Source organism: Streptomyces sp. NPDC005151 (assembly GCF_053599875.1).
Genome location: NZ_JBSFYR010000043.1, coordinates 1 through 49,990 on the forward strand (window position 1 = coordinate 1; position 49,990 = coordinate 49,990).

Sequence of the window (49,990 nt, forward strand, 5' to 3'; positions counted from 1 at the left end):
GTTGATAGGCCAGATGTGGAAGCCCGGCAACGGGTGGAGCTGACTGGTACTAATAGGCCGAGGGCTTGTCCTCAGTTGCTCGCGTCCACTGTGTTAGTTCTGAAATAACGAACGGCCGTGTTGTTGCCCGGTGTTGGTTAATTTCATAGTGTTTCGGTGGTCATTGCGTTAGGGAAACGCCCGGTTACATTCCGAACCCGGAAGCTAAGCCTTTCAGCGCCGATGGTACTGCAGGGGGGACCCTGTGGGAGAGTAGGACGCCGCCGAACAATTATTCCGGGAAAGCCCCGCACCTCTGGTGCGGGGCTTTTTTGCGTTCATGGACAGGTGACAACCACGGCTCCTCATGGTGAGTGCGTGGTGTGGTTGGCACGGAGTGTTGGATCAGAGCCGGCCGGCTCCCTTGAGGGCCAGGTAGGCATCGGCGAGAGCCGGGGCGAGATGGTCCGGGGTGGCGTCGACGACCACCACGCCATGGCGCTGGAGCTGCTCTGCAGTGCGCTGCCGCTGAGCTTGAGCCTGGGCCGCCGCTGCCGCCTCGTAGACCGCGTCCACCGTGCCCCGGGCCCCGGCCATCTGCTCGATGTGCGGATCGGCCACGGCAGCCACCAGCACCGTGTGGCGCTGAGCCAGCTGGGGGAGGACGGGGAGCAGACCCTCCTCGATGGGAGCCGCGTCCAGGCTGGTGAGGAGCACGAGCAGAGAGCGACGAGGGGCGCTTACCAGGGCAGCGGCGCTGAGTCCTCGGGCGTCCGTTTCCACCAGCTCAGGTTCGAGCGGTGCCATTGCAGTGACCATGGCCGACAGGACTTCACCCGCGGCGCGTCCCTGGACCTGGGCGCGGATGCGGCGGTCATACGCGAGCAGGTCCACACGGTCGCCGGCGCGTGTAGCGAGAGCGGTGAGGAGCAGCGTCGCGTCCATTGCAGCATCGAGGCGGGGCACATCACCGACTCGGCCTGCCGAGGTGCGGCCGGTATCAAGGACGATGAGGATGTGGCGGTCCCGCTCGGGGCGCCACGTACGGACTGCGACGGCCGATTGCCGTGCCGTTGCCCGCCAGTCGATGGAACGGGTGTCGTCGCCGGGGACATAGGCGCGGAGACTGTCGAACTCCGTGCCTTCGCCGCGGGTGAGGACGCTGGTGCGTCCGTCCAGTTCACGGAGCCTGGCGAGGCGGGACGGCAAGTGCTTGCGGCTGGTGAACGGCGGCAGTACGCGTACCGTCCACGGAACTTGATGACTTCCCTGCCGGGCTGCCAGGCCCAGTGGCCCGTACGAGCGTACGGTGATGCGTTCAGCTCGGCGGTCGCCGCGGCGAGTGGGCCGCAGGCGCGTGGTGAGGCGGCGGCGTTCACCTGCCGGGATGTCCAGCCTGTGGCGGGACGCCGCCTGTTCCGTACCTGTGAGCCAGCTGCTGGGCGGCCAGGCATCGCGGAGACGCGCGCGCAGGCGCCGACGCGATGCGTTGGTTACGGTCAGTTGCACTTCCGCACCATCGCCGAGTCGAACGGTTGTGTCACCGGATCGGGTGAACTGGAGCGTTCGCACTGGCGCGGCCAGGGCGTAGTCGCACAGAATTGCTAGAGAGAGCGGGGCATTGACCGCGAGCATGCCCGTCCAGCTCGGGGCAAGGATACCTACAGGGAGTGACCCCAAGGCGGCGAGCAGCGCTGTTCGTCCGGTGAGGGCCACGGTCACTGCCTCATCGGGGTACGGGGACGTGGGCGAGGATTGCGGTGATGACGGAGTCAGGGGTGACTCCTTCCATCTCCGCCTCGGGGCGCAGGTGGATGCGATGGCGGAGCGTGGGGAGTGCCAGGGCTTTCACGTCGTCCGGAATGACGTAGTCACGGCCGGTCAACCAGGCCCAGGCGCGGGCCGTGGAGAGCAAGGCGGTAGCACCTCGGGGGGAGACCCCGAGGGAGAGCGAGGGGGATTCACGCGTGGCACGACAGATATCGACGACATAGCCGGCGATCTCAGGGGAAACCATGGTCTTGGCGACCGCGGCGCGGGCGGATTCCAGGTCGGCAGGGCCTGCGACGGGGCGGACTCCTGCTGAGACCAGGTCGCGGGGGTTGAAGCCGTCGGCATGGCGGGTCAGGACATTGATCTCCTCGTCGCGGGACGGCAGTGGCACCGTCAGCTTGAGGAGGAAGCGATCCAGCTGGGCCTCGGGGAGGGGGTACGTGCCCTCGTATTCGACCGGATTCTGAGTGGCCGCAACCAGGAAGGGGTCCGGCAGGAGTCGGGGGGTTCCGTCGACGGTGACCTGGCGCTCCTCCATCGCTTCCAGGAGCGATGACTGCGTCTTCGGGGGAGTGCGGTTGATCTCGTCGGCCAGGAGGAGGTTGGTGAAGACCGGGCCTGGCTGGAAGGAGAACTCAGCTGTACGGGCGTCGTAGACCAGAGAGCCGGTGACGTCGCTCGGCATCAGGTCGGGGGTGAACTGGACGCGCTTGGTATCGAGCTCGAGTGAGGCGGCGAGGGCGCGGACCAGGAGGGTCTTGGCCACACCGGGAACGCCTTCCAGGAGGACGTGGCCTCGGCAGAGCAGCGCGACGACGAGGCCGGTGACGGCGGGGTCCTGGCCGACCACGGCCTTGGCGATCTCGGAGCGCAGGGCTTCCAGGGATGCGCGGGCTGCGTCGTCGTTCCCGACGGTCTCGGTTGTCCCGGCGGGCACTGGGGGCGGGGCGCTCATGAAGTGCGTACCTCTCTTTCGAGGGTGTCGAGTTGGTCTGCCAGTCGGACAAGGGCGGCGTCATCGGCCGGAGCCGTGCCGAACAGCACGGTGTCGAGGCCGCCTTCGATGGTGCTGAGGCGTGCGGAGACGGCGGGAAGGAGCACCGCGGGGGAGTGAGCATTGCGGGGTGAAACCCCGAGGAGCGGGGCGATGCGGGTGCGAGTGGCGGAGCGCAATGAGGAGGCAGCCCGGTCGCGGGCGTTCGTCTTGCGGTAGAGGCGGGCGCGGCCCTCGGTGGATTCGGAGGCGCGAATGGCCACGGGCAGCCGTTCGGTGACCAGGGGGCCCAGACGACGGGCGCGCCAGATGGCGGCGAGCACGGCGGCGACTGCGAGTTGCAGGGTTCCCCACAGCCAGCCCGACGGGATCAGGTCGGCGAAGCTGCGGTTGTTGTCGGCGTCGTCACGGCCTGTGCTGTCGTCACTGTCTCCGCCGTTCCCGGTGGCGGAGGGATCAGCGAGCGAGGGGAGATACCAGACCAGATGTGGGCGGGAGCCGAGAAGTTGCAGGGCCAGGGAGGCGTTGCCCTGGCTGTCGAGACGGCTGTTGTAGAGGAAGTCCGCGGAGCCGAGAACGGTGGTGTCGCCGGAGGCCTGCTCCTGGACCACGAGCAGGGTGGGGATACCCCCGCTGGGGTAGCAGGCGAGGGTTTCGAGGCCGTCCGCGGTGTAGCGGAAGCCGCCCGTGTCGGCGGTTCCCGCGCTGCGGGCTGCGGGCAGCAAGCACTGCGGTGCACGAGGGGCAACCGGTCCGGTGGACGTCGTGCGGACCCCGGGGGCCAGTGTGTCCACGGACGGGGGACCTGGCGCGAGGAGGACGGTGCGGCCGGCCGAGTCGGCGGTCGCGGCACGGAGCTCGCGCTGCTGGCCCGGTGCCAGCAGATCGGGGGTGGTGACGAGCAGGGTCGTGTCCGGGCCGACCGCGGTGGTGGCCTCCTCGAGTGTGGTGGCCACCCGTACGGAGACGCCGCGGTCCTTGAGGAGTTCGGCGACGGCCCGGCTTCCGTGCTGATCGGCGGAGCGGGGGTCGAGTCGCCCGTGCTGGGCACCGGAATGTGCAGTGGCCAGGACGATTCCGGCTGCTATGAGAAGGAGAAGAGCGAGCACCAGGCCTCGGGTGCGGGTCCAGACCTGGCGCGGGGTGGGGGAGACCGAGGTAGGGGGCGCGGTGGAGGTGGCAGTGGGCGCGGTCATTCGGCCGCTCCCTGGGCCGGGGCGGTCAGCAGGGGCTTGGCGTTTTCGAGGTCGAGGTCAAGGCCCCGCACCGTCAGATACGCCTGCCGGTCGGTGTTCCGGCCGCCGTACGTGATGGCGTCGAACTCCCGGGCGGCGGCGCGGAGGGGCAGCGCGTGCGTCGGCAGCGAGTGGCCTGCCTCGGTGGCGGCCTCGTCGGCGGTGCGGCCGGGGCGGGGGTCGAGCAGGGCGCGTTCCTCCAGCGAGCGGACGATGGCGCGCATGCGTTCCTGGACGGCCTCGTCCCAGCGGTGGGCGGCAGCGTGTGCCTCGGCGGCGGTCCGGTGTTCGGCGGCGCTGCGGGGGCTGTCGTCGAACAGGGCGTCGGTGGGGCGGGCGGTGCGTTGCGGGGTGCCCAGCCGCCACCAGAGGGCGGCGGCCAGACCGATGACGACCAGCACGAGGACGATCAGCCCGAGCGGTCCGCCGGGTGCGGTGTTCGAGGCTGCGGAGAAGAGATCGCCGAGCCACGCCCAGAGGCGGTCGAGACCCCGCTGGAGAAGGTTTGGGTCGTTCTCGTGGTACATCGGTTTGGACAGTTCGTGCCTCGCCGCCTCGCGGGCGGGCACGCGTGGAGTGTCCACCGGTATGTCGCTGCTCGCGTGGATCAGCAGTCGTGCTGTTGTCGCGCCCCCCGCCCCCGACACGGCATCAGCTCCTGGTGTCGTAGCCGGGCAGACCTGCGGCCCGGGCGAGTTCGAGGTCGAGTGCCTCGCGACGGATGCGCTGGTCCACGTAGAGCAGGGCCATCACACCGGCGGAGAGCGGGTAGGTGATCGTCGAGACGATCACCTCGCCGATGCCGGAGATGATCAGGAACGGCCAGCCGAAGTCGGTGGGCTTCCCGGTGAGGAACGCTCCCATCCCGTCGCCGTCCATGATCATCGCGATGATGCCGAACGGGATCGCGATGATCAGGGTCACGATGAGTGTCAGCAGCCAGGTGAGGATCAGAATGCCGAACGTCCGCCACCAGGCGCCCCGCACCAGTTTCGCGGAGCGGCGCATCGAGACGGTGATCGACTGCCGCTCCAGCATCAGTGCCGGCGAGGCGAGGCAGAAGCGGACCATCAGCCAGATGATGACGGCGGCGGCTGCCAGGAATCCGAGGAGGGCGAGAGCGACGCCGGCGGTGGAGCCGATCAGCACGCCCGGGAGCACGCCCATCGCCATGATGGCGGCGGTCATCAGGGTCAGGAGCAGGGTCAGGCCGAGCAGCTGAAGGAGGCGGGGTCGGGCCTCGGCCCACGCTTCGGAGAGTGTGACGGAACGGCCCACCACCGAGCGGCTGATCACGATGGTGAGCATGGAGGTGGTGAAGAGCGTCGCGATCAGGGTGACGAGCGTTGACGGCGCGCTGTAGATCAGGCTCGACTGCATGGAGTCGGCGGCCTGGCGGAGTGCCTCCGCGCCGGTTGCGTTCGGGTCGACCGAGGCCGGTTCCGGCAGCAGATAGCGCTGCACGAGGATGATCGTGACCTGGGCGATGACGGAGACGGTGAGGGTGATGCCGAGAACTGTGCGCCAGTGGGCGCGCATCGTGGACACCGCACCGTCGAGGATCTCTCCGACGCCGAGCGGGCGGAGCGGGATGACCCCGGGCTTCGCGGCAGCGGGCGGCTGAGCCCAGCCGACTGCCTGCGGCCTGCCGCCCCAGCCGGGGGCGGGGGCGGGTGGCGGTGCGCCGGGGCCGTTGCCGGAGGTGCCCGGTGGGGACCACTGCCCTGCCGGCGGTTGCATGGAAGACCAGTTTCCCGCAGGGCCGCTGCCGTCGATGGGCTCGGAAGGCCGGGGGACGCCCGCCTCCTGGCCGTCGGAGGGGGCGGATCCGGGCGAGGCCCAGCCCGGAGTGTCGTTCATTCTCGCTCCTTCACGGTCCTGTCCGCTCATCGGGGCGGCAGGTTGGCAGCCATCGTGCCACGCGTTGCTCCGGTACGGGCCGGGTGCCCCATCACCGTCTTACCTTCATTTGTGGGCGGCTCACCGTGCAGACTGGGCGGATGGCTGATCAGGACGCGCAATCGCCGGTGGGCATCGAGCCTCCCGCGCTTCCCTCCATCCGCTGGGCCGAGCCCCCGGAAGGCCCTGCAGTGGCGCTTCTCGACCAGACGCGGTTGCCCGCCGAGGAGGTCGAGCTGCTGTGTGCGGATGTTTCGGCGCTGGTGCGGGCCATTCAGACGCTGGCCGTGCGCGGGGCGCCGCTGCTGGGCATTTCGGGGGCCTACGGGGTCGCTCTGGCCGCGGCCCGGGGCGACGACATGGCAGAGGCTTCTGGGCTGTTGGAGCGGGCGCGGCCCACCGCGGTGAACCTCGGGTACGGGGTGCGGCGCGCGGCGCGGGCGTACTGGGCGGCGCTGGACAAGGGCGAGGATGCGCAGCGGGCTGCCGCGGTGGCCTTGGCGGAGGCCGAGGCGCTGCACCGGGAGGATGCCGAGGCCAGTCGGCGCATGGCGCAGTACGGGCTCGCGCTCCTCGAAGAGCTGCTGCCCGGCGGCGGGCATCAGCTTCTGACCCACTGCAATTCGGGGGCGCTCGTCTCGGGCGGTGAGGGCACGGCCTTTGCTGTGGCGCTCGGGGCGCACCGGGCGGGACAGCTGCGACGGCTCTGGGTGGACGAGACGCGACCGCTGCTTCAGGGGGCCCGGCTGACCGCGTACGAGGCGGCGCGCCACGGGATGGCGTACAGCTTGCTCACGGACAATGCGGCGGGTTCGCTGTTTGCCGCGGGGGAGGTGGATGCCGTACTCATCGGGGCCGATCGCATTGCTGCGGACGGGTCCGTGGCGAACAAGGTCGGGAGTTATCCGCTGGCGGTGCTTGCCAAATACCACCACGTGCCGTTCATTGTGGTGGCGCCGACCACGACCGTGGATCTGCAGACCCCGGACGGGGCATCGGTCATCGTGGAGCAGCGCCCCGGACGGGAAGTGACGGAGCTCACATCGCCCCGGATCGGGGCGGGTGGGGAAGCGGGCGGACTGCCTGTCGCACCGCTGGGAACCCAGGTGTACAACCCCGCATTTGACATCACGCCGCCGGAACTGATCACGGCGATCGTCACGGAGGAGGGTGCAGTTTCCCCGGTCACGGGGGTCGGACTGGCAGAGCTGTGTGCCAGATCATCGCAGGTAACGATTAGCTAATGGGATGATGTCGATTATGAAGGGACGCGTCCTTGTCGTCGACGACGACACTGCACTGGCCGAGATGCTCGGGATTGTGCTGCGTGGTGAAGGGTTCGAGCCGTCGTTCGTAGCGGACGGCGACAAGGCACTTGCCGCATTCCGAGAGGCCAAGCCGGACCTGGTCCTGCTCGATCTCATGCTGCCCGGACGGGACGGCATCGAGGTCTGCAGGTTGATCAGGGCCGAGTCGGGTGTGCCGATCGTCATGCTCACTGCCAAGAGCGACACCGTCGATGTGGTGGTGGGCCTGGAGTCAGGGGCCGACGACTACATCGTCAAGCCGTTCAAACCTAAGGAGTTGGTTGCCCGGATCAGGGCACGTCTGCGCAGGTCCGAGGAGCCGGCACCGGAACAGCTGACCATCGGGGACCTGGTCATCGATGTGGCCGGTCACTCGGTGAAGCGGGACGGGCAGTCGATCGCCCTGACCCCGCTGGAGTTCGACCTGCTGGTCGCGCTCGCCCGCAAGCCGTGGCAGGTCTTCACCCGTGAGGTGCTGCTCGAGCAGGTGTGGGGATACCGCCACGCCGCCGACACCCGGTTGGTGAATGTGCATGTCCAGCGGCTGCGTTCCAAGGTAGAGAAGGACCCGGAACGGCCGGAGATCGTGGTGACCGTCCGAGGCGTCGGTTACAAGGCCGGACCGAGCTGACATGTCCCTGGGTAGCACCGCCCCGAAGCCCGGGGAGCCGGGAGTCCGTACGGGGCGGGCTACCGGTTCCGGACACAGGACGTCCGCGTTCGGACGTCTTCTGCAGGGCGGCCGGTTGTTCCACGACCGGGCGCCCGGCGGTCCTGTGCCGCGACTGGTGATGCGCTGGGTGCGGCGTCCGCTGCTGCCCGCCGTCCGGCTGTGGCGGCGCAACCTGCAGCTGCGGGTCGTCGCGGGCACGCTGCTCATGTCTCTCGGTGTCGTGCTGCTGCTCGGCCTGGTCGTGATCGGGCAGGTCCGCAACGGCCTGCTCGACGCGAAGGGCAAGGCTGCCCAGACGCAGGCCGCCGGCGGTTTCGCGGCGGCTCAGGACAAGGCGAATGCTCCGCTCACCCCCGGTGAGCAGGGCGGTGACGCCGGGGACGGTGCGACCGCCAACAACTCGTGGCGGACGGAGCTCGTCGACCAGCTCGCCAGCGGCGGCAAGAACGCCTTCAACGTGGTGGCACTCAGCGCCGACGAGGGCAGCCGTGCGCCGCGCGGCTCGGGCAGTGTCGAAGCGGCCAGCATTCCGCAGAGCCTGCGGGAGGCGGTGGACAAGGGGCCCGGCGCGTTCCAGACGTACTCCCTGATCCGGTATGCGAACGGACAGGAGTCGCAGCCCGGGCTTGTCGTCGGCAAGCGTCTCTACGACATCGACCACAACCCGTACCAGCTCTACTACCTCTTCCCGCTGACGCAGGAGGAGAAGTCCCTGACCCTGGTCAAGGGCACGCTGGCGACCGCAGGACTGTTCGTGGTCGTGCTGCTCGGCGCCATCGCCTGGTTCGTGGTGCGGCAGGTCGTCACCCCCGTACGGATGGCTGCGGGGATCGCCGAGCGGCTCTCCGCGGGCAGGCTCCAGGAGCGCATGAAGGTCACCGGCGAGGACGACATCGCCCGGCTCGGTGAGGCCTTCAACAAGATGGCCCAGAACCTTCAGCTGAAGATCCAGCAGCTGGAGGAGCTCTCCCGGATGCAGCGACGCTTCGTCTCGGACGTCTCGCACGAGCTGCGGACGCCGCTCACGACCGTACGGATGGCCGCCGATGTCATCCATGAGGCACGCGTCGACTTCGATCCGGTGACCGCGCGCTCCGCGGAACTGCTCGGCGATCAGCTCGACCGGTTCGAGTCGCTGCTCTCCGATCTGCTGGAGATCAGCCGGTTCGATGCGGGGGCCGCGGCGCTGGAGGCCGAACCGATCGACTTGCGGCAGGTCGTCCGGCGCGTGATCGGCGGCGCCGCGCCGCTCGCCGACCGCAAGGGCACCCGGATCCGGGTGGTCGGCGACGAGCAGCCGGTGATCGCGGAGGCCGACGCGCGGCGGGTCGAGCGCGTGCTGCGCAATCTTGTCGTCAACGCCGTCGAGCACGGTGAGGGCCGGGACGTCGTGGTGCGGATGGGGGTGGCCGGAGGCGCGGTCGCCGTCGCCGTCCGGGACTACGGCGTGGGACTCAAGCCCGGCGAGGCGACCCGGGTCTTCAACCGGTTCTGGCGCGCCGACCCGGCGCGGGCACGGACGACCGGCGGCACCGGTCTCGGACTGTCGATCGCCGTCGAGGACGCCCGGCTGCACGGCGGCTGGCTGCAGGCATGGGGCGAGCCGGGCGGCGGTTCGCAGTTCCGGCTGACGCTGCCGCGTACGGCGGACGAGCCGCTGCGCGGCTCCCCGATACCGCTGGAGCCCGAGGACTCGCGACGCAACCGGGAGAACCGGGAGCGGCCCACGGACGTCGGTACGACCGGGAGCGAGCACCGGCTCACGGCGGTGCCGACCCAGCCGGGCAGCCCGGACCGTTCGCCGCTGCCCGTACCCGCGCGCGCCCCCGCGGCTCCCCGGACGGCGCCGGCGTCGGTGAATCCGGCAGCCCTGCCGGGCAACGGCGCCCGTGTGGTCGCCCGCCCCGCCGAGGACCGGCCGGGCGACACCATCGACTCTGCTGCGCAGGACCCGGAGCGGGAGGACACGACTCGTGGGCGCTGACCGTCGTGAGGGCGGCCGTGGACGTGCGGTGGGGATGGTCGCTCTGCTGGGATGCGGCGTCGTGCTGCTGTCCGCATGCGGCTCGATGCCCGTCACCGGGGACATCAAGGCGGTCGACGCCTCGCAGCCCGGCGACTCCCAGGTACAGGTGTACGCGGTGGCGCCCCGCGAAAACGCCACTCCGGATGAGGTGGTCGACGGCTTCCTGGAGTCCATGACCAGTGACGACCCCGGCTTCCGGACGACCCGGAAGTACCTGACGAAGGAGGCGTCGCGCACCTGGAAGCCGAGCGCGTTCACCACGGTGCTCTCCAAGGCGCCGAACCGGAGCGAGCGCCCGGTCCGCGACAGCGACCGCAGCAGTACGGAGCTCACCTTCACGCTGACCGGCGAGAAGGTGGCGGCGGTCGACGCGCAGAGCGCCTACCAGCCCGTCGCGCCCACGGGCTTCGACCGGAGCCTGCACCTGGTGCGGCAGAACGGCAGCAAGGAGTGGCGCATCGACCTCGTGCCGGACGGTCTGCTGCTCGGTCAGTCCGACTTCAAGCGGCTCTACCGCTCCGTCAACAAGTACTACTTCGCCACGGGGCCGGCGGCAGGTCAGTCGACGCTGGTCGCCGACTCTGTCTATGTGCGCAACCGGACGGATCCGATCACGGGGATGGACACCGTGACACAGACGGTCCGCAGTCTCGTCGAGGGACCGACCAACTGGCTGCAGCCGGTGGTCGACTCCCACTTCCCCACCGGTACGGTCCTGCGCAAGGGCGTCACCGCGCTGGCGCCCGACGACCGCAACGTACTGAAGGTTCCGCTCAACAAGAAGGCGGACGGCGTCGGGCAGCGCTCCTGCCGCATGATGGCCTCTCAGGTGCTGTACACCGTGCGCGATCTGACGTCCGCCCGGGTCGAGCAGGTCGAGCTGCAGCGGTCTGACGGTTCGTCGCTCTGTGTCCTGGGTTCGGACCAGGCGGAGGAGTTCGCTCCGGACGGTTCCTCGGGCGGCCCCGACAGCCAGTACTTCGTCGATGACAAGGGGCATGTCCAGCGCATCCCCGGGAGTAGCAGGGGCAGTGGTGATCCGGAGCCGGTGGCCGGCCCGCTCGGTGACGGACCGGTGCGGATGAGCACGGTCGGCGTGGCCCGCGACGAGCAGCTGGCGGCGGCGGTCTCGCAGAACAGCGCGTCTCTGTACGTCGCCTCCGTCGTTTCGGCGGGCGAGCTCCCCGCGTCCGCCGTGACCAGCAGGGCGAAGAAGCCGGAGGACCGGTTGTCGGCGCCCAGTTGGGACGGGCGGGGTGATCTCTGGGTGGCGGACCGGAATCCGGATGATCCCCAGCTGCTGCGGCTGGTCGGCGGTACGGGCCAGCCGTCGAACGTCACGGTGCCGGACCTGGGCGGCGCGCGGATCGAGGCGCTGCGGCTGTCGGCGGACGGTGTCCGGATCGCGCTGCTGCTGACCGAGGACGGCCACACCACGCTGAAGATCGGCCGAATCGAGCGCCAGGGGGATCCGGACACCCGGCAGGACGTCTCCGTCGTGGACCTGCGGAAGGCCGCGCCGCAGCTGGCGGACGTGACCGCGATGTCCTGGTCGGGCCGGAGCCGCCTCGTGGTGGTCGGCAAGGAGCAGGGCGGAGTGCAGCAGGTGCGCTATGTCCAGGCGGACGGTTCGGCACCGGCGTCGGGTGTGCTGCCCGGGGCGAATCAGGTGTCGTCGGTCGCGGCGGCGGACGACGAGCAGCTGCCGCTGATGGCGGACACCGAGGACGACGGGATAGTGAAGCTGTCGCCGGGGGACAACTGGCAGACGGTGCTCAAGGCGGGCTCGTCGCTGGTCTATCCGGGCTGAGCCCCGGTCCGGGGAGTCCCCGGACCAACGGTGCCGGGTGCCCGGGACCAACCCTGATCGCGTGGTGACGGGCGCTCCCTCCCGTTCGAGGCGGCTGCGTTTTCCACAGGGGTGGCCGGGTTCGTGCTGCGGGCGCACAGTGGAGTCATGCGGGGGTGGTGGCGGGAGATCGCCGGGCTGGTCCTGCCTGTGGCCTGCAGTGGCTGCGGCGGACCGCGGGCCGAGCTGTGCGAGGACTGCCGCGCGGCGCTTCACGGAGCGGTGCCGCGACGGGTGAGGCCCGCGCCGGAGCCGGCCGGACTGCCGGTGGTGCATGCCGCCGCGGCGTACGAGAACGCGGTACGGGCGACGCTCCTGGCCCACAAGGAGCGTGGCGTACTAGGACTGTCGCGGGAGCTCGGCAGGGCGCTGGCGGGTGCGGTAAGGGCCGGGACGGGGCAGGTGGGTGGTCGGCCGGGACCGCTGCTGCTCGTGCCGGTGCCGTCGGCGCGGCGGGCGGTGGCGGCGCGCGGGCACGATCCGACGCGCAGGATCGCGCTGTCGGCGGCGGGCGAGCTGCGGCGCGGTGGCGTGCGGGTGCAGGTGGCATCCGTACTGCGGCAACGGCGGCCGGTGGCCGATCAGTCGGGGCTCGGTGCCCGGCAGCGGCAGGAGAATCTGGCTGGTGCGCTGGAGGTGGTGGCCGGTGGTGAGCGGCTGCTTGCGACCGAACGGGTGGTGCTTGTGGACGACCTTTTGACGACCGGGGCCTCGCTGGCCGAGGCGGCACGCGCGCTCGACGCGGCGGGCCTGCGCGAAGACAAGGGTCCTGGAATGCGGCAGGCGGCCGTTGTTGCAGCATCTCCGTCCGCCTTCGAAATAAACCGGAACTGCCAATGAACTTTCATCGTTGCAGGTAGTGAGTGGGTGAAGAGCCCTGAACGGAGGTACGTGCGGGTAGCGGGTGCCGACATCCGGCCGGGCAGGCTATGTTCGGTGGTGAGGAATGGTGAATGCCGGACCTCGACGAATGCACCCCCAGGTTTCGGGCAGGTAACTCACCGGTAGCCCAGAAGCTGAAAAGTCGGTGGGGTGGAGACCTCCCGGACGGGGGAGGAGGAGGTCGAAGCCACCGAGTCCGCGGCTCCGGCGATCACCGGAGCCTGGTGCAAAAGGGAGATGCTCCGCCGCCGAGCGGAGCGATCCGGGAACGGAGTTCTGCGTGGACATCGTCGTCAAGGGCCGCAAGACCGAGGTGCCCGAGCGGTTCCGCAAGCACGTGGCCGAGAAGCTGAAGCTGGACAAGATCCAGAAGTTCGACGGCAAGGTGATCAGCCTCGACGTCGAGGTGTCCAAGGAGCCAAACCCCCGTCAGGCCGACCGTTCCGACCGGGTGGAGATCACGCTTCGCTCGCGGGGACCGGTCATTCGTGCGGAAGCGGCCGCAGCCGACCCCTACGCAGCGCTGGACCTGGCCACCGGGAAGCTGGAGGCGCGGCTGCGCAAGCAGCACGACAAGCGCTACAGCCGCCGGGGCAACGGCCGGATTCCCGCTGCCGAAGTCGCCGAGACCGTGCCGGGTGCGGCGTCGTTCAACAGCGAGGGTGACCTTGCCGGCGAGGGCGCGGCACAGTCCGTACCCACCACCAGGATCGGCTCGCTCGAGGTGCAGGGCGAAGGGCCGCTGGTGATGCGCGAGAAGACGCACGTCGCGGCACCGATGCTGCTCGATCAGGCGCTCTACGAGATGGAGCTGGTCGGGCACGACTTCTATCTGTTCGTCGATGCCGAGACGAAGGAACCCAGTGTCGTCTACCGGCGGCACGCCTACGACTACGGTGTCATTCATCTGAGGACCGACCCGCTGGCCGCCGACGAGGCGGGCGGCGCAGGCGGTGCGCTCGGCGGCTGACGCCCCGTATCGGTGGTGCCCCTGGGGGCGCAATCACGCCACCAGGGGCACCCGAGTGGGACCACAGGACCACCGCTCTGACGTCCAGGCATGGAATCATGACGTCCCAAGCCAATCGGTGCTCTGTGAACTGCCGTTGGCGGACAGATTGTGAACTTCAGGCCGTGGCCTTCAGGGGGAGGAACGATGGCGGACACCTTCGGGCCCGTGCGCGATGCGAATGATGCCGACGATGCTGCCTGTGCCGATACCGGCGCGGACGCGGAGAGTTCCCGTAAGGAGCCGATCCGCGTCCTGGTGGTGGATGACCATGCGCTCTTCCGCAGAGGTCTGGAGATCGTCCTCGCCCAGGAGGAGGACATCCAGGTCGTCGGCGAGGCGGGTGACGGGGCGGAGGCCGTCGACAAGGCGGCCGACCTACTGCCCGACATCGTGCTGATGGACGTACGGATGCCCAAGCGCGGCGGCATCGAGGCCTGCACCTCCATCAAGGAGGTGGCCCCCAGCGCGAAGATCATCATGCTGACGATCAGTGACGAGGAGGCCGACCTCTACGACGCGATCAAGGCGGGTGCCACCGGCTATCTCCTCAAGGAGATCTCCACCGACGAGGTGGCCACGGCGATCCGCGCGGTCGCCGACGGGCAGTCCCAGATCAGCCCGTCCATGGCGTCCAAACTGCTCACCGAATTCAAGTCGATGATCCAGCGGACCGACGAGCGCAGGCTGGTGCCGGCGCCGCGGCTCACCGACCGGGAGCTCGAAGTCCTCAAACTGGTTGCCACGGGCATGAACAATCGCGATATCGCGAAGGAACTGTTCATTTCCGAGAACACCGTGAAGAACCACGTCCGCAACATTCTGGAGAAACTGCAGCTGCACTCCAGAATGGAAGCAGTGGTCTATGCCATGCGGGAGAAGATCCTGGAGATCAGGTGAATCGGGTACGCCGGTACAGCCGGGTCAGCCGAGGGCGCGGGCGACTTCCTGGCTGAGCGCCTCGCGCAGCTCCGGTGCGTCCACCCGTTCCACCCGGACCGCCGTGCAGCCGACCCAGGACGCCGCCTCCACGAGCGCCTCGGCCATCGGTGCCACGGCCTTCCTGCCTGCCAGGGACACCTGCCGGGCGACCAGAGTCGTTCCCTCGCGCGCCGGATCGACCCGGCCCTGAAGCTTTCCGCCCGCCAGCAGCGGCATTGCGAAATAGCCATGGATCCGCTTGGGCCTGGGGACGTACGCCTCCAGGCGGTGGGTGAAGCCGAAGATCCGCTCCGTCCGCGCCCGCTCCCAGATCAGTGAGTCGAACGGCGACAGCAGCGTCGTACGGTGCCGTCCGCGCGGCTCCGCCGCCAGTGCCGCAGGGTCGGCCCAGGCGGGCTTCGCCCAGCCCTCCACCGTCACCGGCACCAGCCCGGAGTCCGCCACCACCGCGTCGAACTGCTCGGCCTTCAGCCGGTGGTAGTCGGCGATGTCCGCACGGGTGCCGACCCCCAGGGACTGCCCGGCGAGTGCGACCAGCCGGCGCAGACATTCCGTGTCGTCCAGATCGTCGTGCAGCACGGCATCGGGCAGCGCACGCTCCGCGAGGTCGTACACCCGCTTCCAGCCGCGCCGCTCGGTGCACACCACTTCGCCGTACATCAGGGCCCGCTCGACGGCGACCTTCGACGCCGACCAGTCCCACCACTCCCCGCCGTTCTTCGCCCCGCCCAGCTCCGTCGCCGTCAGCGGTCCCTCGGCGCGCAGCTGCTTGATCACCGTGTCGTACGCCCCGTCGGGCAGATCGTGGTTCCACTGCGGGCGCGCGCGGTAGGAGCGGCGGCGGAACGCGAAGTGCGGCCACTCCTCGACCGGCAGGATGCACGCCGCATGCGACCAGTACTCGAAGGTGCGGCCACCCGACCAGTAGGCGTCCTCGATCGTGCGGCGGCCGACGGCGCCGAGGCGCGCGTACGGAATCAGCTCGTGCGAACGGGCCAGCACCGAGATCGTGTCGAGCTGTACGGCGCCGAGGTGCCGCAGCACGCCCGGCACCCCCGCCCGGCGGTCCGGTGCCCCGAGGAAGCCCTGGGCGCGCAGGGCGATCCTGCGTGCCTGGTCGGCGGAGAGTTCGGCAGCGAGAGGCGGCACAGGCGTCATGGACCGAACCCTAGAGAGCCGCACTGACATCCGTTCACGGAGCGGTGGACCGGCCCGTGCGGCCGGAGGCGGGGGCGCCGGTGGGGGACTTGGACCGACCGGCAATTGGGGGGCGGCGTCACGGGCCTGGGGCACGCACCTCGCGGCGTTGTCGTCCATCACCATGGCTCCGCCATGGCTCAATCCTCCGCCTTGCGATGCACGCACCCCAGCCCCGCTCCTTCACCCACCCCCCAATTGCCGGTCGGTCTTAGTCGGCAGATACGGGTGGACGCCCGGCAGGCCCAGGTCGGACGGGAGCAGTGCACCGACCCAGGTGTCCCGCCGCACGCCCTTGTTCAGCAGTCCCGAGCGCTGATCGCCCTCCAGGCGGAAGCCCGCCCGCTGCGCCACGGCCCGCGAGGGCACATTGCCGACCTCGGCCCGCCACTCCAGCCGGTCCCCGCCGAGCGCGGTGAACGTCCAGTGGGCGGCAGCCCGTACCGCCTCCGTCATATAGCCGAGACCGCGGTGCTCCTTCGCCGTCCAGAACCCCACCTCGTACGTGCTCGGCAGCGTGCGCCGGTTGATGCCGAGTGCACCGGTCATCACCCCGCCGTCGCGCCGCACCACCGCGAAGTTGTACATGGAGTCGTCCTGCCAGCCGCCGGGGGACAGCTTCTCCGTGAAGAGTTCGGCATCGGCCCGGCTGTACGGGGAGGGGACGACCGTCCAGCGCTGGATGTCCGGGTCCTGACAGGCGGCGTACACCTCGTCCGCGTCGTTCCGGCGAAAGGGGCGCAGCAGCAGACGTTCGGTGGTGAGAGTGATCGGCTCCATGTACGGATTCTGGTGAGGTGCCGACGGTGATGCGACCAGTTTTCGCGCTTCCCGGCACCTTCCGAGTCCTCCATCCGTTGACTCGAAAGGGCACAGCGGGCTCAACGCGGCGGCAGCCCTCCCGGTGCGGCGGAGTCCTCGCTTACGATGGCCGTTGCGGTGGGGCCCACCTGCCGTGCCCGCGCCAGCGTCCATAACACGACCCAGTGCCAGGCCCGACCGGCAAGGAGACCAGCCTCAGTGTCCGTCTTCAACAAGCTCATGCGTGCAGGCGAAGGCAAGATCCTGCGCAAACTGCACCGCATCGCGGACCAGGTCAGCTCCATCGAAGAGGACTTCGTCAACCTCTCCGACGCCGAGCTGCGGGCGCTCACCGACGAGTACAAGGAACGGTACGCGGACGGCGAGAGCCTGGACGACCTGCTCCCCGAGGCATTCGCGACGGTCCGTGAGGCCGCCAAGCGAGTCCTCGGACAGCGCCACTACGACGTCCAGATGATGGGTGGCGCGGCGCTGCACCTCGGCTATGTGGCCGAGATGAAGACCGGTGAGGGCAAGACCCTCGTCGGCACCCTGCCCACGTATCTCAACGCGCTCTCCGGCAAGGGCGTGCACCTGATCACGGTCAATGACTATCTGGCCGAGCGCGACTCCGAGATGATGGGCCGGGTCCACAAGTTCCTGGGCCTGTCCGTCGGCTGCATCCTCGCGAACATGACGCCGGCCCAGCGACGTGAGCAGTACGCCTGCGACATCACGTACGGCACGAACAATGAGTTCGGCTTCGACTACCTTCGCGACAACATGGCGTGGTCCGCGGATGAGCTCGTCCAGCGCGGCCACAACTTCGCGGTGGTCGACGAGGTCGACTCGATCCTCGTCGACGAGGCCCGTACGCCGCTGATCATCTCCGGCCCGGCCGATCAGGCGACCAAGTGGTACGGCGACTTCGCCAAGCTGGTCACGCGCCTCAAGAAGGGCGAGGCGGGCAATCCGCTCAAGGGCATCGAGGAGACCGGCGACTACGAGGTCGACGAGAAGAAGCGGACCGTCGCGATCCATGAGTCCGGTGTCGCGAAGGTCGAGGACTGGCTCGGCATCGACAACCTCTACGAGTCGGTGAACACCCCGCTCGTCGGATACCTCAACAACGCCATCAAGGCCAAGGAACTCTTCAAGAAGGACAAGGACTACGTCGTCATCGACGGCGAAGTCATGATCGTCGACGAGCACACCGGCCGTATCCTCGCCGGCCGCCGCTACAACGAGGGCATGCACCAGGCGATCGAGGCGAAGGAAGGGGTGGACATCAAGGACGAGAACCAGACCCTCGCCACGATCACCCTGCAGAACTTCTTCCGCCTCTACGGCAAGCTGTCCGGCATGACCGGTACGGCGATGACCGAGGCCGCCGAGTTCCACCAGATCTACAAGCTCGGCGTCGTGCCGATCCCGACGAACCGGCCGATGGTCCGTGCCGACCAGTCGGACCTGATCTACCGGACCGAGGTTGCGAAGTTCGCCGCGGTCGTCGACGACATCGCCGAGAAGCACGAGAAGGGCCAGCCGATCCTGGTCGGCACCACCTCGGTCGAGAAGTCCGAGTACCTCTCGCAGCAGCTCTCCAAGCGCGGTGTGCAGCACGAGGTCCTCAACGCCAAGCAGCACGACCGTGAGGCGACGATCGTTGCCCAGGCCGGCCGCAAGGGCGCGGTCACGGTCGCGACGAACATGGCCGGCCGCGGTACGGACATCAAGCTCGGCGGCAACCCCGACGACCTCGCCGAGGCGGAGCTGCGCCAGCGCGGTCTCGACCCCGTCGAGCACGTCGAGGAGTGGGCGGCCGCGCTGCCCGCCGCGCTGGAGAAGGCCGAGCAGGCCGTCAGGGCGGAGTTCGAAGAGGTCAAGGAGCTCGGCGGGCTGTACGTCCTCGGTACGGAGCGGCACGAGTCGCGGCGTATCGACAACCAGCTGCGCGGTCGTTCCGGCCGTCAGGGCGACCCGGGCGAGTCCCGCTTCTACCTGTCGCTCGGCGACGACCTGATGCGGCTGTTCAAGGCGCAGATGGTCGAGCGCGTGATGTCGATGGCGAACGTGCCGGACGACGTGCCGATCGAGAACAAGATGGTGACGCGGGCGATCGCGTCGGCGCAGTCGCAGGTCGAGCAGCAGAACTTCGAGACGCGTAAGAACGTCCTGAAGTACGACGAGGTGCTCAACCGGCAGCGCGAGGTCATCTACGGCGAGCGCCGTCGCGTCCTGGAGGGCGAGGACCTGCAGGAGCAGATCCGGCACTTCACGGACGACACCATCGACGACTACATCCGGCAGGAGACCGCCGAAGGCTTCGCCGAGGAGTGGGACCTCGACCGGCTGTGGGGCGCGTTCAGGCAGCTCTACCCGGTGAAGGTCACCGTCGAAGAGCTGGAGGACGCGGCCGGGGACCGGGCCGGGATCACCGCCGAGTTCATCGGGGAGTCCATCAAGGACGACATCCACGAGCAGTACGACGAGCGCGAGAAGCAGCTCGGCTCGGACATCATGCGTGAGCTGGAGCGGCGCGTCGTGCTGTCCGTCCTGGACCGCAAGTGGCGTGAGCACCTCTACGAGATGGATTACCTCCAGGAGGGCATCGGCCTGCGGGCCATGGCGCAGAAGGACCCGCTGGTCGAGTACCAGCGCGAGGGCTTCGACATGTTCAACGCCATGATGGAGGGCATCAAGGAGGAGTCCGTCGGCTACCTGTTCAACCTGGAGGTCCAGGTCGAGCAGCAGGTCGAGGAGGTTCCGGTGCGGGATGCGGCCGAGCGGACCTCGCTGGCCAAGGAGGACGCCACGGTTCCGGCTGCGGCGCGTCCGGAGATCCGCGCCAAGGGGCTCGACGCTCCGCAGCGGCCGGACCGGCTGCACTTCTCCGCTCCCACGGTGGACGGGGAGGGCGGTGTCGTCGAGGGCGAATTCTCCAACGGTGACGGTGGGGCCGGGTCGGAGTCGGACGGGCTCACCCGGGCGGAGCGGCGCAAGGCGCAGAAGAGCGGTGGCGGGGGGCGGCGCCGCAAGAAGTAGGTGCGGCTGCGCCTGCGTCTTGCGGGCGTGAGTCTGCTTTGTACGGCGGCTGGGGCCGGGCACCGAGGGGTGTCCGGCCCCAGCCGTGTGCGGGGGCGGGAGCGGCCGCCGGGGTCGCCCGGCGGCCGCTCTGTCCTCACGCGCCGGACGGGCCCGAAGGGCCTGCTGGTGCAAGCCTGCCGCGGGGGCCGGGGGCTTGTCCTCGAACGCCGGAAGGGCGTGAAGCGCCGGACAGGCGCGGGGATTGCTGCTGGGGTCGCGCTGTGCCGCGAGCGCCGGGTGCCGGGGTCTCGCCTCAGAGCCTGTCGGGTGACCTTCGATCGGAAAGCGGACGCGGTCTGGTGCGTGCGATTCCAAGGCGCCGGAAGGCCCTCGGATGGAGTCTCCCCTGCTCGAACGAAGCTGAGAGCTTGGGGAAGGAGCTACTAGGGCATTTCGGCAACGCGGGAAGCGTGCGTGCCAGGGCGTGGCCGCCCGATCAGAGGTCACCCGACAGGCTCTCAGCTGCCGGACTTGGTGCCGCCCAGCTCTACCGCTGCGCAGCGCCAGCGGAGGTCCTGGCCCTGTTCCAGGCGGAAGGCCATGGCGCGTACCTCTTCGCCCGCCGCGATGCTCGCGCACGCTTCCACCACTCCCGGTGCGGGCTGGGCGCCATGGCAGCGGCGTACCACCGGGCGGGCCCCGCGGGCCCTGAGCGGGGTTGCCGGGGCCAGTTCGGCAAGTTGGTCGTAGGCCTCGCCGATCGTGTGGCCGAGCATCCAGTGGACCGGTCGCTGGCCGCTGAGAACCGCGAGGAGGCGTTCCGCGAACCAGTGGTGCGGGCGCATTCGCTGCGCTGTCCGGCGACGCTGCGCCGGTACGGCTTCGGGCCTGCGCTGGTCGTGACGTCCGGCGGGCCGGGTCCTGTTCACGCTCATCGTTCATCGCCCCCGTTGATCCGAGGCCCGGTCGTCTACCGGGCGGTAACTTCTGCTGGGGATCTTCTACGGCGGTGGCGTACGCGGCCGCAAGCGCCGTCGGGGCGCCTGGCGCGGTCCCAGAGGTTCACCTATCCGGGTGACGGGCGCGGTGCCGCAAGGTGCGTGGGGGAGGCGTGAGGGGTGAATCGTGCGCGTGGGGTGGACGGGCCGGAGGCCGTACCCGTAACCCCGATGGGGGACGTCGCACGTATCCTGAGGGCGACTCCGACTCCGACTCCGACTCCGACTACGAAAGCGGCCAGCCATGCGCGTGTACGTCCCCCTGACCCTCTCCGGTCTCGCAGCGGCGCACCGGGCGGGCGAGGTCGGCCCCGGTCCGCTGACCGCGTACGCGGTCACTCCCGCGCTCCGCGAGTGGTACGTCTCCGACGACATCGAGGAGCTGGAGTACGCGGCGCTCAACCGGGCCGCGTCCGCCTCGCTGCGGATGATCGCCGGGGACCCGGGTGCCGTGCGCAGGCGCGTGGTCGTCGCCGTCGACGTACCGGACGGGGAAGCCGTCGCCGACCCCGACCACAGCCTCGATCCGTCGTCGCTCGGTGAGGTGCGGATCGCGTCCGCGGTGGCGCTGAAGAAGGCGGCCGCAGTGCATGTCGACGCGGACGACGCGGAGAAGGACGTAGCGGCGGCCGCCGCGGTGCTCGGCGCGGCGGACCTCGGGGACGACGACGCGCAGTTCACCGTGGACGGTGCCGAGGACCACGAACTCCTCTGGTTCGGGGTGCAGGAGATTCCCAACCTGATCGGCTGACCCGTACCTGACCGGCTGCCCCGTTGTCGTACCCGGCAGGTACTTTCTATCCATGGGGACGCACGGGAAGCACCGCACGCATCTGGTCTGGGACTGGAACGGCACACTGCTCGACGACAACGACGCGGTCGTCGGCGCGACGAATGCCGCGTTCGCCGAGGTGGGCCTGGAGCCGCTCACGCTGGAGCAGTACCGGGAGATGTACTGCATCCCGATCCCCCGCTTCTACGAGCGGCTGATGGGCCGGCTGCCCACCGAGGCCGAGTGGGAGCGGATGGACGGGATCTTCCACCGGTACTACACCGAACAGCGGGTCGCCTGCGGGCTGACCGCGGGGGCCGCGGAGCTGCTGGCGCAGTGGCAGCTCGCCGGGCGCAGCCAGTCGCTCCTGAGCATGTATGTCCACGAGCAGCTGGTGCCGGTGGTCCGGGGGTACGGGATCGAGCGGCACTTCACGCGGGTCGACGGCCGCACCGGGCCGTCCGGTGGCAGCAAGGCACGGCACATGGAGCGGCACCTTGCCGCCCTGGACGGGATATCGCCCGAGCACACGGTGGTCATCGGCGACGCGGTGGACGACGCGCTGGCCGCGGCGCATGTCGGTGCGGGGGCGGTGCTCTATACCGGGGGGTCGCACAGCCGGGCCGGCCTGGAGGCGGCCGGCGTGCCGGTGGTGGACAGTCTGGCCGAGGCTGTGGAGCTTGCCGAGCAGATGACCGTCTGAGGGGTGCCCGGAGGGGTTGACAGCTGCTTGGCTGGGAGCATGCACGAGGTCGTTTTAGCTCGATCGTGTGACGGTCGGTTGATGGGCCTGCGGTGGGCCGGGAAGACCGCGCTAGCCTGACTGGGCGAGCTGGGACACCGGGTGCGGTGCCGGCGTGCGGGGCCCTTGCTCCACCAGCGAGATGGTTCAGGGCCTCCCCGTCGCCACTGACCGCACCCATCTGGCCAGGTCGTGAGGGACTCCGACCTTCCGGGACCGGACCACGGACAGGATCCGTGTCGCCGCCCGGAGGTGAAAGCGGACGACCAGTGCGCCCAAGACCGTTCGGGGCGCGCCAGTGCGCGGACTCACTTCCGCTCACTGCCAAGGAACGGTTCTTCGACGACGTTTCGGCTCGGCGAGGCCTCAGCCCGCCCAGGCCTCAGTTCGCCGGGGCCTTCGTGCGCAGGACCTTCAGGAACTCGCGCATCCACGCCGAGTGGTCCGGCCAGGCGCGGGACGAGATCAGGGTGCCGTCCACGACCGCTTCGTGGTCCTCGAAGGTGGCACCCGCCGCCTGCATGTCGAGTTCCAGTGCGGGGTAGGCCGTGACGCGGCGGCCGCTCAGTTCGCCGATCGCGGCCGTCAGCAGAGGGCCGTGGCAGATCTGGGCGACCGGCCTGTCCGAGTCGAAGAAGGCCTTGAGGATCTTGCGGAGTTCGGCGTCGTTGCGCAGGTACTCGGGGGCGCGTCCGCCCGGGATGACCAGGGCGACGTAGTCTCCGGGGTCGACCTCGGAGAACGCCAGGTCGGCCGGCCAGGTGTAGCCGGGCTTCTCGGTGTACGTGTCGAAGCCGGGCTCGAAGTCGTGGACGACGAAGCGGAGCGTCTTGCGGGCGGGGGCTGCGATATGGACGTCGTACCCCTCCTCGCGCAGCCGCTGGTACGGGTACAGGACTTCCAGGGACTCGGCGGCGTCGCCGGTGACGATCAGGACCTTCGGTGCCATGGTGCGGGCTCCCCTCGCGCGGACGTCTGCGTCAAGCGTGCATCTGCCCGTTGCGCGCTGTCCAGAGTGTCAAAGTTCGGGGCCTTCTTTGTACACATACGGCTCATGACGGTTCCGGGTACGGGCGAGATAGCCTGGACCCGTGATCAGCGCGATATGCCTCGGGGGCAGCGAAGCCCCCGGCCTGCGCCCGGAGTGCCACCGTGCCCGGGCGATCACTGATCCCCTCGTCCCGGACCCGCTGCCGAAAATGGCCAATATGGTCCCGGGCATCTCTCGTAGCGGCATAGCGTCGTCTCAGACCGGAAACCCCGCGTCGTGGCGGTACGTCGCTTTTTTCACCTACGTCACGCAACGGCGCGCGACAGGAGCCAGAGGACATGCAGACCAAGCTGGACGAAGCCAAGGCCGAGCTGCTCGCACGGGCGGCCCGGGTAGCTGACAACAGTCCGGGCGGTGGTGTCGGCGGCCCGGGCGGTACCCCCCGGGTGCACGTTGCGGGCACCGGGGCCGGCGCCACCGGCGCCGGGCAGGACGAGCGTCCGGGCCCGGACGTGCTGCTCTCGTACCTCCAGCGCTACTACCTGCACACCGCTCCGGAGGACCTCGCCGGCCGCGACCCGGTCGATGTCTTCGGTGCTGCTTCCTCCCACTACCGGCTCGCGGAGAACCGCCCGCAGGGCACCGCGAACGTCCGGGTGCACACCCCGACCGTCGAGGAGAACGGCTGGACGTGCAGCCACTCCGTCGTCGAGGTCGTCACCGACGACATGCCGTTCCTGGTCGACTCCGTCACCAATGAGCTGTCCCGGCAGGGTCGCGGTATCCATGTCGTGATCCACCCGCAGGTCGTCGTCCGTCGCGATGTCACCGGCAAGCTCATCGAGGTCCTCGCCGAGGGCAACGGCCTCTCCGCCGGCCAGCAGGGCCGCAAGGGCGGCAGCGGGGCCAAGGGGACCACGCACGCGCTGCCGCACGACGCGCTCATCGAGTCCTGGATCCACGTCGAGATCGACCGCGAGACCGACCGCTCCGACCTGAAGCAGATCTCCGTGGATCTGCTCCGCGTGCTGTCCGATGTACGGGAGACCGTCGAGGACTGGGACAAGATGCGCGACGCCGCGCTGCGCATCGCCGACGACCTGCCCGGCGAGCCGCTCGACGAGCTCGCCGACGAAGAGGTGAACGAGGCCCGGGAGCTGCTGCGCTGGCTCTCCGCCGACCACTTCACCTTCCTCGGCTACCGCGAGTACGAGCTGAAGGAGAGCGACGCGCTGGCCGCCGTCCCCGGCACCGGCCTCGGCATCCTGCGCTCCGACCCGCACCACAGCGAGGACGAGGCGCACCCGGTCAGCCCGTCCTTCGAGCGGCTGCCCGCCGACGCCCGCGCCAAGGCCCGCGAGCACAAGCTGCTGGTCCTCACCAAGGCGAACAGCCGGTCGACCGTTCACCGCCCCAGCTACCTCGACTACGTCGGCGTGAAGAAGTTCGACACCGACGGCAATGTCATCGGTGAGCGCCGCTTCCTCGGACTGTTCTCGTCCGCCGCCTACACCGAGTCCGTGCGCCGGGTGCCCGTCATCCGCCGCAAGGTCGCCGAGGTGCTGGAGGGCGCGGGCTTCTCGCCCAACAGCCACGACGGGCGCGATCTGGTGCAGATCCTGGAGACGTACCCGCGCGACGAGCTCTTCCAGACGCCCGTCGACCAGCTGCGCTCCATCGTCACGTCCGTGCTGTACCTCCAGGAGCGGCGCCGGCTGCGCCTCTACCTCCGCCAGGACGAGTACGGGCGCTACTACTCCGCGATCGTCTACCTGCCGCGCGACCGCTACACCACCGGTGTGCGGCTCCGGCTGATCGACATCCTGAAGGAGGAGCTCGCCGGCACCAGCGTCGACTTCACCGCCTGGAACACCGAGTCGATCCTTTCCCGGCTGCACTTCGTCGTGCGTGTCGCGCCCGGCACCGAGCTGCCCGACCTGACCGACGCCGAGGCCGACCGCATCGAGGCGCGTCTCGTCGAGGCCGCCCGCTCCTGGGCCGACGGCTTCCAGGAGGCGCTGACCGCCGAGTGCGGTGAGGAGCGCGCCGCCGAGCTGCTGCGCCACTACGGTCACTCGTTCCCCGAGGGCTACAAGGCCGACCACACGTCGCGCGCCGCCGTCGCCGACCTGGTCCACCTCGAAGCGCTGAAGAAGGACGGGAAGGACTTCGCGCTCAGCCTGTACGAGCCGGTCGGCGCCGGCCCCGGTGAGCGCCGCTTCAAGATCTACCGGACGGGTGAGCAGGTTTCCCTCTCCGCCGTTCTCCCCGCGCTCCAGCGGCTCGGGGTCGAGGTCGTCGACGAGCGTCCGTACGAGCTGCGCTGCGCGGACCGTACGCACGCCTGGATCTACGACTTCGGGCTGCGGATGCCGCAGGTCAACGGCACCGGCACCTACCTCGCCGACGACGCCCGCGACCGATTCCAGGACGCGTTCGCCGCGGTGTGGACCGGGCAGGCCGAGAACGACGGCTTCAACTCCCTGGTGCTCGGCGCGGGTCTGAACTGGCGGCAGGCGATGGTGCTGCGCGCCTACGCGAAGTACCTGCGGCAGGCCGGTTCGACCTTCAGCCAGGACTACATGGAGGACACCCTCCGTAACAACGTCCACACCACCCGGCTGCTGATCTCCCTCTTCGAGGCCCGGATGTCGCCCGGTCGGCAGAGCGCCGGCACGGAGCTGACCGACGGTCTCCTCGAAGAGCTCGACGGGGCGCTCGACCAGGTCGCCTCGCTCGACGAGGACCGGATCCTGCGGTCCTTCCTCACGGTCATCAAGGCGACCCTGCGCACGAACTTCTTCCAGACGGCGGACAGCGGCAAGCCGCACGCGTACGTCTCGATGAAGTTCGACCCGCAGGCCATTCCGGACCTTCCGGCGCCCCGCCCGGCGTTCGAGATCTGGGTGTACTCGCCGCGCGTCGAGGGTGTCCACCTGCGCTTCGGCAAGGTCGCCCGCGGTGGTCTGCGCTGGTCGGACCGGCGGGAGGACTTCCGTACGGAGATCCTCGGCCTGGTCAAGGCGCAGATGGTGAAGAACACCGTCATTGTGCCGGTCGGCGCCAAGGGCGGCTTCGTCGCCAAGCAGCTGCCGGACCCGGCCGTCGACCGTGACGCCTGGATGGCCGAGGGCATCGCCTCGTACCGGACGTTCATCTCGGCGCTGCTCGACATTACCGACAACCTGGTGGCCGGCGAGGTCGTGCCGCCCGTCGACGTCGTGCGCCATGACGAGGACGACACGTACCTCGTCGTCGCCGCCGACAAGGGCACCGCGAGCTTCTCCGACATCGCCAACGAGGTCGCCGTCGGGTACGGCTTCTGGCTCGGCGACGCGTTCGCCTCCGGCGGTTCCGCCGGTTACGACCACAAGGGCATGGGCATCACCGCCCGCGGCGCCTGGGAGTCCGTGAAGCGGCACTTCCGCGAGCTCGGCCACGACACCCAGACCGAGGACTTCACCGTCGTCGGCGTCGGCGACATGTCCGGTGACGTGTTCGGCAACGGCATGCTGCTCTCCGAGCACATCCGGCTCGTCGCCGCGTTCGACCACCGGCACATCTTCCTCGACCCGACCCCGGACGCCGCCACCTCGTACGCTGAGCGGCGCCGCCTCTTCGACCTGCCGCGCAGCTCCTGGGCCGACTACAGCAAGGATCTGCTCTCCGCGGGCGGCGGCATCCACCCCCGTACCGCGAAGTCGATCCCGGTCAACGCGCACGTCCGCGAGGCGCTCGGCATCGAGTCGGGGGTCACCAAGATGACGCCCGCCGACCTGATGCAGACCATCCTCAAGGCGCCCGTCGACCTGGTGTGGAACGGCGGCATCGGTACGTACATCAAGTCGTCGGCCGAGTCGAACGCGGACGTCGGCGACAAGGCCAACGACGCGATTCGCGTCGACGGCGAGGACCTGCGGGCCAAGGTTGTCGGCGAGGGCGGCAACCTCGGTGCGACCCAGCTCGGCCGGATCGAGTTCGCCCGGGGCGGCGGCCGGATCAACACCGACGCGATCGACAACAGCGCCGGTGTGGACACCTCCGACCACGAGGTGAACATCAAGATCCTGCTCAACGGACTGGTCCGGGACGGCGACATGACCGTCAAGCAGCGCAACAAGCTGCTTGCGGACATGACCGACGAGATCGGCCGTCTGGTGCTGCGCAACAACTACGCGCAGAACACCGCGCTCGCCAACTCCGCCACCCAGTCCGCCTCCCTGCTCCACGCCCAGCAGCGCTTCATGCGCCGCCTGGGCCGCGACGGGCACCTGAACCGTGCGCTGGAGTTCCTGCCCACCGACCGGCAGATCCGGGAGCTGCTGAACAGCGGCAAGGGGCTCACCCAGCCCGAGCTCGCCGTACTGCTGGCCTACACGAAGATCACCGCATCCGACGAGCTGATCCGGACCAGCCTGCCGGACGACCCGTACCTGCAGAAGCTGCTGTACGCCTACTTCCCGGATCAGCTGCGCGCGCAGTTCCCCGAGGCGGTCGACGGACACGCTCTGCGTCGCGAGATCATCACCACGGTGCTGGTCAACGACACGGTGAACACCGGTGGTTCGACCTTCCTGCACCGGCTGCGGGAAGAGACCGGAGCATCGATCGAGGAGATCGTGCGGGCGCAGGCCGCAGCCCGCGAGATCTTCGGCCTGGGCCAGGTGTGGGACGCCGTCGAGGCGCTCGACAACAAGGTCGCCGCCGATGTGCAGACCCGGATCCGGCTGCACTCGCGCCGGCTCGTCGAGCGCGGCTCGCGCTGGCTGCTCGGCAACCGGCCGCAGCCGCTGGAGATCGCCGGGACGATCGGCTTCTTCAAGGACGGCGTCGACCAGGTCTGGGCCGAGCTGCCCAAGATGCTGAAGGGCGCCGACGAGGAGTGGTACCAGTCGATCCTGGACGAGCTCACCGAGGCGGGCGTCCCGGACGAGCTGGCGCAGCGCGTCGCCGGGTTCTCCTCCGCCTTCCCGGCGCTCGACATCGTGGCGATCGCCGAGCGCGTCGGCAAGGACCCGCTCGCCGTCGCCGAGGTCTACTACGACCTCGCGGACCGGCTGGGCATCGCCCAGCTGATGGACCGGATCATCGAGCTGCCGCGGAGCGACCGCTGGCAGTCCATGGCCCGTGCCTCCATCCGTGAGGACCTGTACGCCGCGCATGCCGCGCTCACCGCGGATGTGCTGGGTGTGGGCAACGGGACGTCGACGCCGCCGGAGCGGTTCGAGGCGTGGCAGGAGAAGAACGCGGCGATCCTGACGCGTTCGCGCTCCACGCTGGAGGAGATCCAGGGGTCGGACGCGTTCGACCTGGCGAACCTGTCGGTGGCCATGCGGACGATGCGGACGCTGCTGCGTACGCACGGCTGATCGGGCCGCGGTTGTACGGAAGGGGGGCGCCCCGGGCTTTCGGCCCGGGGCGCCCCCCTTCGGTTCGGGTCCGCTACTTCTTGGCGGTGGTGAACTTCTCGTACGCGGTGACGACGTCCTTCGCCGGACCGTCCATCCGCAGCGTCCCCGCCTCCAGCCAGATCGCCCGGTCGCAGGTCTCGGTGATCGACTTGTTGCTGTGGCTGACCAGGAAGACCGTGCCCGCTTCCTTGCGCAGCTCGATGATGCGCTCCTTGCTGCGCCGCTGGAACCTGGCGTCGCCCGTGGACAGCGCCTCGTCGATCAGCAGGACGTCATGGCTCTTGGCGGCGGCGATGGAGAAGCGCAGCCGGGCACCCATGCCCGAGGAATACGTCCGCATCGGGAGGGTGATGAAATCGCCCTTCTCGTTGATGCCGGAGAAGTCGACGATCTGCTCGTAGCGCTCGCGGATCTCCTCGCGGGTCATGCCCATCGCGAGTCCGCCGAGGATGACGTTCCGCTCGCCGGTCAGATCGCTCATCAGGGCCGCGTTGACCCCGAGCAGCGAAGGCTGGCCCTGGGTGTGGACCCGGCCCTTCGACGGCGGCAGCAGACCGGCGATAGCCTTCAGCAGCGTCGACTTCCCGGAGCCGTTGGAGCCGATCAGGCCGATCGCCTCGCCCCTGTACGCGGCGAAGCTGACGCCCTTCACGGCGTGCACCTCGCGCACTCCGGGGGTCTGCCGCCGCGAGGCGATCCGGCTGAGGGCGGAGGTGGCGCTGCCCCTTCCGGTACGGGCGCCATTGACCTTGTACGTGATGTGGACGTCGTCGACGACGACGGTAGGGACCCGCTCGTCGGTGCCATTCATGTTCTCAGCCACGTCCGTACAGCTCCTCGGCCTTCCAGAAGTACACGAAGCCGCCCACCCCGCACACGAGCGCCCAGCCCGCGGCGACGGCCCATACATGCGGGGGCAGCTGGGACCCGCTGAAGCTGTCGATCAGGGCGAACCGCATCAGGTCGATGAAGACGGCGGCCGGATTGCACTCCAGCGCGACCTTCACGAAGTGCGGGACCCGGTCTCCCTTGAGCAGCGCGTCGATGCTCCACATGACGCCGGAGGCGTACATCCAGGTGCGCAGGACGAACGGCGTCAGCTGGGCGATGTCCGGGGTCCGGGCGGCCAGCCGTGCCACCACCATCGAGACGCCGGTGTTGAACACGGCCTGCAGGAAGAGTGCCGGAATGGCCAGCAGCCAGGACGGCCGCGGGAACTGCCCGAACCCGATGAGGATCAGCACCAGCGCGCCCAGCGAGAACAGCAGCTGCTGGAGCTGCTGCAGGGCCAGGGCGATCGGCAGCGAGGCGCGCGGGAAGTGCAGGGCCCGTACGAGGCCGAGGTTGCCGCTGATCGCGCGGGTGCCCGCAGTGATCGAGCTGCTGGTGAAGGTCCAGATGAAGACGCCCGTGACGAGGAACGGCACGAAGTCCTCGACGTTGCGCTTCGTGTTCATCAGGACGCCGAAGATGAAGTAGTAGACCGTCGCGTTGAGCAGCGGGGTCATGATCTGCCAGATCTGGCCGAGCTTCGCCTGGCTGTACTGGGCGGTGAGCTTGGCGGTGGCGAATGCCGTGATGAAGTGCCTGCGCCCCCACAGCTGCCGGATGTAGGCGCCCAGGGTCGGCCGGGCGCCGCTCACGGTCAGCCCGTGCCGGGCCGCGAGCGCCGCGAGCTCGCCCGGTTCGTACACCGGGTGAAGCGCGTGGGCGGGGACCGCATCGGTCACCGCCTGGGCGGATGCGGCCGGCGGGGTCGCTGAGGCTGTTGTCTGGCTCACCACGATCGCTTTCGACGGGAGGGCAGGAACAATCGCGATCGCCGGAACGGAACCGTATCGTCGCTACGTCGAGGGTAGGACGCGAAGACGTCGCAACGCAACCGTTTCGTCGTTACGGACTATCATTCTGGCCATGACCATCGACCCGGGAACCCGCCGCCGCGTCCCCGCCGGAGCCGCTGTGCTGCGCGAGGACGTCACCGATGCCATTCGCAACGCCGTCTTCGAGGAACTGGCGGCGGTCGGCTTCGCCCGGATGTCGATCGAGGGCATCGCCCGGCGCGCGGGCGTCGGCAAGACCGCCGTCTACCGCCGCTGGAAGTCCAAGCTGGCGCTGGTTCTCGACCTGGTCTCCGCCGTCGCGGTCCAGGGCATGCCGGCGCCGGCCACCGGTTCGCTGTACGGGGACGTCCGCGCCGTCCTGCAACTGGCCGCCTACGCCCTGCGTCACCCCGTCGCCTCGCAGGTCATCCCGGACCTGCTGGTCGAGGCGGCACGCAACCCGGAGATCTCGGACACGATCAAGGCGGCCCTGCTCGACCCGCAGCAGGGCATCGCCGCCGTGGTCGTCCGGGACGCCGTCGCCCGCGGCGAGCTGCCCGAGGACAGCGACCCGGACCGCGCGCTGGACCTGATCGTCGGACCGCTCTACTGGCGGCTCGCGGTCGTCCGCGGCGAGCTGCCCAAGGGGTACCTGGACGATCTCGCCGCCTCGGCGGTCGCCGCCCTCAAGAAGAACTGACCGCCCCCTCCGTAGCCTGCGGCGCCAGCAGCCGGTCCACGACCCTGGCCGCCGCCCCGCCGTCGTCCAGGTCGCAGAAGTCCCTGCGGAAGCTCTCGTAGGCCTCCGCATGCCGATGCGCCGACGCGGCCAGGGTGCCGGGGTTGCGCAGCGCCCGGGCGATCTCGTCCGTGCCGACGAGCAGCGGGCCGGGGGCACGGGTCTCGAAGTCGAGGCAGAAGCCGCGCAGGGTGTCGCGGTAGTGCTCCAGGTCGTACGTGTGGAAGAGCATGGGCCGGCCGGTGTGCGCGAAGTCGAACATCAGCCCCGCGTAGTCGGTGACCAGGACATCGGCGATCAGTAGCAGCTCGGCGGTGTCCGGGTGCGCGGACACATCGCGTACGAGGGGGCCGTCGGGCACGGAGCCGGTCACCCGCGGATGCCTGCGCACCAGCACGGTGTGGGTGTTGCCGAGCGCCTCCGGCAGGGCCGAGGGGTCGAGCGCCGGATCCCAGCGACAGCGGAGGGATCCGGCGTCGGCGGCCGCGTGGGCCAGGTGGTCCCGGTAGGTCGGTGCGTAGAGCACCACCTGGCGCCCGGCCGGAATGCCGAGCCTTCGCCGTACCCGCTCGGCGGTCTTCTCCCGGTCGGCGGCGAAGAGCAGATCGTTGGCGGGCGAGCCGGCCTCCAGGACCTCGCCGTCGTAGGCGAGAGCGCGGCGCAGATGCGGGGTGGCCCAGCTGCTGGGGGAGACCAGGACGGACCACTGGGCGGCGCGGTGCGGCAGGGACGCCAGGTGGTGGTGGTCGGCGTAGAGGGAGTCGGTGAGGTCCGTGCCGAAGCGGCCGAGCGGGGCGCCGTGCCAGGTCTGCACGACCGTCTGCCCGGGGCGCCGCTCGAACCACTCGGGGAGCTGGTCGGCGGTGACGATCCGGCGCGCCCGTGCCAGGGCCTCGTACCAGGCGGTGCTGTGCTCGACGACCGGTTCGGCGGTGGGCGGAAGGTGCCCCTGCCGCCCGTCCGTCACCCAGAGGTGCTCGAACTCCACGCCCCGGCGCACGAGTTCGTGGTGGACGGCGCGAGGGGAGTCGCCGCCGGTGTACAGAACGGTGTCGCGCAGCGGCAGGGCGCGCTGCGCCGGGTAGTACGTGCCACGCAGGGCGGCCTGGCGGTACGCGCCCCGTTCGGCGGGTGCGAGGGCCGGGCCCGCGTGCACGGTCAGCCGGTCGCCGTGTCGGCGGTCGAGAGTGAACTCCCGGGCAAAGCCGGCGTGTTCGCTCTTCCTGCGGAGCGGCAGCTGCGCGGTGAGCGCGGTCAGTACCCGGACGGGCAGCCCGCCCAGATGCGATTCCCAGCGCCCCTCGTGCAGACCCGCCGCGACCGACGGGGCGAGGAACGCGGTGAAACGGCCTGCCCCGCGCCGGCCCCCGGGCGTCTCTTCGTACGCCACCGGGATGGTCACCGTCTCGCGCAGCGCGTCGTGCCGCAGTACGAGCGGGGGTGCGTTCTCCGCCGAACCTGCCGTGCCCTCCAGGCGCAGCGCCCCGTCCGCCGTCCACTCGGCCCGGTCCACGACCGGCTGCCCGGTCAGGTCCAGGACCAGTTCGCCCCCCGCGTCGGCGAGCGCCGGAAGCGGCAGGTCCGGTGCGGCGGGGAGCGGCACGCGGGAGCCGTCCGCAAGGATCAGCCGTGCCCGCCACCGCCCGCCGGGCTCCGCCTCGACCTCGCGCGGTGCCCGGTGCGGCGGGCCGGGTGCGTCCGCCATGCGGGCGAGGTCGGTGAGGGGGATCCGTACCGTGAAGCGTTCGCCGGCCCGGCATTCGAACGGGTAGCGGTACTCGCTCTCCAGCGTCCCGTCGCACGTCAGCACCAGCGACTTCGGCCGCGCGCCCCCGTACAGCCGGCCCGTCAACTCCAGCTCTTCCCCCGTGCGATGGGCCTCGCACCGGGCGGACAGCTGCGCCACGGTCAGCTGCAGCCGCCCGCCCCGGTAGTCGAGCACCGCCCGCCGCCCGTCGCCCAGGTCGTGGACCAGCGGCTGGACCGCACCCGCCTCCACGGCCCGCACCGCGACGCGCCGCACCACACCGTGCCCGGCGACCATCACTCCGACCAGCCAGCTGCCCGGCCGCAGCCGCCTCGGGTCGAGGATCAGCTCGAAGCCGGACCGGTCATAACTGTGCAACTCCTGGCCGGAGTCGATGGTCGCCTCAGGGGCGGAAACGGTCCGCACCGGCACGCTCCGCAGCCGTGGGCCGCGGGCCGCGCGCACCATCCCCATCTTCAGCGAGTGGCGCGGCGCCGAGGCCGACAGATTGCGGATGTACGCGTATCCGCGCAGCCGGAGCTTCCCGTCGCCGCCCCACTCCGCCCCGAGCAGCCGTGCAACCGCGGGGAGATCGGTCCTGGCCGGGCGGGCGCTCTCCGGCACGCCGGGGAAGGACGCCCGCCGCCGTCCCGGCGCACCGGTGACCGCGAACGTCCCCGCGCCATTGGCCCGTTCGAAGGCGAGTACCGACAGCAGCTCGGCCGTCCTGCGCTCCCGCACCAGCTGCCACTTGATCCGCAGCTCCACGGGCAGCTCGTCGAGGACCGCCGGCCCCGCACGGTCAAGGAACGCGCCCGCACCGGCCATGAACGCGTCGCGGTACTCGGGCCCGCCCATCGGCAGCCCCTCCAGGAAGTACACGAAGTCGTCGCGCAGGCACGACGCGTCGTAGCGATGGCGCGCGCCCCTGTTCGCCTCACGTCCGCCGAGAAACGCGCTGACCTGCTCGCAGGCCGCGATCCGGTCCCGTACGCCCTTCACATCCGTACGCCGCCGGGTGATCGAACCCTCCCGCACCCGCCAGTAGTAGACGTGCTCGTGCAGCACATCGACGGAACCGGCGAGGAAGTGCGCGGGGATCATCACCGGGGTGTCCTCGTAGAGCTTCCCCTCCGGAAAAGCGAAGGCGTGCCGGTCCCAGAACGAACGCCGGAACACCTTGTTCCAGGCGACCCGGTCGGCGAGCAGCCGGGGATCTCGGCTGACGTGGGTGCGGGCGCGGGTCCCGGTCAGCCAGCGGTACTGCCAGGCCTGCTGCCTGCCCTGCTCGGTCAGCCGCCAGACATTGCCGGTCGCCAGGTCCGATCCGGTCGACTCCAGTGATGCCAGCATCCGCTCGTACGCGTCGTGGACGACGATGTCGTCGCTGTCGGCGAACGCCAGATACGGGACGCCGGGGGTGGTGTGCCGCACCCCCGCGTTACGGGCCGCGCTCAGCCCCGCATTGGGCTGGCGGACATAGCGGAAGCGCCGGTCGCGGGCGGCGAAGGCCTCGGCGATCGCCGTGCTGCCGTCCGTCGAGCCGTCGTCGACGAGCACCACCTCGATGGCGTCGACGGACTGCTCGGCCACCGACCGCAGGCATGGCTCCAGATACTCCTCGACGTTGTGGACGGGGACGACGACACTGAGACGAGGCTTCATGCCCGGGTCAACCCGGGCGAACGCCCCGGGTCACCGGCACTGACCCGAAAGGGTGAACACGCGATTCGGCACGCGGTCCGTGCGCGGTTACGCTCGGCTGCCATGCTCCCCCTCAGTGTCGTCGTGCCCGTCCATCGCGTTCAGGGATATCTCAGGGAGACCCTGGAGTCCGTGCTCGACCGGTCGGACGCCGGGACCGAGCTGATCGTCGTCGACGACGGATCGACGGACGGCAGCGCCGAGATCGCCGCCGAGTTCGCCGAACGCGACCACAGAGCAAGGGTGTTGAGCCTTCCCGGGCATCGCGGTGCGGGACCGGCCCGCAACGCAGGGGCCGCTGAGGCGCGCGGCACATACCTGCTCTTCCTCGACGGGGACGACCTGCTGCGACCGGGCGCACCGGAAGCGATCGCCGACCGGCTCGCCCGGAGCGAGCCCGACGTGCTGCTCCTCGCGCACGACCGCATCGACTGGTGGGGCGATACCGTCCCCGCCGACGGTCTCCCGTCCGTCCGCAACCGGCTCTTCCGCCGGGAGTTCTGGACGGGGCACGGCCTCCACTTCACCGACGGACCCTACGAGGACGTCCTCCCCGTCCACCGCGGCGAACTCCTCGCCGCCGACGCGGGCACCCTCGCCGAGCTCGACCGGATCTGTGTCCGCCACCGCATCCGCCGCACCGGCACCTTCGCCACCACCCCCGGCCGCCACCACTTCGCGGTCATCGACGCGTACGAGCGGCTGCGCACCGAGACGGACCACGACCCGCGCGTCGAGGAGGCGCGCACCCGCCATCTGCGCGCCGTGCTCGCCGACCCCGGCCGGATCGCTCCGCCCGACCGCCCCGCCTTCCACCGCGCCGCCGGCCTCCCCGGCAGCTACACCGCCCACCGTGCCCAGCAGGCCGCCCGCGACCGGCGCACCCGGACCACCGCCGCCCTGCGCCGCCGGAAGAAGACGCTGCGCGCCCGCGTCATGCGCGCCGCCTACCGCGCCGACCTGCACCGGCCGCTCGACCCCCACCTCGCGGTGTACGGCGCCTACTGGAACCGGGGCGTCGCCTGCAACCCTGCCGCGATCCACGCCAAGGCGCGCGAACTCGCCCCGCACATCCGGGGCGTCTGGGTCGTCTCGTCCCGCCACCGCGACCGGATGGAGCCCGGGACCCCGTACGTCATCGAAGGCTCCCGCGCCTACTGGCGGGCCATGGCCACCGCCACGTATCTGATCAACAACTCCAGCTTCCCCGGCGGCTTCACCAAGCGCCCCGGCCAGGTCTACCTCCAGACCCACCACGGCACCCCGCTCAAGACCATGGGGCTCGACCAGCGCGCCTACCCGGCCCTCACCAACGGCATCAGCTTCGAGAAGATCGTCGCCCACGCCGACCAGTGGGACTTCTCCCTCTCCGCCAACCCGCACACCACCGAGATCTGGGACCGGGTCTACCCGTCCTCGTACGAGCATCTGAACCTCGGCTACCCGCGCAACGACATCTTCTTCACCGCCACCGCCGCGCAGCGGGCCGAACTCCGGGACCGGCTCTCCCTCGCCCCCGGACAGACCGCACTGTTGTACGCACCGACCCACCGCGACTACCGCAAGGGCTTCGTCCCCCGCCTCGACCTGGAACGCCTCGCCCGCGAACTCGGTCCGGATCATGTGGTGCTGGTGCGCGCCCACTACTTCTACGGCCGCTCCGCGCAGCTGCACGGCGCCCGTGTGATCGATGTGACCGGGCACCCGTCCGTCGAAGAACTCTGCCTCGCCTCCGACGTGTTGATCACCGACTACTCGTCACTGATGTTCGACTACGCCTGCCTGGACCGCCCGATCATCAGCTACGCCCCGGACTGGGCCGCCTACCGGGCCTCGCGCGGCACCTACTTCGACCTGCTGTCCGGCCGCCCCGGCGACACCCCGGGCGCCGTCGCCACCACCGAGGACGAACTGCTCAAGGTGTTCAGGTCGGGGGAGTGGCGGTCGGCGGAGACCACCGCGCTCCGGGCCGCGTTCCGGGAGCGGTTCTGTCCGTACGACGACGGGCGCGCCGCCGAACGCGTGGTGCGACGACTGTTCCTGGACGGCGCCTAATGTCACACGTTCGAGGCCGTAACCGGTGACCCCCGGGCGTTCACGGGGTTGAGCCATACGGACAACCAGGCCCCCGATGAACGGACGTGCTCAACATGCCGCCACGGCTCAGCGTCGTCGTCCCCGTCCACAACGTCGAGCTCTATCTGACGGACTGCCTGAAGTCCCTCGCGGAGCAGACCATGGCCGATCTGGAGGTGGTGATGGTCGACGACGGGTCCACCGACGACAGTGCCGCCCTGGCCACCGCATTCGCCGCGCAGGACAGCCGCTTCCGGCTGGTCAGCCAGAAGAACGGCGGACTCGGGCACGCCCGCAACACCGGTGTCCGCAACTGCGACCCGGGCAGCAGCTACCTCGCCTTCGTCGACAGCGACGACATCCTCCCGCCCCGCGCGTACGAACTCCTCGTCGGCGCACTCGACGAGACCGGCTCCGACCTCGCGTCCGGCAATGTGCTCCGGCTGCGCGCCTCCGGCAAGCTCCAGCAGTCGCCCAACTTCCGCAAACCCATGGCGAGCACCCGGCTGCGCACCCACATCTCCCGCGACTGGGACCTGGCCGCCGACCGGATCGCCTGCAACAAGGTCTTCCGCCGGTCCTTCTGGAACGCGCACGCCTTCGCCTTCCCGGTCGGCGCCCTCTACGAGGACATTCCCGTCGTCCTCCCCGCCCACTTCCTGGCCCGCACCGTCGACGTCGTCAAGGACCCCGTCTACCACTGGCGCGACCGGGCGGGCTCGATCACCACCCGCCGCGCCGTCGTCCGCGGCATCCAGGACCGGGCCTCGCACGTACTGGGCGTCTCCACCTTCCTCGACGAGCACCGCAGCGCCGCCGACAAGCGCCGCTACGAGGCGCATGTCCTCGCCAACGACCTCTGGTACTTCATGGAGGCGCTGCCCGACGGCGACGACGGGTACCGCCGCGCCTTCCTCACGTACGCCAACGAGTTCACCGACCAGGTCGACCCCGCTGTCCTCGACGGGCTGCCGCTGCGCCTGCGCCTGATGTGGCACCTCGTACGCGAACGGCGCACCGACGAACTGCTGGCGCTGCTCGCCCACGACAAGGCCGAACCGGGCGCGTTCGCCGTACGGGGCGTGCGGCGCCGCAGCGCCTCGTACCCGGGACTGACGCGGCCCGTGCCACGATCGGTGCTGCGCGTCGGCGACCGGGACCTGCCGCTCACCGCCCGGCTGCGCGAGGCGCACTGGCAGGGCGGAAAGCTGCACCTCAAGGGGTACGCCTACATCCGCAACCTGCCCGCCGCCTCGCGGCGCAGCGAGTTCCGGGCGGGCTGGCTGCGGGCCGGCCGACGGCATCTGGTGCCGCTGCGGCTGCGTACCGTCGACGAGCCGGAGGCCACCGCACGCTCCCGGCAGAGCCTGCACGACTACGACCGGTCCGGCTTCGAGACGGTCGTCGACCCGGCCAGGCTCCGGATCGATCCCGGCGGCCCTGCCGAACGGCTCACCTGGCGGCTCGAAATCGGCATCGCCGGGCACGGGATGCTGCGCCGCTCCGACGTCTCCACCGACGAGGCGGCGGCGGCGCCACCCGTGCACCGGCCAGACGGCGACCACCGGATCGTGCCCGCCTTCGAGAGCGGCAAACTGGTGCTGCATGCCGAGCGGATCGACGCCCGGTTCGAGACGCACCGGGAGGGCGACGCGGGCGACGGGACACGCACCGTGGTGATCGACGGCATGATCCGCGACCGCCTCGGCACGGGCCCGTTGCGGATCGGCCTCACCCACCGGCCGTCCGGCACCTCCTTCGACTGTCCGGCGGCGGTCCACGAGGGCGCCGTGCCGTCGGCGGCGGGCTGGCGGCGCTTCACCGCCGAGATCCCGCTCGGCGCGTTGACCGACGCCCGGCCGCCGGCGGGCGCGGGCACCGTCCCGTACAGCCTCCACCTCGTCGGACCGGACGGCCGCCGGACACCGATCGATGTGCCGGGACCCGTCCTGCCGGGCCGCTACCCGGTCGCGCGCGGCGCGGACGGCGCCAGGCGGGAGCTCGCTCTCACCGCCGGCTCCCGCGGCAATCTGCTGATCAGCGACCGGACCGTACAGCCCGTCTGTGAGCTGGCGAGCTGGACCGAGGAGGGCCTGCTGCTCCTGGAGGGCACCTTCCCCGACGAACCGGACCGCCCCGTCGAGCTGGTCGCCCGGCACAGCGGACACCGGGAGGAGGCCGTGTTCCCGGTGGCCCTCTCCGGGCCCGCCGAGGCGCGCCGGTTCCGGGCCGAGCTGCGGCCGGACGCCGCCGAGGCACCCGGCGGGGCACTGCCGCTGGGCGAGGGCCACTGGTACCTCTTCCTCCGCGAGAAGGGCGCCACCGACGACGCGCTCGACCTGCCGCTGCGCATCCCGGTCGCCGCCCACCGCACCCTCCCCGCCACGCGAACCCTTGCGGGGCGTCGGTACGTCATCGAGCGGCGCTACCACGACCAGTTGCTCATCGACTGCGCGTCGGTGCTCACCGCCGACGAACGCGGCGTCCGCGGCAAGCGGCTGCTGCGCGAGGCGTACGGACGGCAGCGCACGGCGGCACCCCCGCGCGAGGCCGTGCTCTACAGCAGCTTCGACGGCCGCCAGTACTCCGACTCACCGCGGGCGATCTACGAGGAACTGTCCGCCCGCACCACCGAATTCGAGCACCTGTGGGTCGTCCGTGATCAGCAGGCCCGCATCCCGGCGGGCGCCACCGCCGTCGTCCACGGCTCCGCTGCCTGGCACGAGGCGCTGGCCCGCAGCCGCCACATCGTCACCAACACCCAGCTGCCCGATTGGTTCGAACGGCGCGACGGCCAGACCGTCGTGCAGACCTGGCACGGCACCCCCCTCAAGCGCATCGGCCTCGACCTCGCGGGCACCGCCCAGGCAAACGCCGCCTACATCGCCACCATTGAACAGCGCGCAAGTCAGTGGAGCGTCCTCGTCTCCCCGAACAGCTTCTCCACCCCCGTCCTGCGGCGCTCCTTCGGCTACCGGGGGGAGATGCTGGAGTGCGGCTACCCCCGCAACGACCTCTTCCACGCATCGGACCGCACCAAGGTGGCCGCCTCGGTGCGGGAGCGGCTGGGGATCCCCTCGGGCAGGCGGGTCGTGCTGTACGCGCCGACCTGGCGCGAGGACCGGCCGCAGGGCGGCGGCAGGTATGCCCTGGACCTTCAGCTCGATCTGGCGGCCGCCGAACGAGAACTCGGCTCCGACAGTGTGCTGTTGGTGCGCCGCCACTATCTGGTCACCGACCGGCTTCCGGACACCGGAAGCGGCTTCGTGCGGGACGTCTCGCGCTACGGGGACGTCGGCGAACTGATGCTGATCAGCGACGCGCTGGTCACCGACTATTCCTCGCTGATGTTCGACTTCGCGCAGACCGGACGCCCGATGCTGTTCCACACGTACGACCTGGCCCACTACCGCGACACCCTGCGCGGCTTCTGTTTCGACTTCGAGAACCGCGCCCCCGGTCCCCTGATCCCCGACTCCGACGGCCTCGTCGAGGCGCTGCGTGATCCGGTCCGGGCCACCGAGGGACACGCGCAGGCGTACGAGGCATTTCGGCGGGACTTCTGCGATCTCGACGACGGGCATGCGGCGCAGCGGGTGGTCGACCGGATGCTGTAGGCGGCGCAGCGGTGTTCCCCGGTGCCGGACCCCGTACACCGGGGGGACCGGCACCGGGCTCGGTGGTGAAGCGGCGGTGAACGCGAACGGGCTCGTGGGAATGCAGGCTGCATGAACCGTTCGAGTGATTCGCGCCATCCGGTGCAGTTCCTGTTGAGCAGGGAATCGATTCCCATCCCGCTTAAGTATGTTGATCGGTGCGCTGTATAGCGGCCTCTGGTTGCTACGTTCTGTTTTCATGGGTATCCGAATGTGGTGCGACACCTGGAACGTACGACGCGCAAGAGCCGTCGTGCTCGTCACCGCAGCCGTCGGGCTGCTCGTCAGAATGCTGATCGCGGCAAACACACCCGGCCCCGCCGACGTGCGCATCTTCCAAGGTTTCGCAAAGGCCATCACCGTTTACGGCCCCATTCGCATTTATGAGCAGCCGCTGCCCGGCCTGCCTGTCTACAACCATCCGCCGCTGGCCGGATGGATGCTTCTCGGGCTGAACAAACTCGCCGAACTCGGAATTCCGTTCGGGACGCTGATCCGATCACCTGCCTCGATCGCCGACTTCTTCTGCGCGCTCGTCGTGTTCGAAATCGTCCGGCGGCGCGGCCCTCTCCGTACCGCGGTCGCCTGCGGAGCGGGCGTGGCCCTCAGCCCCGTACTGATCGCCACCTCCGGGTACCACGGCAACACCGACGCGGTCGCCATCACCTTCGCCCTCGCCGCCGCGTATCTGCTGGCAGACCGGAAGGCGCCGCTGGCCGCGGGGGTGGCCGCCGCGCTCTCCATCAGCGTCAAGTTCATCCCTGTCGTGGTGATCCCCGCGCTGTTCGTCGTCGCCCTGCGCGGCGGGCGGCCGGTGTTCGTCCGCTTCACCGCGGGGTTCACCGCCCTGTTCGCCCTCGTCTGGGGACCGGTCCTGGTGACCGTGCCGGAGAACCTCAAGGAGAACGTCCTGGAGTACGCGGGCGGTAACTACCGCCTCTGGGGGCTCGTCCGGTTCGCCGATGTACTCGGTCTGCCGGAGCCGTTCATCGCCTTCATCCGCGGCGAGGGCCACTTCCTCTTCGTGCTGGTCTGCGTGGCTGTCGGCGTCTGGCTGGCCTGGGTACGGCCCGCGCAGCTGCCCGGGGTCGTCGCCGTGACGATGGGCCTGCTGCTCCTCCTCTCCACCGCCTCCGCCCTCCAGTACCTGACCTGGGCGGCAGCCGCGATGTTCGTCATCGGGTTCTGGGAGGGACTCGCGTACAGCTGCCTGCTCGGCTGGACGGCCGTCCTCGGCTACCAGGGACGCTCCGCCGTGCGCTGGAGCGAAACGGTGCTGCAGCTCGGCGCCGCCGGGTGGTTCGTCCTCGCGATCGGACTGGTCGCCGGCGTCCGCAAGATCCTCGCCGCCCCGCCGACCGCGCCCTCGTCGACCTCCGCCGAACGGGCGTCAGCCACGGCGCCCCGTGCCTCACAGCCGTCCGGTTCCGCCGGCAACTGACCACACCCGAGCACAACTGGAGAACCTCCCGTGAAGGAAAGCACCAGCCCCAGGATCGGCATCCTGGTGGTCGCGTACAACGCCGAGACGACGCTGGAGAACACCCTCGACCGCATTCCGGAGGATTTCCGGTCCCGGATCTCGGAGGTCCTCATTCTCGACGACGCGAGCCATGACGCGACCTTCACCGCAGGATGCCGCTGGTCCCAGACGGAGGGGATGCCCCGGACGGTCGTGATGCGGCACACCAAGAACCTCGGATACGGCGGGAACCAGAAGGCCGGATACGCGCTGGCCGCCGAACACGGACTCGACATCATCGTGCTGCTGCACGCCGACGGACAGTACGCCCCCGAATTGCTTCCCGACATGGTCGACCCCATTGAACGCGGCGAATGCGAAGCCGTGTTCGGATCGCGGATGATGAAGTCCGGCAGCGCCCTCAAGGGCGGCATGCCGGTCTACAAATGGCTCGGCAACCGCATTCTCACCCGGCTGGAGAACGGGCTCCTCGGCTCGCAGCTCACCGAATTCCACTCCGGCTACCGCGCCTACAGTGTCGCGGCACTCAAGAAACTGCCGATCGGCCGGAACACCGACGCGTTCGACTTCGACACGCAGATCATCGTCCAGCTGCTCAACGAGGGAATGCGGATCAAGGAGATCCCCGTACCGACGTACTACGGCGACGAGATCTGCTACGTCAACGGCATGAAGTACGCGAAGGATGTCGTCAAGGACGTCCTCGAATACCGCCTCGCCGTCAAGGGATTCGGTACCTGCGCCTGGATCCCCAAGCCGGTCGAGTACGCCTTCAAGGAGGGCGACGGCTCCTCGCACGCCGTCATCCTGGAGAAGATGCGGGCGCTCCCGCCCGGCAGGGTGCTCGATCTCGGCTGTTCCGGCGGGCTGTTCGCCCAGCGCCTCGAAGCCCTCGGCCACGAAGTGACCGGCGTCGACTACATCGAGGTGCCAGGGGTCCGCGAGAAGTGCACACACTTCCATCTCGCCAACCTGGAGGAGGGGCTGCCCGACGAGATCGGCGTCGACTTCGACTATGCGGTCGCCGGCGATGTCATCGAGCACCTCTCCCGCCCCGAACGTGTCCTCTCCGAGGTGGCGACCGTGCTGCGGCCGGGCGGCCAGGTACTTCTCTCCGTACCGAACTTCAGCCACTGGTACTCACGGCTGCGGGTCGCGCTCGGGATCTTCGACTACGACCGGCGCGGCATCCTCGACGAAACGCATCTGCGTTTCTTCACCCGGGCCAGCCTCCGCCGCACCGTCCGGAACGCGGGCTACGACGTCCTCGACATCGCCTCCACCGGGGCGCCGTTCTGGTCCCTGCTCGGCGGCCGCGGCCCCCTCCCCGCGATCCTCAGCGGGCTCTCGAAGCTGCTGACCCGGATCCGGCCGACGCTGTTCGGCTATCAGCACGTCGCACTGCTCACCCCGCATGCGGCCGAGACGATCATCGCTGGAGAGCACGTCGATGTTCAGGACATCCTCAACCGACAGTACGCCTCTGCCGACCGGGTCGGGGTCTGAGACCGCGGCTCCCGCCGCCTCCGTACCCGCCCCCTCACGCGCTCCCGGGCCGCCGCCCGCCCCCGCAGTCAGGAGCAAGACCTTGACCCTGCCCAGTCTGACGCTGCTCCTGTTCGCCGTGTTCGCGTCGGCGGGCGGCCAGATCATGCTCAAACACGGTATGAAGGGTGCCGCGGCGACGGCCGGGCGCGACGGCGGATCGCTCGCGATCCGCGCCGCGACCAGCCCGTGGGTCATCCTCGGGCTGGTCGTCTTCGCGGTCTCCGCGCTCGCCTGGATGGCGACGCTGGCCAAGGTGCCGCTCAGCATCGCGTACCCGTTCAACGCGCTCGGCTACCTGCTGATCGTGATGGCCGGATCGACGGTGCTGCACGAGCGGACCTCGATGTGGACCTGGGGCGGCTCGCTGCTTGTCGTCATCGGCCTCGCCACGGTCATGGCGGGCCAGCAACGCTGAGAGCCTGTCGGGTGACCTTCGATCGGAAAGCGGACGCGGTCTGGTGCGTACGATTCCAAGGCGCCGGAAGGCCCTCGGATGGGGTCTCCCCTGCTCGAACGAAGCTGGCATTTCGGCAACGCGGGAAGCGTGCGTGCCAGGGCGTGGCCGCCCGATCAGAGGTCACCCGACAGGCTCTGAGGCGCATCCCGGGGCCGGGTGCGCCATCGATCTCCCCCATAGCCTTAAGGGCATGGGAGGGACCCCCTCGCCGGGCGGGGCGATCAAGCCCGTCCGGCGATCGATGGCAAACGCCCGCCGGGCGCCGCCGGTTCCCCCAGCAGCACCGCCCGCACCACCCGCTCCGCCGCGTGCCCGTCGTCGTACGGACAGAACCGCGCCCGGAACGCCGCCCTCAGCGCCCCATTCTCCGCGCTGTCCCAGCTGCCGTCGAGGAAGATCCGGGCCAGCTCCTCCGTACTGGTGGAGACCGCCCCGGGGGTGTCGCCCGGCGCCCCGGACAGCAGATCGAAGCAGACCCCGCGGACCGTGCGGTACGTCTCCCAGTCCGGGGCGTGCACCACGATCGGGCGGTCCAGCGCCGCGTAGTCGAACATCACCGACGAGTAGTCAGTCACCAGCGCGTCGGCCGCCAGGCACAGCTCCTCGATCCGCGGATGGTCGCAGACATCGAGGAGCGTCGGACGGTCCGGCAGCCCCGCACCGTCGTAGAAGTAGTGCGCGCGGACCATGATCACGGTGCCCGGGCCGAGCGCATCGGCGAGCCGTTCCAGATCGATCCGGCTGGTGAACGACGCCTCGTAGTCGCGGTGCGTCGGCGCGTACAGCACGGCGCGCTGCCCGGGCCGGATACCGAGCCCGGCCCGGATCTTCGCGATCTGTGCGCCCGTGGCCGTCGTCAGGACGTCATTGCGCGGGTAGCCGGACTCCAGCGAGCGCGCGGCGCTCGGGTAGGCGCGGGCCCACACCTCCGTGGAGTGCGGGTTGGCGGAGACGCTCCAGTCCCACCGGTCGACCCGCTGGAGCAGCCGGTCGAAGTTCAGGCCCTGCGCCGCTGCCGGATACTCCATCTGATCCAGGCCCATGATCTTCAGTGGGGTGCCGTGGTGGGTCATGACATGGATCTGTCCGGGGCGTTTGACCAGGTGGTCGGGGAAGTTGACGTTGTTGAAGAAGTACGTGGCGCGGGCCAGCAGCGCCCAGTAGCGGCGGGTCCCCGGCACCACGTGGTCGATGCCGGGCGGCACCGCGTCCACCTGGTTCTTCGACACCACCCACACCCCGCGCACTCCGGGAGCCAGCTCCTGGGCCTTGCGGAAAATCGCTTCCGGATTGCAGCTGACGCCGCGGTTCCAGTACGCGGCGTAGACGGCGAGCCCGCGGTCGAGCGGGCGCCTGCGCTGCCACCAGTAGTAGCGCGCGGACAGCGTGCGCTTGGCCCGCGCGCGGAGTGCGGCGGGTGCGGAGTGCGCACCCCGGCGCAGGGCGAGCACGGTGTCGAGGGCGCCGAGCGCCATGTACCGGCCGGCGCCGATCAACCCCGGCCGCAGTCCCTTGGCGCCGCCGGGGAACCGGTGACCCTCGGGCCGGTGCGTACGGTGGAACGCGGCCACGGACCGTACGTACCGCCTGCGCCGCCGCTTCACCGACGGATACCCGCTGAGGAGTTCCTGGGCGGCCCGATCGAAGAGCAGGGCGCGCAGCGGGTGCAGCACCGGCCGGTCCCCGAGGAACGTCATCAGCCCGGCGTACGCCTCCACGAGCTGGAGCGGCGTCGTGCCGTCCGTCGGCTCCGACTCGTCGGCGAGGTCCGGCAGATAGCGCTGCCGGCGGTGTTCGACACAGGCGAGCGGCAGAACGGCGACCGATGCGGCGGTGGCCAGCGTCTGGAGCGCATACATCCGCTCTCCGTGCTGTCCCGGTCCGAAGGCCAGCTTCTCCGACTCGTGGAGGCTGCGGCGCACGGCCCGGTTCCAGGAGACCGGGGCGATGTCGAGAAGCCCGGAATGCTCGGCGAGGGTGAGCCGGACCGCGGGCAGTTCGCGCAGCAACTCCAGCGACCGGGTCGGCTGGGGGCGGCCGCGGAACGGCCGCTTGTGGTGGCCGAACAGCAGCAGGTCCGGGTCGCCCGTGGCATCGAGCCGGTCGGCGACGGCCTGCAACGCGCCCGGCAACAGGACGAAGTTGCCCTCCAGGAAGAGGAAGTAGTCGCCGAGCGCCCGCTCCGCCCCGGCGTTGCGCCGACCGGCGGCGCCCGCACCCTCGTCCGCCGGGAGGTGGACGGCCTGCACCCGGCCGTCCCGGGCGGCGAACTCGTCGAGCAGCAGTCCCGAGCCGTCCGGCGCCCCGTCATCGACACCGATCACCTCGATGTCCGTGAACGACTGCGAGAGAACCGCCTCCAGGCACTCGCGCAGATGTCCGCGGGCGCGACGGACGGGGATGATGACACTCAGCCGGGGCATACACACTCTTTCTCGGTCACTGGCACAGCGGGGCAAAGCTAGTGCCCCTCCCGGCAAGCTTTGCCCCGTTGCGTCGTCCAGCACGCCCGCTCGCCGCGTTGGCCACAAGCCCTGGTAGCTCCGCTACAAGGACTTCTGGCCGCCTTGCGATCGGGACGCACTGGACGACGCTCCTCATGGGGCAAACATTGCCGGTCACGGCACTGGGAGGAGAGACGGCGATCAGGTCCCGTTGACGGACTGCGCCCCGGCGAGGCCGCGCTCGGCGGGCGCCGCCTGTCGGTCCGCCGGAGCGGAACCGGAACCCGCGGCAGCGGGGACGGCCGGCGATCCCGGATCCGTGGCGGGCGCCGGTACGACGACGGTCACCGGCCGCTGCTGCGCCGGCGGGACCGCGGTCACCTGCACGTCCGTGTCGCCCAGGAAGACCCGGCGCACCACCCGCTCCGCCGCGTGCCCGTCGTCGTACGGACAGAACCGCGCCCGGAACGCCGCCCGCAGCTGCGCGGAGCGGGAGCCGCGCCAGTGGCCGGTGGCGAAGATGTCGAGCAGCTCGTCCTCGCTGTGCGCGATCGCGCCCGGCGGGCAGGAGTGCAGGTCGAAGTAGGTGCCGCGGGCCGCCTCGTACGCCTCCCGGTCACTGCTGTGGATGACGATGGGCCGGTCCAGATTGGCGTAGTCGAACATCAGCGACGAGTAGTCCGTGACCAGGGCGTCGGAGGCGAGCGCGACCGCTTCGACCGACGGATGGCCGCTGACGTCGATGATCCGCGGGTGCGGCTCGCGGACCAGCGGAGCCTCGTACGAGTAGTGCGCGCGGGTCAGGATCACAAAGCCCGGACCGAGCTCCCGGACCACCCGCTCCAGGTCGAGGTCGAGGTGCTGGGTGCGCCGGTAGTCGCGGTGGGTGGGGGCGTACAGCAGGGCGGTGGCGCCCTCGGGGACGCCGATCGACTCGCGCAGCCGCGCCGCATCGGCGGCGGTGGCCCGCTGGAAGAGGTCGTTGCGCGGATAGCCGTACTCGAGCGTCGTGCAGCCGGCGGATCCCGACGGATACGCCTTCTCCCATACGAGGGTGGAGTGCCGGTTCGCGGAGAGGGAGAAGTCCCACTTGTCGACGCATGCGAGCAGCCGCTCGAAGTCCATGGAGCGGGCCGCCGCGGGACGGTCCCGAAGGTCCAGGCCCATCGTCTTCAGCGGGGTGCCGTGATGGGTCTGGAGCAGCACCTGGCCGGGCCGCTTCACCAGCCGCCGGTCGAAGTTGACGTTGTTCACCAGGTACTTGGAGCGGGCGAGAGCCTGCCAGTAGCGGTACGTCCCCGGGGCGAGCGGACGGGTCCCGGTGGGGACGGTGTGCGCGTCCTCGGGGCGGCAGATCCAGGACGTGTGCAGCCCGGGCACCAGTTCGCGGGCCTTCGCCTCGATCGCCGCCGGGTTGCAGGCGTAGCCGCGGTGCCAGTACGCGGCGAACACCGCCCGGTCCGCGCGGATCGGCAGTCGCAGCTGGATGCGGTAATAGGCCTGGAGCGAGGCGGCCCGCGTCACCCGGCGCACGGCCCCGGTGAGCCGGCGCAGCCGCCCGCGCAGCAGCTTCGCGGACCACAGGGCACGGTACGTGCGATGGGCGCCGACCCGGATCAGTCCGTGGCGCAGCCGGGCGCGGCGCGGGGCGGGGGCGCCGGGGGTGCGGTAGCGGGCGCAGTGGGCGCGGGCGCGGCGGAAGAACTCGGTGCGGCTGGCGCGCGGCAGCCTGCCGCGCGTGGTGAACAGCGTCGAGAAGTGGTCGAGCATCCTGCGGAAGATCACCGGCCGCCACGCGGCGAGTGCGGGGCGGGCGTCGATGAACGCGAAGACCCGGTCGTACTGGTCGAAGATGTCGAAGTGCTTGCGGCTGGTGGTGGAGAGGATGTTGCCCCGACGCCGCTGCCGGTAGCCGACGCACACCTGGTCGAGGACCGCGATCGAACCGGCGGCCATCAGCACCGGGTAGGTCCAGGGGGCGTCCTCGTAGTAGCCGGGCGGGAAGGTGAACCCCTCGGCCTCGACGAAAGCGCGGCGGTACGCCTTGTTCCAGACGACCATCAGGACCTTCAGCAGTCCGGGCCGGTCGGCGAGCGTGAACGTGGCAGGGCCGGTCTCGGCGAGATGCTCGGCGAACGTGTTGCGTACGCTCTCGCCGGTCCAGTACGTCCGGGCGTAGTCGTAGACCAGGACGTCCGGTTCGCCGGTCTCCCCGATCCGGTCGGCGATGGCCCGCAGGGCGCCGGGGGCGAGGGTGTCGTCGCTGTCCAGGAAGATCAGGTAGTCGCCGGTGGCCTCCGCGATCCCGGCGTTGCGGGCGAGGCCAAGACCCACGTTCTCCGGCAGGTGCAGGGCCCGTACCCGGCTGTCGCGTGCGGCGAACCCGTCGATGATCGCGCCGCAGGAATCGGGGGAGCAGTCGTCGACCGCGATGATCTCGAAGTCCTCGAAGGACTGGGTCAGCACCGAGTCCAGGCTCTCGTCCAGATACGCCTGAACCTGGTACGCGGGCACGATGACACTGAACCGGGGCACAACACATCCATGGGTCGTTCGCTGGCGCGGGCGGGTGGTCCGCAAACGGCCGATGGAGTGCGAGGGTTACGCCGAACGTGGCATTCGCGCGAAATGCCAGGTGGGGCGGGTCCCGTTATCGGTAACGGGACCCGCCCCACGTTGACGTACATCTGATGGATTCCGGTCGGTTCGGTGTGCGGTTACTTGACCGCGCCCGCCATCACGCCGGAGACGAACTGGCGCTGGAAGGCGAAGAACACCGCGAGCGGAATCACCATCGAGACGAAGGCGCCGGGCGCCAGCACATCGATGTTGTTGCCGAACTGCCGCACCTGCTGCTGCAGCGCCACGGTGATCGGCGGGGAGTCGGAGTCCGCGAAGATCAGGGCGACCAGCATGTCGTTCCACACCCAGAGGAACTGGAAGATCCCCAGCGAGGCGATCGCCGGACCGCCCAGTGGCATCACGACCCGGGTGAAGAGCCGGATTTCGCCGGCCCCGTCGAGCCTCGCCGCCTCCAGGAGTTCACGCGGGATCTCCGCGAAGAAATTCCGCAGCAGGAAGATCGCGAACGGCAGCCCGAAGGCGGTGTGGAAGAGAATCACGCCGAAGGTCGTCTCGAAGATCCCGATTTCGCCGAAGAGCTTGGAGACCGGGACGAGGGCGACCTGCACGGGGACCACCAGCAACCCGACGACCAGCAGGAACCACCAGTCGCGGCCGGGGAAGTCCATCCAGGCGAAGGCGTACCCGGCCAGTGAACCGATCACCACGACCAGGACGGTCGCGGGCACGGTGATCATGACCGTACTCAGCAGGGAGTGGGTGATGGTCGAATTGTCCAGCAGCCGGCTGTAGTTGTCGAAGGTGAGCTCGGACGGGGCGGTGAAGACCTTCCACCAGCCGGTCGCCGCGATGTCGTCGGCGCCGCGCAACGAGGAGAGCAGCAGCCCGATGGTCGGCATCAGCCAGAACAGACCCACCAGGATGAGGAAGACCCGCATCGCGCCGCCGCCGGTGCGGGCCGCGATCCGTGAGCCGAGGGACTGCGTCGCCTTCGCCGTAGGGGTGGTCATCGGCGCCCCTCCTTACGGATCCGGCGAATGTTGCTGTGCTTTCCCGGGGGGCAACCCCCGGACCCCCGGCCGGAGGCGGCCGTGGTCGACGGAGCCGTCATCGGCGCCCTTCCTTCCGGATCCGGCGAATGTTGCTGTGCTTTCCCGGGGGGCAACCCCCGGACCCCCGGCCGGAGGCGGCCGTGGTCGACGGAGCCGTCATCGGCGCCCTTC

General features: G+C 70.0%; 32 protein-coding genes and 1 rRNA gene. 18 read left to right on the plus strand and 15 right to left on the minus strand.

The features are described 5' to 3' along the window. The first annotated feature begins 152 nt into the window (after nt 1-152). Nucleotides 153-269 (plus strand): 5S ribosomal RNA (gene rrf / locus ACWD6R_RS22600). A 115-nt stretch (nt 270-384) separates the two neighbouring features. On the opposite strand, the gene ACWD6R_RS22605 is transcribed toward rrf, so the two are convergent. Genes ACWD6R_RS22605 through ACWD6R_RS22625 form a run of 5 tightly spaced genes read right to left on the minus strand, consistent with a single transcriptional unit; the run spans nt 385 to nt 5,841 of the window. After that, a complete protein-coding gene (locus tag ACWD6R_RS22605) occupies nt 385-1,695 on the minus strand; it encodes a DUF58 domain-containing protein (protein WP_451820367.1) in 1,311 nt (436 codons plus the stop codon). A gap of 10 nt (nt 1,696-1,705) precedes the next feature. Next, nucleotides 1,706-2,707: an AAA family ATPase gene (locus ACWD6R_RS22610; RefSeq protein ID WP_451820340.1), complete on the minus strand. Its 1,002-nt coding sequence runs from the start codon at nt 2,705-2,707 to the stop codon at nt 1,706-1,708. Continuing rightward, on the minus strand, nt 2,704-3,942 hold the full coding sequence (locus tag ACWD6R_RS22615) for a DUF4350 domain-containing protein (RefSeq protein ID WP_451820341.1): 1,239 nt from the start codon (nt 3,940-3,942) through the stop codon (nt 2,704-2,706). Before ACWD6R_RS22615 ends, ACWD6R_RS22610 begins: the two co-directional genes overlap by 4 nt. Next, nucleotides 3,939-4,628, minus strand: coding sequence for a DUF4129 domain-containing protein (locus ACWD6R_RS22620; protein ID WP_451820342.1), 690 nt, complete (start codon nt 4,626-4,628; stop codon nt 3,939-3,941). The genes ACWD6R_RS22615 and ACWD6R_RS22620 overlap by 4 nt, the downstream gene beginning before the upstream one ends. 4 nt (nt 4,629-4,632) lie before the next feature. Continuing rightward, nucleotides 4,633-5,841, minus strand: coding sequence for a DUF7544 domain-containing protein (locus tag ACWD6R_RS22625; RefSeq protein ID WP_451820343.1), 1,209 nt, complete (start codon nt 5,839-5,841; stop codon nt 4,633-4,635). A gap of 140 nt (nt 5,842-5,981) precedes the next feature. On the opposite strand from ACWD6R_RS22625, the gene mtnA reads away from it, so the two are divergent. The 7 genes from mtnA to ACWD6R_RS22660 all read left to right on the plus strand — a co-directional run bounded on the left by mtnA (nt 5,982) and on the right by ACWD6R_RS22660 (nt 14,526). Next, entirely contained in the window at nt 5,982-7,124 is a 1,143-nt protein-coding gene (gene mtnA, locus ACWD6R_RS22630) for an S-methyl-5-thioribose-1-phosphate isomerase (protein ID WP_451820344.1), read from the plus strand. 4 nt (nt 7,125-7,128) lie between these two features. Beyond that, a complete protein-coding gene (gene mtrA, locus ACWD6R_RS22635) occupies nt 7,129-7,818 on the plus strand; it encodes a two-component system response regulator MtrA (RefSeq protein ID WP_187740742.1) in 690 nt (229 codons plus the stop codon). A gap of 1 nt (nt 7,819) precedes the next feature. Continuing rightward, on the plus strand, nt 7,820-9,844 hold the full coding sequence (gene mtrB / locus ACWD6R_RS22640; RefSeq protein WP_451820345.1) for an MtrAB system histidine kinase MtrB: 2,025 nt from the start codon (nt 7,820-7,822) through the stop codon (nt 9,842-9,844). 34 nt (nt 9,845-9,878) lie between these two features. Beyond that, nucleotides 9,879-11,696: an LpqB family beta-propeller domain-containing protein gene (locus ACWD6R_RS22645; protein ID WP_451820368.1), complete on the plus strand. Its 1,818-nt coding sequence runs from the start codon at nt 9,879-9,881 to the stop codon at nt 11,694-11,696. 147 nt (nt 11,697-11,843) lie between these two features. Next, nucleotides 11,844-12,575 (plus strand): ComF family protein, encoded by a 732-nt coding sequence (locus ACWD6R_RS22650; protein WP_451820346.1) that lies wholly within the window; start codon nt 11,844-11,846, stop codon nt 12,573-12,575. Between the two features lie 322 nt (nt 12,576-12,897). Beyond that, entirely contained in the window at nt 12,898-13,587 is a 690-nt protein-coding gene (gene hpf / locus ACWD6R_RS22655; RefSeq protein ID WP_366138174.1) for a ribosome hibernation-promoting factor, HPF/YfiA family, read from the plus strand. Nucleotides 13,588-13,773: 186 nt separating this feature from the next. Further along, nucleotides 13,774-14,526: a response regulator gene (locus tag ACWD6R_RS22660; RefSeq protein ID WP_266985005.1), complete on the plus strand. Its 753-nt coding sequence runs from the start codon at nt 13,774-13,776 to the stop codon at nt 14,524-14,526. Nucleotides 14,527-14,550: 24 nt separating this feature from the next. Here ACWD6R_RS22660 and ACWD6R_RS22665 read toward each other — a convergent pair whose 3' ends face one another. Together ACWD6R_RS22665 and ACWD6R_RS22670 are read right to left on the minus strand one after the other, a co-directional pair. Continuing rightward, nucleotides 14,551-15,726, minus strand: coding sequence for a winged helix-turn-helix domain-containing protein (locus ACWD6R_RS22665; RefSeq protein ID WP_451820347.1), 1,176 nt, complete (start codon nt 15,724-15,726; stop codon nt 14,551-14,553). 222 nt (nt 15,727-15,948) lie between these two features. Then, nucleotides 15,949-16,545: a GNAT family N-acetyltransferase gene (locus tag ACWD6R_RS22670; protein WP_451820348.1), complete on the minus strand. Its 597-nt coding sequence runs from the start codon at nt 16,543-16,545 to the stop codon at nt 15,949-15,951. Nucleotides 16,546-16,785: 240 nt separating this feature from the next. On the opposite strand from ACWD6R_RS22670, the gene secA reads away from it, so the two are divergent. Then, on the plus strand, nt 16,786-19,611 hold the full coding sequence (secA, locus tag ACWD6R_RS22675) for a preprotein translocase subunit SecA (protein ID WP_451820349.1): 2,826 nt from the start codon (nt 16,786-16,788) through the stop codon (nt 19,609-19,611). A 500-nt stretch (nt 19,612-20,111) separates the two neighbouring features. Here the strand turns inward: secA and ACWD6R_RS22680 are convergent, their stop codons facing one another. Beyond that, nucleotides 20,112-20,528 carry an Rv3235 family protein gene (locus tag ACWD6R_RS22680; RefSeq protein WP_451820350.1) on the minus strand — a complete coding sequence of 139 codons (417 nt, stop codon included), beginning with the start codon at nt 20,526-20,528 and terminating at the stop codon, nt 20,112-20,114. 307 nt (nt 20,529-20,835) lie between these two features. Between ACWD6R_RS22680 and ACWD6R_RS22685 the strand changes: the two genes are divergently transcribed. Both ACWD6R_RS22685 and ACWD6R_RS22690 read left to right on the plus strand, forming a co-directional pair. Continuing rightward, on the plus strand, nt 20,836-21,342 hold the full coding sequence (locus ACWD6R_RS22685; RefSeq protein WP_358859343.1) for a DUF6912 family protein: 507 nt from the start codon (nt 20,836-20,838) through the stop codon (nt 21,340-21,342). 52 nt (nt 21,343-21,394) lie between these two features. After that, complete coding sequence (locus tag ACWD6R_RS22690) at nt 21,395-22,066, plus strand: HAD family hydrolase (protein WP_451820351.1); 672 nt, start codon at nt 21,395-21,397, stop codon at nt 22,064-22,066. Nucleotides 22,067-22,487: 421 nt separating this feature from the next. On the opposite strand, the gene ACWD6R_RS22695 is transcribed toward ACWD6R_RS22690, so the two are convergent. Then, on the minus strand, nt 22,488-23,054 hold the full coding sequence (locus ACWD6R_RS22695; RefSeq protein ID WP_037699203.1) for a DJ-1/PfpI family protein: 567 nt from the start codon (nt 23,052-23,054) through the stop codon (nt 22,488-22,490). A 380-nt stretch (nt 23,055-23,434) separates the two neighbouring features. On the opposite strand from ACWD6R_RS22695, the gene ACWD6R_RS22700 reads away from it, so the two are divergent. After that, complete coding sequence (locus tag ACWD6R_RS22700; protein WP_451820352.1) at nt 23,435-28,465, plus strand: NAD-glutamate dehydrogenase; 5,031 nt, start codon at nt 23,435-23,437, stop codon at nt 28,463-28,465. 73 nt (nt 28,466-28,538) lie between these two features. On the opposite strand, the gene ACWD6R_RS22705 is transcribed toward ACWD6R_RS22700, so the two are convergent. Then, on the minus strand, nt 28,539-29,318 hold the full coding sequence (locus ACWD6R_RS22705) for an ABC transporter ATP-binding protein (RefSeq protein WP_451820369.1): 780 nt from the start codon (nt 29,316-29,318) through the stop codon (nt 28,539-28,541). A 4-nt stretch (nt 29,319-29,322) separates the two neighbouring features. After that, nucleotides 29,323-30,237 (minus strand): ABC transporter permease, encoded by a 915-nt coding sequence (locus ACWD6R_RS22710; protein ID WP_451820370.1) that lies wholly within the window; start codon nt 30,235-30,237, stop codon nt 29,323-29,325. A gap of 184 nt (nt 30,238-30,421) precedes the next feature. Here ACWD6R_RS22710 and ACWD6R_RS22715 point away from each other — a divergent pair, with 184 nt between their 5' ends. Continuing rightward, the gene (locus tag ACWD6R_RS22715; protein ID WP_451820353.1) at nt 30,422-31,030 is read left to right on the plus strand and encodes a TetR/AcrR family transcriptional regulator; all 609 of its coding nucleotides are present in this window, start codon (nt 30,422-30,424) and stop codon (nt 31,028-31,030) included. On the opposite strand, the gene ACWD6R_RS22720 is transcribed toward ACWD6R_RS22715, so the two are convergent. After that, nucleotides 31,017-34,481: a bifunctional glycosyltransferase/CDP-glycerol:glycerophosphate glycerophosphotransferase gene (locus ACWD6R_RS22720; RefSeq protein WP_451820354.1), complete on the minus strand. Its 3,465-nt coding sequence runs from the start codon at nt 34,479-34,481 to the stop codon at nt 31,017-31,019. The two genes, ACWD6R_RS22715 and ACWD6R_RS22720, sit on opposite strands and share 14 nt — an antisense overlap. A gap of 102 nt (nt 34,482-34,583) precedes the next feature. Here ACWD6R_RS22720 and ACWD6R_RS22725 point away from each other — a divergent pair, with 102 nt between their 5' ends. The 5 genes from ACWD6R_RS22725 to ACWD6R_RS22745 all read left to right on the plus strand — a co-directional run bounded on the left by ACWD6R_RS22725 (nt 34,584) and on the right by ACWD6R_RS22745 (nt 43,698). Then, entirely contained in the window at nt 34,584-36,575 is a 1,992-nt protein-coding gene (locus ACWD6R_RS22725; RefSeq protein WP_451820355.1) for a bifunctional glycosyltransferase/CDP-glycerol:glycerophosphate glycerophosphotransferase, read from the plus strand. A 95-nt stretch (nt 36,576-36,670) separates the two neighbouring features. Continuing rightward, nucleotides 36,671-40,213 carry a CDP-glycerol glycerophosphotransferase family protein gene (locus tag ACWD6R_RS22730; protein WP_451820371.1) on the plus strand — a complete coding sequence of 1,181 codons (3,543 nt, stop codon included), beginning with the start codon at nt 36,671-36,673 and terminating at the stop codon, nt 40,211-40,213. Between the two features lie 238 nt (nt 40,214-40,451). Then, complete coding sequence (locus tag ACWD6R_RS22735; RefSeq protein ID WP_451820356.1) at nt 40,452-41,693, plus strand: glycosyltransferase family 39 protein; 1,242 nt, start codon at nt 40,452-40,454, stop codon at nt 41,691-41,693. 30 nt (nt 41,694-41,723) lie between these two features. Continuing rightward, a complete protein-coding gene (locus ACWD6R_RS22740; protein ID WP_451820357.1) occupies nt 41,724-43,241 on the plus strand; it encodes a methyltransferase domain-containing protein in 1,518 nt (505 codons plus the stop codon). A gap of 82 nt (nt 43,242-43,323) precedes the next feature. Continuing rightward, nucleotides 43,324-43,698 (plus strand): DMT family transporter, encoded by a 375-nt coding sequence (locus tag ACWD6R_RS22745; protein ID WP_366695121.1) that lies wholly within the window; start codon nt 43,324-43,326, stop codon nt 43,696-43,698. Between the two features lie 263 nt (nt 43,699-43,961). Here the strand turns inward: ACWD6R_RS22745 and ACWD6R_RS22750 are convergent, their stop codons facing one another. From ACWD6R_RS22750 to ACWD6R_RS22760, 3 genes are all read right to left on the minus strand, one after another. After that, the gene (locus tag ACWD6R_RS22750) at nt 43,962-46,163 is read right to left on the minus strand and encodes a bifunctional glycosyltransferase/CDP-glycerol:glycerophosphate glycerophosphotransferase (RefSeq protein ID WP_451820358.1); all 2,202 of its coding nucleotides are present in this window, start codon (nt 46,161-46,163) and stop codon (nt 43,962-43,964) included. A 222-nt stretch (nt 46,164-46,385) separates the two neighbouring features. Beyond that, entirely contained in the window at nt 46,386-48,719 is a 2,334-nt protein-coding gene (locus ACWD6R_RS22755) for a bifunctional glycosyltransferase/CDP-glycerol:glycerophosphate glycerophosphotransferase (RefSeq protein WP_451820359.1), read from the minus strand. 182 nt (nt 48,720-48,901) lie between these two features. Then, nucleotides 48,902-49,777, minus strand: a complete 876-nt coding sequence (locus tag ACWD6R_RS22760; protein ID WP_406420086.1) for a carbohydrate ABC transporter permease — start codon at nt 49,775-49,777, stop codon at nt 48,902-48,904. Nucleotides 49,778-49,990: the final 213 nt, after the last annotated feature.

Excerpts from the sequence above, each read along its gene's own strand:
- mtrA (WP_187740742.1), top strand. The coding sequence starts at position 7,129 with ATGATGTCGATTATGAAGGGACGCGTCCTTGTCGTCGACGACGACACT.
- ACWD6R_RS22735 (WP_451820356.1), top strand. The coding sequence starts at position 40,452 with ATGGGTATCCGAATGTGGTGCGACACCTGGAACGTACGACGCGCAAGA.
- ACWD6R_RS22685 (WP_358859343.1), top strand. The coding sequence starts at position 20,836 with ATGCGCGTGTACGTCCCCCTGACCCTCTCCGGTCTCGCAGCGGCGCAC.
- ACWD6R_RS22610 (WP_451820340.1), bottom strand. The coding sequence starts at position 2,707 with ATGAGCGCCCCGCCCCCAGTGCCCGCCGGGACAACCGAGACCGTCGGG.
- ACWD6R_RS22680 (WP_451820350.1), bottom strand. The coding sequence starts at position 20,528 with ATGAGCGTGAACAGGACCCGGCCCGCCGGACGTCACGACCAGCGCAGG.
- ACWD6R_RS22760 (WP_406420086.1), bottom strand. The coding sequence starts at position 49,777 with ATGACCACCCCTACGGCGAAGGCGACGCAGTCCCTCGGCTCACGGATC.
- ACWD6R_RS22695 (WP_037699203.1), bottom strand. The coding sequence starts at position 23,054 with ATGGCACCGAAGGTCCTGATCGTCACCGGCGACGCCGCCGAGTCCCTG.
- ACWD6R_RS22645 (WP_451820368.1), top strand. The coding sequence starts at position 9,879 with ATGGTCGCTCTGCTGGGATGCGGCGTCGTGCTGCTGTCCGCATGCGGC.
- ACWD6R_RS22705 (WP_451820369.1), bottom strand. The coding sequence starts at position 29,318 with ATGAATGGCACCGACGAGCGGGTCCCTACCGTCGTCGTCGACGACGTC.
- ACWD6R_RS22700 (WP_451820352.1), top strand. The coding sequence starts at position 23,435 with ATGCAGACCAAGCTGGACGAAGCCAAGGCCGAGCTGCTCGCACGGGCG.
- ACWD6R_RS22720 (WP_451820354.1), bottom strand. The coding sequence starts at position 34,481 with ATGAAGCCTCGTCTCAGTGTCGTCGTCCCCGTCCACAACGTCGAGGAG.
- ACWD6R_RS22650 (WP_451820346.1), top strand. The coding sequence starts at position 11,844 with ATGCGGGGGTGGTGGCGGGAGATCGCCGGGCTGGTCCTGCCTGTGGCC.
- ACWD6R_RS22690 (WP_451820351.1), top strand. The coding sequence starts at position 21,395 with ATGGGGACGCACGGGAAGCACCGCACGCATCTGGTCTGGGACTGGAAC.
- ACWD6R_RS22725 (WP_451820355.1), top strand. The coding sequence starts at position 34,584 with ATGCTCCCCCTCAGTGTCGTCGTGCCCGTCCATCGCGTTCAGGGATAT.
- mtnA (WP_451820344.1), top strand. The coding sequence starts at position 5,982 with ATGGCTGATCAGGACGCGCAATCGCCGGTGGGCATCGAGCCTCCCGCG.
- ACWD6R_RS22730 (WP_451820371.1), top strand. The coding sequence starts at position 36,671 with ATGCCGCCACGGCTCAGCGTCGTCGTCCCCGTCCACAACGTCGAGCTC.
- ACWD6R_RS22625 (WP_451820343.1), bottom strand. The coding sequence starts at position 5,841 with ATGAACGACACTCCGGGCTGGGCCTCGCCCGGATCCGCCCCCTCCGAC.
- mtrB (WP_451820345.1), top strand. The coding sequence starts at position 7,820 with ATGTCCCTGGGTAGCACCGCCCCGAAGCCCGGGGAGCCGGGAGTCCGT.
- ACWD6R_RS22615 (WP_451820341.1), bottom strand. The coding sequence starts at position 3,942 with ATGACCGCGCCCACTGCCACCTCCACCGCGCCCCCTACCTCGGTCTCC.
- ACWD6R_RS22670 (WP_451820348.1), bottom strand. The coding sequence starts at position 16,545 with ATGGAGCCGATCACTCTCACCACCGAACGTCTGCTGCTGCGCCCCTTT.
- ACWD6R_RS22665 (WP_451820347.1), bottom strand. The coding sequence starts at position 15,726 with ATGACGCCTGTGCCGCCTCTCGCTGCCGAACTCTCCGCCGACCAGGCA.
- ACWD6R_RS22660 (WP_266985005.1), top strand. The coding sequence starts at position 13,774 with ATGGCGGACACCTTCGGGCCCGTGCGCGATGCGAATGATGCCGACGAT.
- ACWD6R_RS22715 (WP_451820353.1), top strand. The coding sequence starts at position 30,422 with ATGACCATCGACCCGGGAACCCGCCGCCGCGTCCCCGCCGGAGCCGCT.
- ACWD6R_RS22750 (WP_451820358.1), bottom strand. The coding sequence starts at position 46,163 with ATGCCCCGGCTGAGTGTCATCATCCCCGTCCGTCGCGCCCGCGGACAT.